Source organism: Psychrobacter sp. CX16, assembly GCF_057396245.1.
In genome coordinates this window covers 1-57,671 of record NZ_JBXYJF010000002.1, presented here as the reverse complement: position 1 = coordinate 57,671, position 57,671 = coordinate 1, and the positions used below count along the sequence as shown (strand labels likewise).

Genomic DNA, 57,671 nt, shown 5'->3' with positions numbered 1-57,671 from the left:
TGATGGCGTAATCGACAAGTTAGATCAGTGTCCAAATACTCCAGCTAACGCTGTTGTAGATGAGAGAGGCTGTCAGAAACAAGTTCTAATCGATGACGAACTGAAAATGGAACTACGTGTGTTCTTCGATAACGACAAATCAGTTATCAAAGATCAGTACAAGCCAGAAATCGCTAAAGTAGCAGAGAAGATGCGCGAGTATCCTAACTCTTCAGCTAGCATCGAAGGTCACGCCTCTAAGACTGGTCCTTCAGCACGTTATAACCAACGTTTATCTGAAGCACGTGCTATCGCTGTTAAGACTGCACTTACTAACGAATTCGGTGTTGCTCCTAACCGTTTAAGCACTATTGGTTACGGTTACGACCGTCCAATCGCACCAAACGATACAGAAGAAGGTCGTGCAATGAACCGTCGTGTATATGCTGTTATCACTGGTAACAAAACCATGACTGTTGACCAAACTAAAGATATGCAAGTACAATAATATCTTAAGTTGTTTTAGTAGTTATTTATAAAAAAAGCTGCCTAATTGGTGGCTTTTTTTATTTTTATCAAAAGTAGCTTTTTCATGTTTTCTTAACGAAGCTGTAAAATGAGTTTATAAACTGTCACATAATAGTGCTATACTGCAGCCCTGAAAATAAGTTACTAATTATTACCCGCAAAAATATTGAGTCTTTAAAATTATGTCTAACGAAATAAAAAACTTACGCAATATCGCTATCATAGCTCACGTTGACCACGGTAAAACGACCCTAGTTGATAAACTATTGCATCAATCAGGTACTTTTGACGAACGTGCTAATATTGCGGAACGCGCAATGGATTCAGGCGCAATTGAGCAAGAACGTGGAATCACGATTCTAGCGAAAAATACTGCTATCAAATGGCAGCATCCTAAAAGAGATATCGAATACCGTATTAATATCGTAGATACCCCAGGTCACGCCGACTTCGGTGGTGAAGTAGAACGCGTTATGTCTATGGTTGACTGCGTACTACTTGTTGTAGATGCTATTGATGGCCCTATGCCACAAACACGCTTTGTAACCCAAAAAGCTTTCGAACAAGGCTTAAAGCCAATTGTTGTTATTAATAAGATTGACCGTCCAGGTTCGCGCCCTGATTGGGTAATGGATCAAATATTTGATCTGTTTGATAACTTAGGCGCAACCGATGAACAGTTAGATTTCCATGTGGTTTATGCCTCAGCACTAAACGGTATCGCTGGCCTTAGCGCTGATGATCTTGCTGATGATATGACCCCCCTGTTTGAAACCATCGTTGATGTTGTAGAGCCACCACAAGTCGATGCGGAAGCACCTTTCCGTATGCAAATTTCGAGCCTTGATTATAATAGCTTCGTTGGTGTTATTGGTATTGGCCGTATTGAACGTGGCCGCGTTAAAACAAACACACCGGTTACAGTTGTCGATAAAGAAGGCAATACTCGTAACGGCCGTATCTTAAAAATCATGGGTTATCATGGTCTAGATCGTGTTGATGTTGATGATGCACAAGCAGGCGATATCGTTTGTATTACTGGTATCGACTCTCTGAATATTTCAGATACCATCTGTGATCCTAACCATGTAGAAGCCTTGCCACCGCTAACTGTAGATGAGCCAACGGTTTCTATGACCTTCCAAGTAAATAACTCACCATTTGCTGGCCGTGAAGGTAAGTTCGTAACGTCACGTAATATTCGTGAGCGTTTAGAGCGTGAATTGATTCATAACGTAGCATTACGTGTTGAAGATACAGAATCAGCTGAGAAGTTCAAAGTATCTGGTCGTGGCGAGCTTCACTTATCAGTACTTATCGAAAACATGCGTCGTGAAGGCTTTGAGCTTGGTGTGTCACGTCCAGAAGTTATTGTTAAAGAAGTAGATGGTAAGCTACAAGAGCCGTATGAAAACGTTATTTTTGATGTAGAAGAACAGCATCAAGGCGCGATTATGGAGCAGGTAGGCCTACGTAAAGGCGAGATGACAGATATGCAATTAGACGGTAAAGGCCGTATGCGTATTGAAGCTGTTATGCCTGCACGTGGTCTTATTGGTTTCCGTTCTGAGTTCCTAACGTTGACTTCAGGTTCAGGTATCCTAACCTCTAGTTTCTCACATTATGGTCCACAGAAAATTGGTGAAGTTGGCGGCCGTACTAACGGTGTTCTAGTATCAATGGCCAACGGTGTTTGCCTAGGTTATGCACTATTTAACCTACAAAAACGCGGTAAACTATTTGCTGAGCCTCAGCTTGAAGTTTACGAAGGTATGATTGTTGGTCTGAACTCACGAAGTGATGACATGGTTGTTAACCCAACAACAGCTAAACAGTTAACCAACGTACGTGCCAGCGGTACTGACGAAGCGTTGACCTTAGTGCCTGCAATTAAGTTCACACTAGAACAAGCGCTTGAGTTTATCGAAGATGATGAATTGGTTGAAGTAACGCCTAAATCTATTCGTCTACGTAAAAAGTACTTAACTGAAAGTGAGCGTAAGCGTCACGGTCGTAGCAAAAAAGACAGCTAATTCGTTTTAAGTTCTCTGGGTTACTTTAAGTAAGGCAGAAAATGACAGGGTTAACATAGTGATACTATGTTAACCTTTTTTTTGTGTTAAATTGCATACCGCATTTATTATTATGTAATGATATGAATAAAATCATGTAGATTGCCTACAATAATAAGTTGTTACGGATTTAAGAAATTGTTAATATCTGTTCCCCAATTATTTAGTAAAGTTAGTGACCTGAATAACGCTACTTACCAAACTGTCGATAGTCAGGTCTATGGAGAAAATGTTCATGAGTATGGTGTCAGAGTTTAAAGAGTTTGCCCTAAAAGGCAATGTAATGGATTTAGCAGTGGGTGTAATCATTGGTGGCGCATTTGCTACGATTACCACATCATTGGTTGAAGATCTTATTATGCCAATCGTCGCCTTTATTTTCGGCGGTGAGATTAACTTTAAGAATATGTTTGTTGTGCTTGGCGATGCCCCTGAAGGTGTTGCTATGACTTATGATGCACTTAAAGAAGCCGGCGTACCTATCCTAGCTTATGGTAGTTTCATTACTGTTCTAATCAACTTCCTAATCCTTGCATTTATTATCTTTATGATGGTAAAAGGTATGAACTCTATGCGCCGCAAAGAAGAAATAGCAGAAGAGGCGGTAGAAGAGCCATCAGAAGAAGTATTATTACTTCGTGAAATTAGCGCGAAATTAAATAAATAAGTATTTTTAGCTAAACTAACCTGTTATTTGTTGCTATATAGCATATAAAAAAGAGACCCAATTGGGTCTCTTTTTTATGTGCGCTACGTTTATATAGCTATACAACTTTAATACTGTAACCGTTTACAGCATCATCAGTTATAAGGGCTGACATTGTGGGCAAAACGTACTGGCACGACCGGTAATGGTCACTTTATCAATAGGTGTATCACAGTGGGGGCAGGGCTGTTTATACTTTCCATAGACATCTAAAGTCTGCTGAAAGTAACCGGTAGTCCCACTGGCAACCGTGAAGTCTTTAAGCGTAGAGCCCCCTTTTTCGATAGAGCTTTTTAGTATCGCGCGTATATGCTCAGATAAGGTCGCGAGCTGCTGCTGGGTTAGAAGATGGGCTGGTGTACTGGGATGAATACCAGATAAAAATAGACTTTCTGTGGCGTAGATATTACCCACACCCACCACAAACACCTGATCCATAATCACTGCTTTAATCGGGCGAGTAATCGGTTTCAATGCTGGTTTGGCAGAGGTTTTACGGTTTGTATTATCTTCAATACGATGGATACGATTATATAAGTAATCACCGGTAAACTCAGCTTCTAGGGGTTCAGCGCCTAGATGGTTAAATAGCTTGTCAGCGTAGTCATCAAACCATAGAATGGCGCCAAAGCGACGAGGATCATGGTAATGCAGCTGAATATACTGATGTTCATCACTGGCATCCAAGGATTGAGCACAAAAATGAATAATCAAGTGATCATGCTTACGCTTAGGCGTCCCTTCAGGGAATTGCTGTAAGCTACCCGACATTCCAAGATGTACGATAAGCGATAAAGTATCTGAAAACGCATTGCTATTAACTGACTCTGGGTCACGTACAAAGTCTAGAATCAAGTATTTAGCACGTCGTTTTACTTGCAACAATGTATGGTCTTTTAGCTTGCCAATATCGTCAGGGATGGGCCAACGCAGCTTTGGTTGAAAGACTTGTACATCGCTGACTGTTTTGTATAGTAAAGGGTCTAAACTGTTTTTGGTGGTTTCGACTTCTGGTAATTCAGGCATGATACCTCTTGTTGTTAAACGGCTCGTCTGGCATGTAGAATACCCGGTTGCTGCTCAAGTTTTGCCAATAATTTAGACAGTTGAGACAGCCCCGTGACTTCGAGCTTAAACTTTAATCGGGCGATATTATCATCGTCACTATTGGTATCGACACCGCGAATATTCACATCTTCTTTGTCAATCACCTGAGTCAAGTCACGCAATAAACCGCGTCTGTCGTAAGCTTCAATGATAATCTCAACCGGCTGATAGCTGGTCTGCTGCGATACCCAAGAGGCCGGAATTTGACGTTCAGGTTCGCGCTCAATCAAGCGTGCATACTCAGCACAGCCGCGATTGTGAATTGAGACGCCACTACTTTGAGTAATGAATCCGGCAATAGGCTCACCATAAATAGGCTGACAGCAGTTGGCAAAGCGCATTTCAATGTTATCTAGACCATCAATGCTGATTTTATAAGCATCTAGCTTGCCGGTGACTTTAGGATGTACGCTCGGCGTGTATTCTTGCTCTTCTTTATCGGTAACAAGATCAAGCTCACGTGAGATATGGCCTGTTAGCTGGTGGATACCAATATCACCAGTGACCAAGCCGACCAAAATATCGTCAGCAGAGTTCACGTTATTAAAGTGCTTAATATAGTCTTTAAGGTTAATACTATTAGGATGTAATGATAGGCGTGTCAGCTCTTTGGCGAGCATTTGCTTACCAATCTCAAGGTTCTTATCTCGGTCTTGCTTATTAAACCATTGACGTAGCTTCGAACGAGCACGGTTGGTATGAATATAACCCAAAGAGGGTACCAACCAATCTCTATTAGGCTCACGAGAAGACTTGGTAATAATCTCTACTTGCTCGCCAGTTTTGAGCTGATAGGTTAGGGGTACATAGCGCTGATTAACGCGAGCTGCCTGCGCTCGGTTACCCACTTGGGTATGTACATAGTAAGCAAAATCAAGAACGGTGGCACCTTTAGGCAGCTCAGTAATATCTCCATCACGGCTGAACACATAAATGTGCTCAAGCTCATTGAAATCGACCAGTTGCTCTTCTTCATCAGGCTCTTGGTCTAAATCATCCTGCAGTCCTGCAAGCTCTAGATTCTTATTATTGGCATCACTACCAGCAAGCAGTAATTGACGTAAGGAGTTTATCTTTTGGCTAAGATAAGCGTCCTGCTTATTCTTACCACCTTCTTTATAATTCACGTGCGCACACATACCAAGCTCTGCTTCAAAGTGCATTTGGTGGGTGCGAATTTGAATCTCTAATGACTTATGTTCGGCAATGACGGCGGTATGTAGCGAGCGATAACCGTTCGACTTTGGATTGGTAATATAGTCGTCGAACTGCTCAGGAATATGGCGCCACATACCATGTACCAAACCTAGGGTATGGTAACACTCAGCCTGTGTATCAACGAGTACCCGCAGCGCTCGTATATCATAAAGCTGACCAAAAGATAAGCCTTTAAGCTTCATTTTACGATAAATGGAATAGATATGTTTGACGCGCCCAGAAACCACACCTTTAATGCCGGCTTCTTTTAAAGCCTCTTCAAGCTGCTTCTGTACACGCTCGATGTATTCTTCGCGCTCGCTGCGCTTCTCAGATAAAAGCTTAGCAATCTCTTTATAGCGATCAGGCGCTAAGTAACGGAAAGCTAAATCTTCAAGCTCCCATTTAATTTGTGCAATACCCAGACGGTGTGCAAGAGGGGCATAGATGGTCATGACCTCACGCGCCACACGTTGCTGGCGCTCGACACTGGCGTAAGACAGCTCACGCATGGCGAAGGTACGCTCGGCAAGCTTAATAAGTACCACACGCACGTCGTTGGTCATAGATATAAGCATGCTGTAGATGTTAGACAATTGCTCACGCTGATTGTTCGCAAAGTGATCTTCTAAGCGCTTGTTGCTCTCAATGGTTTCAGAAAGCTGCCCCATTGCGAGCGCATCTTTAACTAAGGTGGCGACCTCTTTACCAAAGTTCTCCTCAATCTGCTCATTAGAGATAAGTGTGGTACGTGCAGCACGATATAACATGGCAGCAGTCAGCGCATTTTCATCTTGGTATAGATAGGTCAGTATATCGGTCATGCCGATACCTGTCATATAGGCGCTAGAGCGATTGTCCTTATCTTCTGTAAGACTTGACTGAGTGCCAATTAAATTACAGGCCTTTGCTAAATCAGGCAACTCATCGATATTGACACGATTGGCCACCGCTTTTAACCAAGCTGGCAAGTCAATAATAGTATTATCAGCAAGAACAGTGTTTCTCTTAAGCTCATCACTAGGCGCCGCTGAGTCTGAAGACTGCGGGTTGGCTAGATTATTTTCAGAAGGCGTCGGGGTGCTTTTAGAAAAAGTAAGTGTGTCGAGTTCAAGGTTATTTGGATGAATGAGGTCATTCAGCGGTAATAGCTCACTACTGATGGAACGATCCATCGCCGTCATGAGTTTGGAGGTGGTCAGCTGCTTTTTGAGGTCTTCATTCAGCATCTCAAAAGAGGGTCGGGCAGGGTTGTAATACCCATGTTGCTGCTGAGCAATCATTTGGGCAGCAAGGGAGGCGCTGTCTTCTTGTGTTGTCTGACCGTCAATAAGGGGTAACCCTTCACGAACCTTTACCAAATTTTCCTCCCTCAAAATCCGTCTGGCAACCCACAAAGTGTACGTCGCTCTATAACTATTCTATTACTTAATTATTATCTTATTTATAAATAAAAATTCAAGGCGCACTGTGTGAGCAGCTGTAAGGAGATGGTAACAATAAAAACTCCCTAAAGCCGCTCTCTGTCCGATGTTTAAATGTGTTCAGGATAATATAACTGCTTAAGTTGGACCTAAGTTAAAACGGTCTAAGTTAGAACGGTCTAAGCTAATGCCACTTTTTCAAAACGAGCAATCGATTCAACATGACCGGTATGACAGAACATATCCATTACACCAGCATCTGTGAGTCGATAGCCTTGTTCGATAAGTGCTTTGGTATCGCGGGCAAGCGTGGCAGGATTACAAGATACATAGACAATGCGCTGAGCATCAAATCTTGGTAAATACTGCATGACTTCCCAAGCGCCAGAGCGTGGTGGATCAATTAAAATCGCATCAAAACCCTGCTGCGCCCAAGGTTGGTCGCTGAAATCTTGCGTTAAGTCTTGGTTATAAAACTCCGTATTAGTGATGCCATTTCGCTTAGCATTATCAGAGGCACGTGCCGTCATCGCATCTGAGCCTTCGACACCTATCGCCAGACCTTGCGTACCATCTTTACCGCCAACAAGACGAGCAAGAGGTAAACTGAAGTTGCCAAGGCCACTAAATAGATCTAAAACACGCTCTCCTGATTTTAAATCTAGCAAATCACATGCCAACTTAGTCATCTTACGGTTTACCGATAAATTCACTTGGGTAAAGTCAGTAGGAATAAACTCGTAGGTTAAATTAAACTCAGGTAACTTATAATACAAACGACCGAATTTCTCGCTAATATCGTCACCTTCATGTAAAGCAATACGTTTAATACTGTCAGGACCTTTAGATTGCAGGTATAGCTGCCAATGACGTGCTTTAAAAAACTCTTTTAGTTTGTCGATATCAGCATCCGAGAGTGGCTCAAGATGGCGTAATATTAGGGCAACCGGTTGATCGCCATCAGGCAGATCAGGCTGTGACTCACCCATTGCAAGCTCAATCTGGGCGATATGAGCACGGGCCTCTAGCGAGCTGATTAACGCTTTTAGATTCTCAAGCTCAAAGCCAATACGCTCATCGAGAATATGACACTCGTTTAGCTCAGCTAGGAAGTTGCTGTTGCGCTCACGGAAACCTACTAGGGCGGTTTCTTTTTTGGCGACATAACGCACACCCATACGCGCTTTAGTTCGATAACCCAAGCGATCGCCAATCACAGGCGCAAGCCAGTTATCAGGCTGGACACCAGCTTGATGGTCTAATAGTTCAGCCAATACGGTTTGTTTAAATGCAATCTGACCATCTGGTTGCCAATGCTGCAAGCTACAGCCACCGCAAACACCAAAATGAGGGCAGGGCGGTGTTTGGCGTTCTGGATGTGGATTGGCTAATATCTCAATCGCATCGCCTTCTTCAAAGCTTTTGCGGCTATTGGTTAAGCGCACGTTGACTGATTCATTTGGCAGGGCAAAGCTGACAAAAACCTTCTTGCCATGCTTGTCTTCCGTGTGACCGTCGTCCACCCCAAATTCATTGCCATAAACAGCTACGCCGCGGCCGTCATGAGATAAGCCGTCTACTTTAAATGGCAGGGGTGGCGCTTCTTTTAGACGACGACGTACACGTGAGCTTGGTTTCGATAGCTTTTTGCTTGGCGCTGCGGCAAGAGCTGATTTGCCTGTATTCTCCGGCGTGTTCTCTGCTTTGTTTTGTGAGGTGTTCATTGTATCGGTGGGCTGCATAAACCTGCCTATCTATTAAATGTACATGAAAATGGGGTTTGAATTAGGATAGATTTTAGCACAGGGGATTGTTTAATGAGCTATAAATATTAAAAAGGCACCCTATGGATGCCTTTACTCTTATACCTTTTATCTAGGCTTAAATTAAGTACGAGGTTTATATCTACGAATATAAATACTGCGAAAGAACGGTACAAATACCATTAATATTGATAAGGACCATAGTGCTAAAGTGATGGGGCTACTCCATAATATCCCTAATTCACCTTGAGAAATGGATAATGCACGTCTCAAGTTAGATTCCATTAACTCTCCCAGAACATAACCTAAAATTAGAGCAGATAGAGGGAAATTTAACTTTCTTAAAAAATAACCAAAAACACCAAGAGCTACCATAAAAATTAAGTCGAAGGTAGTGCTATGAATTGAATAGACACCCACAAAACTAATGGCTGCGATGGCAGGTAAAAGCATATAACTTGGAATATTTAACAGTTTTGCGAAAAAGCCTACTAAGGGTATGTTTAATACTAATAAGATAATATTGCATATAAATAGAGAGGCAATTAAACCCCATACAATGTCAGGTTGCTCAGCAAACAATTGAGGACCAGGTGTAATATTGTAAAGGGTAAGAGCTCCCATCATTACTGCAGTGGTCCCAGAACCAGGTACGCCCAACGTTAACATTGGAATGAAAGAGCCACATGCAGAAGCATTGTTCGCAGCCTCTGGTGCAGCAACCCCTCTCAAATCGCCCTCTCCAAAAGTACCACTTTTACCCGCTATTTTTCTTTCACTAGCGTAAGTCATAGCACTTGCGATAGTAGCACCAGCCCCCGGTAAGATACCTACGATAAAACCCATTAATCCGCTGCGTAACATCGTTGCAAAGCTAAACATAAACTCTTTAAAGTTTAATAAACTCCGTTTGCCTTGTTCAATAACTTTATGCCCAGTCGTAGTTCTCTCTAATAGTATAAGTATCTCACTAACACTAAAAAAACCAATAACAATGGTGGTGAATTGTATACCATCTGAAAGATGAACTGAATCAAAAGTGAATCGATAGATACCAGTTACTGCATCAACTCCAACTGTTGCTAAGCCTAAACCTATCAAGGCTGAAATAGCAGTTTTAATAGGTTGATCCCCGACAAGCCCGCTTAAACAAGTAATAGCAAATACCATTAGTACAAAATATTCAGCAGGACCAAAAGATACGGCCCATTTTGCTAGTAGTGGTGCAAATAAGACAACGCCTATAGTGGCAATAGTTGCACCTACAAATGAACTAACCGCAGATAAGGATAATGCAATACCTGCTTTACCTTGTCGGGCCATAGGATAGCCATCTAGGGTAGACATAATGGCGCCTGCATCACCAGGAACATTAATTAAGATTGCAGAAATTCGACCACCATACTCACATCCTAAGTAAACAGCTGCTAATAAAATGAGAGCACTTTCTGGGGGTAGACCTAAGGCATAAGCAAATGGCAGCAATATTGCAACACCATTTATAGGACCCAATCCTGGTAACATACCTACGATGGTACCTAAAAATGCGCCTATAAAAGCGATAAGTAGGTTTTTAGGGGTCATTGCAATGGCGAAACCATGCATTAAAAAGTCAAAAGTTTCCATAAATTTAACCCCTTATGCCTGATAAAAACCCGAGTGGTAACTTAACATCTAAAAATATATCGAATAGGATATATAAAAAGACACTAAGAATTGCAGAGAATACAAAGCTTTTAACAGGGTTGCCTCCAAATAGAATACCTACGGCGAAAGACATTAGGGTGGTTGCTATAGGAAATCCAAGGGTCTCGAAAAATAAACCATAAATAATTAAAGCTATTACACATAGAATTAAGTTCCGAATAATAGCTGGATTGAAATTCAGGTCTATTTGTTTGGTAAACCTTGAGGGTCTTAATGCAACAATAAATAAGCCCAATGCAAGAAGCGAGAAGATTAATATTGGATAAGGTCTAGGTCCTATTGGATCGTAAGCAATTGGTGCCGTATAGCCTATTGCTAAATATATTAGCCATAGACTGATAGCTCCTAAAAGACCAGAGAAAAGACGCTCCATTGTCATAATTTCATTCCTAAAGCTTGAAAGTAAGAAAGTTGGAAAAGGTATTTAAACCAACTCTTACCATTCTAGAGATTAATTATTGCTCAATAAGATTGAATTGAGAGGATAATTCTCTAAGCTCTCCAGTACGTTTATATACGTATTGTTCTAATTCTTCACCCGTCATAGAGAAAGGTAATAATTCTCTTTGCTCACGGATTTCAGCAAACTTAGGGTCAGCTAACATTTTATCAAAGCTATTTTTCCACCAATTATAAGCTTCTTCACTTACATCTGGCCCCATATAGAAACCGCGAATAACTGGCCATACTACGTCATAGCCTTGTTCTTTAGCGGTTGGAATATCTGCCATATTACCCTCTAGTCTTTCGTCTGAAAAGACTGCTAAAACACGAAGCTTTCCAGCATTAACTTGAGGCATTACTTCTGCTATACCAGAGCTGACGGCAGTAATATGTCCACCAAGTACAGCAGTTATAGCCTCTCCACCACCTTCCATGGCGACATAGGTCATACTACTAGGATCAACGCCTACTGTTTTAGCGAACATAGCGGTTTGGAGCCAGTCTTGTCCACCAACACTACCACCCGCACCAAAACTCACTGATTTAGGATCGGTGTTTAGCGCTTTGGCTAAGTCTTCGAGGTTTTTAATTGGCGAATCGGCACTTACGGCAACGGCACCATAATCAGTACCAACTGCGGCCAACCATTTGACATCCTGTTCGGTATACTTTCCAAATTTACCTTGCGAAAGGTTTAGTATTGAACCTGTTGAGAAAGCAATAATGGCATCATTGTTTTCACGATCATTGCTGACAATTTTATTATAGGCAACTGCTCCCACGCCACCAGGCATATAAGTAACCCGCATTGGCTTTTCAAGTAGTCCAGTTTCTTTTAAGCCAGACTGAGCAAGTTTACAGGTTAAGTCAAAGCCACCGCCAGGTTTAGCTGGGGCTATACATTCAGGGCGAGAGGGTTCTCCAATAGGATCAGTAGAAGTTGAGGTTGAGGTTGAGGTTGATTCAGAAGGGTTGTTACAAGCAGTTATTGATAGAATTGATAGTCCAATAGCTAAATAAGATAGTTTTTTCACACTAAATTCCTTTTTTGTGTTTTTTATCACTTAATGACTACTAATAAATCGAAGAGTCATCAATAATGTTATAGATTTTAAAACGGGTTGGTTCAACTTGGTAAGTTGATGCTCATAAGATGAAAAATTACTCATGAATAGACTATGAAGCATCCATGCTATAGCTCACAGATAATGCAACAAAAATTAGAAAAACTCAATACTTCTTTATAAATTTTCTAATCTAGTCATATATTATCTATAGGTTAATACTTTAGGTATCCTGCCAACACGCCGAAAACTCTTGATGGCGCACACTGCCATCTTTTTCTAGTTTGGACGTTAAATAACTTCGAGTTTCCGCTTGCCACGCCTCAAAGTCACTAGAGGATAGTTTACCGCTTAGACGTTGCCAACGTAAATAAATCAACCATGTATTGAGTACATCTGATTCACAATAAATAGCCAATTTATGCCACTGTTCTTGCTGCACTAAATCGCCGACCATACTACCATCAATATCGGTTTTACCAGGCAGGCCATATAAGCTTGCAACTACGTGCATGGCTTCTCTGTGGCTTGCGCCGTATTGACTAAAGCGGTCCATCAAATCCAGATGTCTGCTTTGATAGCGATTAACATAGTTATCAAAGCGCATACTATTAATTCGGTTACCCTCTTCAAATAACAATGGCACGCTTAAATCATACTGCATTGCCCGATATATCAGCACTGGAATATCAAAGCCAGAACCATTCCAGCTCACTAGTTGAGGGAGGTTGTTAATATCCTTAAAGGCTCTAAAAAAGGTCTGGATAATCTCTTTTTCACTTTTTGTTTCACCGGTCAATGAAAACAAAGAGAACTGACCGTCTTTAATATATAGCATAGAAATGCAGACGATACGCTGCAATGGCAGACGCATAAAGGTATGACCTGACTCTTGCAGACGTAAGTTGTTTAATGCCGTCAGCGTGTCTTCATCGTTAAGCTTTGCTAGTTGCGAATAGACTTGGCGCGCCCCGTCTAAATCGGCAACGGTCTCGATATCAAAAACCAAAAGCGGCGTATTAGGAAAATCTGTCATCATATCTAAACCATGCTATAGACGATTATCAAGCGAATGAACAGTAGTCATGACTCAGCCATAACCACGACAAAGTTAAACTTTTAAAAAGGTATTACTCAGCAGTAAACAAACCTGTCGATAAGTAGCGATCACCGCGGTCACAAACGATAAAGGCAACGACTGCATCCGGCTGACTGTGTTGGATTTCAGCAGCAACTTGCAGCGCAGCCCAAGTAGCGGCACCAGAGGATACACCGGCCAAAATACCTTCGGTACGGGCCAGTTTACGCATGTATTCCTCTGCTATATGCTGATTGATATCAATAACACGGTCTACCACACTGGCATCAAAAATCTCTGGCTTATACGCTTCAGGCCAGCGGCGAATACCTGCAATAGATGCTTCTTCATCGGGTTGTAGGCCAATTACTTGGATATCTGGGTTTTGTTCTTTCAAATATTTACCAGTGCCTGAAATAGTGCCTGTGGTGCCCATTGAGCTAATGAAATGGGTAATGCGGCCTTGAGTCTGGCGCCATAATTCTGGGCCAGTTGTTTCATAGTGAGCAGCACTATTATCTGGGTTTGAGAACTGATTAAGCACAATGCCTTTGCCTTCTGCCTGCAATTGCAGTGCTTGATCGCGTGCCGCTTCTATACCTTCGTCGACTTCAATTAATGTCGCACCGTAAGCGGCCATCGCATCTTTACGCTCTTGAGTCGAATTAGTTGGCATTAGCAATATCATCTCATAACCACGCATTGCGGCAACCATGGCCAATGCGATACCGGTATTACCGCTGGTGGCCTCAATCAAGGTGTCACCTGGCTTGATATCACCACGTTTTTCGGCCTGCATAATCATATTAAAAGCAGGACGGTCTTTTACCGAACTGGCAGGGTTGTTGCCCTCAAGCTTGGCCAAAACTTGTACCTGACCGCTGATATCTTCAAGCTTTGGCAAACGCTGTAATGCGACTAATGGCGTGTTGCCAACACAATGCGATAAAGTAGTGACTTGTTCGATGAAATTAACCGGAAGTTGAGTTGATTTTGACATAAAAGCTCTCAGTTCAAAAAGGTAAGTGTGGGTTATATAGAATATCAATGTGGAGGATTATAGCATTTTGACACTCAGCAAGTTATCTGCAATAGGTCGAAAAACTGTTACACTTAACAGCTGGTGCTTTAGTCTCTATTGACCGCTGATGACTACGGCTAAACCTGCCCGTTTTCCTTTCTCATTTTACTATTATAAAAGTTTAAACCATGCGAAAAAAAATACTCGATTTTAGTAGTGCCTACGCTCAGCTTATTTTGATGGTGTTTTCACCCATTGTATTACTGGCAGCGGTGGGCGCGTATTTGGTTGAAAAGGAATCGAGTAAAGCCATTGAGTCTGAGCAGCGTACTTTAGCGACGGCGGCTTTGATTCGTTATGAGCCTATGGTAAAACAAATCTTGCCGGTGATTTTGAACAGTCAAGGCATCGGCGATATCCAAAGTAATTGGGAAGTTGACCCAGAGTTATCAGCTTCGGCTCAAAATAGCTTACCCGCTCTATCTCAAAGGTCTAATAACTCTAATACATCAAGCGATATACCACAAAATACGGATGATAATACTGAGCGTACTGACCGCGATGAGTTAGAAGTTGAGGATCAAAGCACACCCAATAATACAGGCGCCAGCTCACTAAACCTGTCTTTAAATAACACGCTTGCTGACAATCAAGTCATTGAGGAGAATTTGCATTCTTTAGACGATGTGCAAAAACGTATTAGCTTTATCTTATCTTCAATGAATAACAATCAACATATTCAGCGCGTGGCCGTGGTGGATGCCAAGGGTAATTTAGTGGCTTCATCAGGTGATCAAAATGCCATGTCGTGGGCGGTTATTATCAATCAAGAAGCGGCAGATGCTTATGGCTTTATTGAGGGCGTGCCGACATCAGCAGGCACCGCCTATGGTCATCTCTTAGGAGAGTATGAGGGCACTAAGTATTGGCTATTTGTCGATATGGACAATGAGCCATTAACCATTGCTCAGCTAAAGGTGTGGCTAGGACTTGGGGTAACCGGTTTATTTACCTTATTGATTTTGTTATTGAGTTTAAATATCTATGCTAAACGCTGGATTGCGCCAATTTATGACTTGCGCCTACATCTGCAGCAAATTACACCAGAGAATATGTATCAGCCGGTCAATACCGATTCGCGCGGTGAGCTAAATCAGTTGCAGCAGGATTTAATGAAAGCATTGCGCCGGCTGTATAGCGATTTTCAAGAATTAAAAGACCACTCTGATCAGACCGAAGATGACTTACGTGATGCGTTCGATGAGATGGAGATGCAAAACATCTTTATTCGTGAAGCACGGGATCAGGCGATATCCAGTAGCCAAGCCAAGTCTGCCTTTTTGGCCAATATCAGTCATGAACTGCGCACCCCGTTAAACAGTATCGACGGCTTTATTAATCTGCTGGCACGTCATGGTGAGCTTACGGCCGAGCAAGACTTATATGTACAAACCATTCGTAAATCATCGGCGCATTTATTGGCGCTGGTCAATGACGTGCTGGACTTCTCGAAAATTGAAGCGGGCAAACTGGTCCTCGATAAGCATGAATTTAGCTTGTATTCGGCCATTTATGATGTGATGGATATGCTATCGCCGCTTGCTGCTGAGAAGGGCTTACGCATGGCGGTGATGTACTATAACGATGTACCAAATACCATTATTGGTGATGCGCTACGCGTTAAGCAGGTGTTGACCAATTTGGTAGGTAATGCCATTAAATTCACAGATGTGGGTGAAGTGGTGGTGCGTGTTGGCATCGATGAAGTAGAGACCCTTGACAATGCCTATATTATCGACAGTGAGTCAGATGCAGATAATGCGCAGCAAGGCAGTAAACGCAGCTCAAACAACAAAGCTAAGTCTGGCGGCATGATTCATATTGCCATTCAAGACACAGGACATGGTATTTCCGAGAAAGCTAAGACTCAGCTGTTTAAAAGCTTTAGCCAAGGCGACCCATCGATTACCCGTCAATATGGTGGTACAGGGCTGGGCTTGGTAATCTCTAAGCAATTGACTCGATTGATGGGCGGTAAAATTGGCTTTTATGACAATGACAGCGAACGAGATAACGAACAGATGTCTTTGTCAGAATCAGGGATTGCCAGTAGCGGTTTAAACAGCAATCCTATGGGCAAAGCTGCGCTGCGTTCTGGGGCAACTTTCTGGTTTAGCATTCCGGCTCATGTCGAGATGGATGTGCCTGACGATATCGAGTTTGGTGCCAGTTTTGATAGCATCGATAACGAAGAAAAGGTGCAATTGCCGGTATTGTGCCCATTTGCTCAAGCGGACGGTAACGGTGATACGCCGTTTGAAATGCTAGTTTGGATTAATCACGCCTCTAGCATGCAGGTATTTATGGCGGCAGTCAGACCACTGAGCATTAATGTGACTATAGCACGCTCACTGGCCGGTGCGCTTGAAAAATTAAAAGAGGGTGGCAACCGTTGGGATTGGGTTATTATTGATGGCGGAAACAGTGAGGCACGTGAGGACAGAGCCGCTTTATTAAAACAAATTCGCCTGCATTATCAAGGTAAATTGGCCATTTTTGGTTATCAGGTTGCACTAGATGCACTGCTATTAGAGCGTTATAAAGCGCTTGGATTGTACCAACCTTTAGACAAGCGACAGCTATATCGTATGCTCGATACGCGTACGGCCAGTATGTCGACCATGGTGGCATCCCCAACGTGGCAAGGAACGACAGTATTAGCCGTTGATGATCACTTGCCGAACTTATTGGTATTAGATGCCCTATTAAGTGAGCTTGGTATTAAGGTGGTGACGGCCAGTAGCGGCTATGATGCGGTGGATATTATTAGCCGGCAGGTCATGTCTGAGACTTATCAATTATCGAATAGGGCTAATCCGAGTAGTATAGACAGTGCCATAGATTTAGATAATAAGGCGCTAGATAAAAAAGGCCGTATTGATCTGGTGTTCATGGATGTGCAAATGCCGCGTATGTCTGGCGATGAAGCGGCCAAAAAGATACGTCAGCTAGAAGAAGAGGCAAAACGCAGTCACAAAGCGTATCAAAAGCATTTGCCGATTATTGCCTTAACCGCACATGGCCTTGCCGATGGTAAAGACACACTTATCTCTGCCGGTATTGATGATTATGTGGGTAAACCGATTAGTCGTCCGCAATTATTGCAAATCCTTCAGCGCTGGCTTGGTAAAGGTGGCGAGGCGCCAACCCGTGCGTCAGCAAATAAGTCGCCGAATATTGCGACAGGATTGACTAAGCCTGAGCCGCAAACTCATTCAGCGAATACGGTTAACAGTGAGGGTAATATAAAGTCTCATGATGAATTACCTGTGGTCGATTGGAAAGATGCCTTGGTGCGTTCTGCAAATAAACCAGATTTGGCCAAGCAGCTACTAGTTATGATGCAAGCGTCTGTGCCAGAAGAGATTCATGCGTTAGAGGCTGCGTGGGAGATGCGAGACCGTGAAGAACTGGCTCAAATATCGCACCGTATTTTGGGTGCCAGTCGCTATTCGGGGGTACCGCAAATCCGTCAAGCCAGCCAAGACTTTGAAGATAAATGTTTACTGAATGTGCAGCATACGATTCCGTCGCAGTTTGAGATGTTAGAGAATTATTATGAGCGTCTAATCAGCAGTCTTAAAACGTTGCAGACGCTAGATTTAGAGCATTACATTGAAGAGCAAATGCAGGCGAATGATGCAAAAACGCTCAGTGAAAATGACATGACATGGAAAATGATTTAGCCCCTTTGATTCAGTCGTTTAATCCCTATTTGTCGATGGCTTAGCGCTAAATTTGTTTAGAAAATACTATTTAAAAAGGTCATATTTAGAAAAACGTTTATTACCCTTATTTTACTTATATAAAGAGGTCAGTTATGTCAGCCATTACTCGTAAAAGCTATCCACTATTAGCGCTTAGTGAACAAGATAATATCTTAACGATTACTCTAAACCGTCCAAACAAAAAGAACGCCATGAGCATTCAGATGATGCGTGAGCTGATTGATGTGGCTGAGCGTCTTAAAAAGGATCGCAGTATTCGTGCGATTATTATTAACGGTGCGGGCGATGCATTTTGTGCAGGGATTGACTTGGGTGATTTAAACAATCCAAAGAATGCATTGATGGGTCTGTATGAATTGGTCAAACCGAAGCAAAGCATTTTTCAGCGCGTTTGCCTCGTATGGCGAGAAGTACCGATGCCGGTTATTATCGCCACGCACGGCTACTGTATTGGTGCCGGCATGCAGCTAGCACTGGGCTGTGATATTCGGATTACCACGGCTGATTGTCAGATGGCAATTATGGAAGCCAAATGGGGCTTAGTGCCTGATATGGGACTGACACAGTCGGCGCTACATGTGGTGCGTGCTGACGTGTTAAAAGAGTTGACCATGACCGCGCGTATGATTGATGGCAAACGAGCGCAAGAGCTCGGTGTCTTTACTCATGTGGATGACGCGCCTTACGAGCGGGCACAAGCCTTGGCGGCCGAAATTGCCACACGCTCGCCAGATGCAGTACTCGCTGGCAAACGTGTCATCAACCGCATGACCAAGCAAAGCCGAGTGGCTCTATACAATGAGAAGGTGTGGCAATTAAAGCTGATGGCAGGGGGCAAAAACCGTAAACTTGCCATCAAAAAAGCTAAAGACAGCAGCGTGGCGTTCTTAAAGCGTCAATTTAAATAGTCGAGTCATATAGCGAGTTAAGTAGACAAGCGCATCCTTAAGTTATCATTAGGTACAGTGTGCGTAATTTTAGTTGAATAGACGGGGTGTAAGGGTAGGTAAGTTGTCATAAATTGGTTATCATGTAATTCTGATTTTGCTTAACCCTTCATCCTTAACAGCGCGTACCGTCCACTTGATATCTTGCACTTGATGTCTTGATGAGGTGTTTTGGTGCAGTACATTATCTTAATCCGCTGTTAACCGAATATCTTAGCCTACATTGGCAGTCTACCCCATTTACTGAACATTGTTTGAATAGCCTAGCTAATAGAATACTATTGGCTATTAAGAGGTCGGCTCCCAGCTCCTCTTAAATGGTCTTAATCTATCCAAATCAACCGCTTATAGCTTGATCGAAAGCCTAGGCAGAGAGAAGAGTAAAGCAAACCAATATTTATTTAATAAGCGTTCATAACGAATAATCATAACTGAATCTATAGAAATAAATAAGCACTCACCCCATTGGGTGAGGATGCTTTTCTTAAATTGTTAGGTGTGCGTATCTTTTATGTCAAATAATTCAACTCATCACAACACTCATTCCAGCGACCAAAAGTTACCGGTCGCTTGGATTATGATGCTTGGACTGATTGTTGCCATCGGTCCTTTATCTATTGATATGTATTTACCGGCGCTGCCGCGTATGGCAGATGACTTCGGTGTCAGTACCGCTCAAATTGCAAACTCTGTACCTGCATATTTTGCTGGTCTGGTATTTGGCCAATTGGTTTATGGGCCACTAAGTGATCGGGTCGGCCGAGTAAAGCCGCTGTATTTTGGGATGACGTTATATGTTATCGCCTCGCTCATTTGTGCCACCACAAACAATGAATATGTACTGTTTGCGGCGCGAACACTACAAGCCTTAGGGGCATGTGTTGGTGCTGTGGTTACCCGTGCGGCGATTCGAGATACATTGCCACCAAAGCAAATGGCAAAAGCGTTTTCGATCATGGTATTGGTCATGGGCTTAGCACCAATTTTGGCACCATCACTGGGTGCAGCCTTTTTGACTTTCTTTAGCTGGCACGCAATTTTTTGGTTCTTAGCCAGTTTTGGCATCCTAAACCTGTTACTAACTAAGTTCTTCTTTAAAGAGACCTTAACCGAAGAGAACCGTAGCCATCGTCCGTTTAATACCATTATTAGTCAATATATCGACTTATTAAAAGATGCCTCATTCGGCTTTCCGGCCATTGGCGGCGGTATGTTGATGGGGTCGATGTTTGTTTATATTAGTGCGGCGCCTGAGCTATTAATGGACGGGTACGGATTAACCGAAAGCCAGTTTAGTTTGATATTCGGTATGAATGCGGCAGGCTTTGTTATCCTCACTCAGGTCAACCAATTCTTGACCAATCGCTTCCGTCTCATCTCGTTATTGCGCTTTGGTGCATTATTACAGGTTACTGCGGCGACAGGTTTGCTAATATTGGGTGTTTTATTTGGTTCAGGAGCATGGCTACCACTGGTATTAACCTGTATCTTCTTTTGTATTGCAGGTCTAGGTTTAACGCAGCCAAACGCCTCAGCCATTGCTTTAGCATTCCAAAAACACCGTGCTGGTATGGCCAGTGCGCTTCAAGGCTCATTAATGTTCTGTGTGGGTATTTTCGGCGGACTTTTACTAAATATGTTCCCAGTAAATCCAGTATTTAAGCTTGGTGCGACCATGTTCTTATTAATGTGTTTGGGCACCTTCTTAATCTTTAAAATCGATGGTAAGTTAAATCTAGACAATGCCGATTAAACGGACTGGATGAATCATTATCCTGATATTTTTATCAATAAAAAGCGCTGCAAATAGGCAGCGCTTTTTTGGTCTAGTAAATTAGGGCGTGTGCAACATTCGCAAATTAGCACTGCTGATAGCTAAAATTGTTTCAGACTAGGCGTAAACCGTCGTTAATGTCTAGACCTTGATTAGGTTTGCAACAACGTCTGGGGCGATTTTAGCATGAGCCTCACTCGAGCACAGCTCTCGCCTTGCGAACGGGCAAAGCAGTGCTTTGCTTAATCCGTTCTCAGGGGCGGGACTCTTTTTTGCCAATATATTGCGAAATTGTCTAACTTAGAATGACTAAGCGTCAAAAATTTCACTGCATATTGACTAAAAAATAGTCGCCGCCAGTGCCATGGTCGAATGTTCCACACGCCCTATAGAAAGCTTACCAAATAGGTCTGAAATAAGGGCCATTCCAATAACGCGGACTGTAATAGCCGTAACGGCCGTAGCCATAACCCCAAGGATAGGGTGCGGCCAAATACTCTAGATCACGTTGGCGGATATAATAGTATCGGCCTTGATTATAAGCATCCTCTAACTTCTCAATACCTTCAAGCGGACAAACAGGTTGCCAGTCAAGGCCTTCACGTCCTAATTTATAGGCGTTCAATTCAGTGCAATAAGACTCTAAGCCTTGCTGACGGCCTTCTTCCCATAAAATGCGATTGGGCTCATTGCCAGAAACGCCGATGCATTCGCTAACGTGCTTGCCAAAATAGGCACCTGAGCGGCCTACAGCGCCATCAGCATAGCCAATCTCTTTCCAGTTGCCGCTCTGACATTGCTGCGCAGAAAGCGTCGGTGTGGTAGCACAGCCGCTAAGGGCCATCATCGCAAGTCCAATAAGACTGCTAGCTAAGGTAATGTGTTTCATGATTATCTGCCCTCGTCGTTTATTAAGCTTCTGTCATAAAGCCAAGCTTTTGAGCGTAAAGTATGGCGCTTAAAATAACGCTTACTCTAAAGTCTAACTCTGAATAGCCTATTTTTCTGTAAGCTTATATTGTATTTATTAGTTGTCATGCCGTCCATTTGCCAAGAGGCTTTGGTATGATAGGGTATCAATTTTACAAAGACAGCAAAGCAGCGGCTTACAGATTGGATAATAAAGCCCTTGTTTCTGGTTGTTTAGAGAAATTAATCAGTTTATTTTAAGCTATATTATTAAATAATATATTGAATTCAGATCCAATTAGACGTATATAAATAGTATAAATCATACATGGTCAGTAGAGTTTTTCAGTATTTCAACGATTATATGGGTAAACAGATATGAAGACCGTACTTGTAGCAAATCAAAAAGGCGGCTGTGGTAAGACCTCAGTCGCCATCACCCTTGCCGCTGCACTTGCTAATCAAGGGCAAACCGTAGCGCTAGCAGATGCAGACCCGCAAAAGTCGAGCTTACGCTGGCTTAAGCTGCGTCCAAGCGACGCCGCTAAGATATATTCAGTAGATTGGCATGATGAAGAGGATATAGGCGACTTACCTAAAAAGGTTGCCAAGAATCTGGGTAAAAAAGACTGGTTGATTATCGATGCACCTGGTTCGGTTAGTGCTGAGCGAGCGCAGTCTTTAATTAGTGAAGCAAAGGCGATTTTGATTCCGGTGCTACCCTCAATCTTTGATGCCGACAGTACCAAGCAGTTTTTGACTTCGATTCAAGATATAAAACGCATTCGTAAAGGTAAAGTTGATATCCATCTACTTGCTAATCGAGTTCGTCCGCAGAGTAGTACCAATCAGTCGCTACAAAGCTTCTTTCAAGAGATAGGACAGCCGCCGTTGGCTTGGCTTAGCGAAAGAACCTTATATCCGCAATTAGCCGAGCAAGGACTGAGTATCTTTGATCATACCCAAAAGCGCTACCGTGATGTGCAAGCCCAGTGGCAGCCGGTGATGGACGCTTTAATGCCCAAAGTTGCTAACAAATATGAGTCGCAATTAGCCGATGCCAATATCCCTGCCACACTAGAGAAATTAGCGACGGCAGATGATAAAAAATCAAAGTCGTCGGAACAAGATGATTCCACTTGGTACGAATAATGGTAAAATCTGAGCCTTTGTTGTAAAGGCTAATGCTTGCCACCTTATTTAAAGTCTGAATTTAGAGAGCCATTAGCCTAGATAATTTTACTGTAAACAATAACGGAAAACATATGGGTACTTGGATTGCAGTTGCCATCGGGCTGTTTGTATTGGGTAGTATGATGGCACTGAAGCCGAATGGGGTTGAGTTGCGGTTGGATAAGCTGCGGATGAGTGCCCGTAGATTAGAGCTTCACCCTAGGCTAATTTCGTGCCCTGAATGGATTCGTGGTCGTAATAATGAGTTTGGAAGCGGCATGATGGGGCAGTATGCGCTGGTCCTAGATGATATGAAGTTCCCAGAGACGCGTTATCAAGTGCTCGATGGACAGCTGCGCCCAGACAGTAGCGTCAAACCAGCCTCTGAGCAATCTCTAACAGAGCCGAGCGGACCTGTGGTTAATTACGATCTTGATGGGGAACCACTGGATTTACCCGATACTATTGCGCCTTTTGTAAAAGCGGTTTATAGCAAAGCCAATAGTCTAGTTGTCTTCTGGGATGACAGTGGTTATGTCAAGCCAAATACCAATCCGCATTATGATGCCAATCAGATAGAGCCCGACTTATTAGCCCTTAAATCAAGAATGCTAGATTGGGCGCAAAAACTCTCTTAATAGTATTGATTTTAAACACGATAAATAGTCATTCAATCATCATAATACGCACCTGCACTTGAAAAACACTGTTGACAGCGCAACTGTTAGCAGTGTAACGTCTATTCAATTTTGACCGTAATGTTGCTGTAAATAAGAGACAGCAATCACGATTACGGCGCACAAAACATAATTTATAAGAAAGATTAATTAGGATTTTAATATCAATGGCAAAAACCACTCGCAAGAAAACAACAGAGGCATCCACCGCTAGTGCCAAAGGCAAGTCACTGGTGATTGTGGAATCCCCTGCCAAAGCCAAGACCATTAATAAGTACCTAGGCGATGACTTTATTGTTCGCTCAAGTATTGGTCATGTACGCGACTTGCCGACCAGCAGTGGTGCAAAGAAAAAAGCCACGGCAGCGGATGAAAAATTAAGCAAAGAAGAAAAAGCGCAACAAGCTTTAGTACGCCGCATGGGTATTGACCCAGAGCACGGCTGGAAAGCGGTGTATGAAGTATTGCCTAACAAAACCAAAGTCATTAAAGAGCTCAAATCTCTGGCTAAAGATGCCGATAAGATTTATCTGGCAACGGATTTGGATAGAGAAGGAGAGGCGATCGCTTGGCACTTACGTGAAGTGATTGGCGGTGATGACAGCAAATATCAGCGTGTGGTCTTTAACGAGATTACCAAGTCTGCGATTCAAAATGCGTTTAAGCAGCCGGGTAAACTCGATATTGACCGTGTTAATGCGCAGCAAGCACGCCGCTTTTTAGACAGAGTAGTGGGCTTTATGGTATCGCCACTACTTTGGCAAAAGATTGCCCGTGGCCTATCTGCTGGCCGAGTACAATCGGTGGCAACACGTTTGGTGGTTGAGCGTGAGCGCGAAATTCGTGCCTTTATTCCAGAAGAGTATTGGCAGATTTATGCCGATACCACGATGAAAGGCAGCGATAATGCCAATGTTGCCGAAGATACGCCGATTCGTCTAGAAGCAGTCAAGCAAGATGGCAAAGTATTAAAGCTTGGTAATAAAGAGCAGACAGACGCGGTATTAGAGATATTAAAACCTGCAAAATATATCGTCAAAGAGCGTGAAGAGAAACCGACTCAGTCGAAGCCAGGTGCACCGTTTATTACCTCTACCCTGCAGCAAGCAGCCAGCACCCGTCTTGGCTTCCCTGTGAAAAAGACTATGATGCTTGCTCAGCGCCTATATGAAGCGGGTCACATCACCTACATGCGTACTGACTCGACTTTCTTGTCAGCGGATGCGCTATCGACCGTACGCGGCTTTATTGAAGACAGCTATGGTAAGAAGTATCTGCCTGAAAAGCCAAACTTCTATGGCAGTAAGCAAAATGCACAAGAGGCTCACGAAGCCATTCGTCCGACCAATGCCAATTTAAAATCCACTCAGCTAAAAGGGGTTGAGCGTGATGCGATTCGTTTGTATGAGTTAATTTGGCGTCAGTTTGTGGCTTGCCAAATGTTACCGGCCAAATACAAGTCAGTGAATTTACTGGTGGAAGCAGGTAATGTTGAGCTCAAAGCGCGTGGTCGTACTATGACTTTTGATGGTTTTACCAAAGTAATGCCGCCAGCAAAAACAGACGACACCTTGTTGCCAGATGTTAAAAAAGGCGATGAGTTAAATCTGATTAAACTTGACCCAAGTCAGCACTTTACTAAGCCGCCGGCACGCTATACCGAAGCAAGCTTGGTAAAAGAGCTTGAGAAAAAAGGCATTGGCCGCCCATCGACTTACGCGTCGATTATCTCGACCATTCAAGACCGCGGTTATGTGAAGCTTGAAAATAAGCGTCTGTATGCCGAAAAAATGGGCGATATCGTTACTGATCGTCTGACCGAAAGCTTCCCTGAGCTGATGGATTACACCTTTACTGCAGGGCTTGAGGACAAGCTTGACAATGTAGCACAAGGCGATCAAGACTGGAAGGCGGTCTTAGATAACTTCTATGGCGACTTTAAGACCAAGCTTGAGCATGCCAAAGATAAAGACGGTATGCGCCCGAACGACCCAACCGATGTGCCTGACGTGCATTGTGATCTGTGTGACAGACCAATGCAGCTGCGTAATGGCTCAACCGGTGTGTTCTTAGGCTGTACGGGTTATAACCTGCCGCCAAAAGAGCGCTGTAAAGGCACCAAAAACCTAATGCCGGTTGAAGCCTTTGCCAATCTTGATGACAGCGAGATTGACGAGAGTGTTGAAGTCAAAGAGTTGATGGAGAAAAAGCGTTGCCCTAAATGTAGTACCGCGATGGATGGTTATATCGTTGATGGCGGCTTGAAGCTGCATATCTGTGGTAATAACCCAGATTGTGATGGATACTTACTAGAAGAAGGTAAGTTTGAAGTACCTGGTTCTGATGCGCCCACCATTGATTGTAATAAGTGTGATGGTCAAATGGAGCTGAAAACGGGTCGCTTTGGTCCATATTTTGCGTGTAATAAGTGTGACAACACCCGTAAAGTGCTAAAAAATGGTGAACCTGCGCCGCCGCGTATGGATCCAATCGATATGCCAGAGCTAAGATCAACCAAGCATGATGACCACTTTATCTTACGTGAAGGGGCGGCAGGTCTGTTCTTAGCGGCATCGAAGTTTCCAAAAGTACGTGAGACGCGTCCGCCTAAGCTTGCAGAGCTGCGTGCCATCAAAGATAAAATGGATGAGAAATTCCAATATCTATTTGATGGCCCAGACGAAGATCCAGACGGTAATCCAACCATTTTGCGTTGGTCACGTAAGCAAAAAGAGCAGTATATCGGCTCGGAGAGCTTAAAGACTGGCAAAGCCACACGTTGGGGTGTCTATTGGCGTAACGGCGATTGGGTAGAGCAGTAAGTTTTTGACCCTCTTTTCTCTGCCGTATTATTGATATAAAAATGCCCACCGTTAAACGGTGGGCATTTTTGCTAAGTGTTCATTATCAACTATTTCAATTTATTAGACTGGTTTCTTATCACCAAATAACAGCTATTGTTCGTTCTTTTGCTCTAACTTGGCTTGCAGCTTTTGTTGTTTACGGGCTTCAATCACTTCATTTACGTCAGCACCGATATGGGCTTCACCACGCTGCTTTGCCAGTTGGATTTGGCGTTGACGTTCACGAAAACGGGCGCGTTGCTCCTCTGTGGCTTTATCGATACAGTGAGGACATGACTCGCCTTTAACATAGGCAGGGTCTTGCTTATCCTCTTCAGTGATTGGCATACGGCAAGCATAGCACTGATCGTATTCACCTTTGTCTAGGCTGTGATTGACGGCCACGCGGTTATCGAATACAAAGCAGTCGCCTTGCCATAGAGACTCTTCGGCAGGCACTTCTTCTAGATATTTTAAGATACCGCCTTCTAAATGATAGACCTCATCAAAGCCTTGCTCACGTAAATAGGCCGTCGACTTTTCACAGCGAATACCACCCGTACAGAACATGGCGACTTTTTTGTGCTTATTTGGATCAAGCTCATTTTTGACGTATTCAGGGAACTCACGGAAAGTCTCTGTTTTTGGATTTACCGCGTTTTTAAAGGTGCCGATTTGCACTTCATAATCGTTGCGCGTATCAATTAGCAGTACCTCGGGATCGCTAATTAAATCATTCCATTCGCTAGGCTTAACGTAGCGGCCGACCGATTGTAGAGGGTCAATACCTTCTACGCCCATAGTGACAATTTCTTTTTTCAGCTTCACTTTGGTACGGAAAAACGGCTGGGTATCGGTAAAAGATTCTTTATATTCAAATGCGCCGATGGCTGGAATGTTTTGGATATATTCAAGCACTGCATCGACACCAGCACGGTCGCCAGAAATAGTACCGTTAATACCTTCAGAGGCTAGAAGCAAAGTGCCTCGTACGCCTTTGTCTAGCATCAGCTGACGTAGCGGTTCACGGTAATCTTCATAGTCATTAAAGCGGGTGAATTTGTACAGTGCGGTGACGACAATGTTGTTGGTGTCAGTTAATGTTGATGATGTGGTCATAATTTTCTCCTGCTGGCTAGGTCGTAAACCTAGTGCGTGATTTGGCTAAATGCTAAGCGTATTTGTCAAAGTGAAGGACTTAAACCCAAGGCTTAAGAGTGAATACAGCCTGAGCCTAAACCAGTAGACACAAGCTGATAGTAAAAAGGTAGTCTATTAGGGATTTATAGCGAACTTCAAGTGAGTTTATTCAGAATCTGAAGTATTCTCGCTGCTACTGCCCGACGCTGCATTGTTACTGCTGCTATTAGAGCTATTGCTGTTCTGGCTATTGGCTTGAGAACGGACAGGCCTTGCTGATTCAGAGCTCACAGTCGGTTTTGGCTCAGGCGGTGGCGGTGGTAACTGACGCTCACTCATGGCAGCTTTTGGCGGCTTTAAGTTAGAGCTTTCAGTGATTTTTCTATTGGTGATTTGACGCGTTTTGTCGTCTTTTGACTCTTCGCTGGTATTATCATCAGATAGGTTAATAACGTCTTGCTTTTGCTTTTCAGATTTAGCGACATTATCAACGCTGACCCATTGATGTGGTCTACCTTTAAGCTGAGCACGCATAAAGTCCATCCAAATAGGCAAGGCCGCTACACCGCCATATTCTCCGCGGCCCAAAGTAGATGGTTGATCAAACCCCACCCAGACGATAGAGACTAGGCTTGGTTGGAAACCTGCAAACCAAGCATCTTTCATATCATTTGTGGTACCAGTTTTACCACCAATATCACTACGGCCTAAGGCCAATGCACGGCGTGCAGTACCACGTTGTACCACATCACGCAGGATACCAGCCATCTCATAAGCGACGATAGGCTTTAAGATACGAGGCGCTTGCTCAGCGGGTGAATATTGAATTGGTTTTGGTTTTAAGCGATCACTGATAGGAGATGCGTTGTAGCGTAGCGCTTCAATAGCGGCTTCACGTACTGCTTCATCATCTTCAGTAGTTGATATATCTTCGTCACTTGCGTTGCCAGCGATTAATACTTTTGCGGTCTTTTGGGCGTCTGCTGTAGAAAGGTTGGTCTCGTTCTTTAGGGTTTCTAATGCCTCATCACGCAGTTTGAGTTGCTCTTCTTGCTTTGCCTCATACTCCTCTTTAAGCTGAGTATTTAGCTTTTTAAGATTGCTATTAAAGCACAGCGCACAAGCACGTTTGGGGTTGGCTAAATATAGCAGATTATTGTCATAGTCATAAATCTGATCAATAAAGTAAGGCTGTACGCGGTGTCCGCCATTGGCAAAGGCGGCATAAGCAGTTGCCATCTGTAGCGGCGTGGCCTGACCGGCACCCAAAGCGAGTGATAGAGTAGTTGGTAGTTTTTCTTTATCGAGACCAAACTGATCTAAAAGTTGACGTGCATCCTCGGTACCGACGGCTTGCAATAGACGGATAGACACGAGGTTACGCGACAAGTATAAACCGCGGCGTAAGGTCATATTGCCATAAAATCGGCCATCTGAGTTTTTGGGTTTCCAGTCACCGATACGTAGCGGTCCATCCGAAATCATGCTGTCTGGACGATAGCCTTTTTCTAATGCGGCGGCGTAGTTTAAAGGTTTAATAGTAGAGCCAGGTTGACGCCAACCTTGAGTGGCACGGTTAAACTTACTATAGCGGTAATCAAAACCACCGACCAATGCAGTAAGTGCACCAGTTTCTGGGTCTAATGCCACCAAGCTGCCTTGAACTTTCGGTACTTGGGTGAGTCGCCAAGAGGTTTGGTCTTCATTGGCAATCAAACGTACGATGTCGTCTTTTGACACAATATCTGCCGCACGGTTCGGATATCTACGAATACGGTTTGCGTCTAAATATTCTTTCGCCCAGCTCATGCCTGACCAAGGAACGGTCACTACTTCGCCATTTTGAAGCTCAGCCTTAAAGCTGCGATAATCTACTTTAGTGACCTTGGCAGGAACCATGTTCGAGTAGGTCGTAAAGTCAGAAAGCGGCTTACCATTGGCTTCAGCACCGCGCCAGCCGTGACGTCTATCATAACCAATCAGGCCTTTTTTGATGGCGGTATCCGCGGTGCTTTGCGCCTCACTGTCTACAGTCAATTTAACACGCCAACCGGCATTAATAACGCCAGTACCATAACGGCTGACCAGTGCGTGACGGGTCATCTCTGCCAAATAAGGCATATTAACATCTAGCTTTTCTTTGTACAGATGCACGCCGATAGGAGCACGCACGGCTTCGTCATGCTGAGCCTGAGTAATATAGCCAAGATCTAACATGCGGCCAACAATCCAGTTACGACGTTCTTTGGCTTCTTCTGGATTAGAGACGGGATTATTTTGAGAGGGTGCTTTAGGCAGACCAGCAAGTGTCGCCATCTCTGCGATGGTCAAACGATCAAGCGATTTACTAAAATATTTCTTAGCAGCGGCTTTAATACCGTAAGCACCTTCACCCATATAAATCTTATTGACATAAAGTGTCAGAATCTCTTCTTTAGTCAGCTCATCTTCCATACGGCGGGCAAGATACAGCTCGGTCAGCTTACGACTAAAGGTACGCTCTGGGCTTAAGAAATAGTTTTTAGCCACCTGCATGGTAATGGTTGACCCACCGGTCTGACCCTCGTCATCAGTAATAATCTCGGTCACTGCACGGCCAAGACCTTTGATACTAATACCACTGTGCTCATAAAAAGAGGAATCCTCTGCAGCCAAGAACGCATTAATTAGGTCCTCTGGTACCTCTTCATAGGTCACCGGCAATGACATGCGATTGCCATACTGCCCAATGAGTTTGTCATCTTTACTATATATCTGTAGCGGCATCTCAAGATTGGCCGTCTTAATTTCAGAGACGCTTGGCAGATTGGGCGAGATGTACATCGCCATCCCATAAAATCCGATAGGAAAGGCCAATACCAAGATAATGACGAACGCTATAATCGCCAGTAGGAGATATACAAGGAAATGGATAAGACGAGAAGAAGCAGGCTTTTGAGGCATAGTGACTCTATTAATTAGAAACTGAAGTATTAGACACAGTGGTCCTCACAATTTGTGACGGGTTGACCATGTTTATATAGATGCAATTATAAAGCAAATTATAAAGTAAACGAGCGTTATCTTATAGGCTTTACTGTAAAACAGTCGCTGTAATTGACTTAATGATATAAGAAACAAAACCACTATTTAATAAATAAAGTCGATTTAATGAGTTTTTTGGATGCTTTATGGCTACGCTTAATAGTATCTGATAGCCAATTACTACCATAAATATTAGTCTTATCAATAAAGGTTAAAATATTAAATAAGTTGACAATAACACTTTATTTAAATATTGTTGTAAATAAGCAACTAAAACTAACTAAATATTAATTAATGTAATTTTAATTACATTGAGATTTTACTTGCCCCTAAAAGGATTTTGTATTGTGAGGTTGTTTCCCTCAAAGCGGCAGCGGCTAATAGGGATAGATATTAGTACCACCGCCTTAAAAATAGTGGAAGTGGTCAGACAGCATGACACCTACCACCTTAAAAGCTACGCTATCCAAAGTCTAGCTCAAGGTACGGTTGTCGACGATATCTTAGTTGATAGTGACGCCATTGGTAAGGCCGCAGCGGCTTTAGCACAGCGCTTAACCGGCAGTTCGAGAAATGCAGCCATTGCCATGCCGGCTGCGACGACAACCACTAAGCTGATGGACATGCCTGCGCACTTTACTGAACTACAAAGAGAGGCGCATATCTATGTCAATGCTGAACAATATATTCCTTATCCATTAGCAGAAGCCTATTTGGATTTCGAGGTGGTGGGTACGTCAACAGCGAACCCCACCGATATTCAAGTGCTACTGGTTGCATCAAAAGCAGAACCCATAGATCACCGTGTTGAGGCGTTAAAGCTAGGCGGCTTACGTGCTGTAGTCGTTGAAACCGTGCCTTATGCTATCGAGCGCGCCTTCCGACTTATTGATAATGCCTTGCCTAATGCCCCAAGTTTAATAGTTTTAGTCGATATTGGTGATGAGCAAACCGAATTTTATATTGCTCGAAATGGCACGTTTGTGCACAGTCGTGAGCAGCGCTTTGGTGGTGGGCAGTTAACCGAAGCCATTGAACATAAATATGGGCTGAGTCTTACTGAGGCCATAGAAGCGAAATTTGATCCATCTGCCCTGTCAGATTATGAAGCGCAGGTACTAATTCCTTTTATTGACAATCTAAATCAGCAATTAAGCCGATTTATTCAGCTGTATCTATCCTCCAACCCATCATCACAAGTTGACCACATTGTATTATGTGGTGGTACGGCCTGTTTATCAGACCTGCCTTCTATTCTGCAAAACCGTTTGAATATACCGACCACAGTCGCCAACCCTTTTCAGAATATGAGTATTGATTGCAGCATTGACTTAGCTCAGCTAGCAGTAGATGCGCCGCGCTTAATGACGGCTTGTGGTCTGGCATTAAGGGTGGAGCACTAATTTATGGCTACTATTAATCTACTACCTTGGCGGGATGCTCAGCGCAAACGCCGCAACCGCAACTTTTTAATTGTACTTTCTGTCAGTTTGATTTTGGGAATAGTCGCTACTTTTCTTGCATGGTGTTATGTTGATCAGACTTTAGAGAGTCAATATGCGGCTAATGACCGTATTTCGGCAAAAAACAACGCATTAAGTGCAGAGCTGATTTTAATTAAAAATCTGATGCGGCGCCGTGATGATATTATGGCGCAGACGGAGGCTATTCATACCTTGCAAACTCAGAGCTCGATGCCGGTGCGTGTTTGGGATGATGTGGCCAAAGCAATCCCAGATACGCTGTATTTGAGCGGGATGGCAGGAGAACAGGCGCTGCTGACTTTAATCGGTAGAGCAGATAATCCAGATCGGGTAGCGAGATTGATCGAAGGCTTGGATGCCAGTGATTGGCTCAATGAGGCAACGGTTAAATTTGTTAAGCAAAATACGGCTAACATCGCTTCTATAAGCTCACAAGAGTCATTTAATTCCTTAAATAATGGGCAATACCCAGAAGACGGTTATATTGACTTTGTGGTGACTACCCAAATGCAGCAAGTCAGTCTATCTAATCCAAAGCAGCCGAACACACCACTTAATAGTGATGGAGTAGAGCCATAATGGGAGACGTTACAAAGCGTCCCAATCTTAATCACAATGCTAACCTTACCTCAAAAAAGCGTTTTGATTTACGCAATTTCTGGCAAGAGTTACAGCAACTTGATCGACAAAACTATGGCAGTTGGCCTTTGGTCATCAAAGTCTTGCTTATCTTAGTCTTGTTATTGGTCATAACAATAGTGGGTTATGCTGTGCCTATTCGCCATAAGTTAGCCGATATTCAAGCAGCGGAAGCACAGCAAGAAGTGCTGCTACAAACGTACCAGAGCCAGAAAGCTCAGTCAGGACAATTGCAATCCTATAAGGCGCAGGTAATACAGTTAGAGTCCCAGTTTGCAAAGTTGCTTGGACAAATGCCAGCGACTGCCTCTGCCTCTGATTTGGTTGACAGTATTAATAGCATAGGGGTAGATAGCGGTATTCGGTTTCAAGACATTGCTATTGATGCAGCGATTGAGCAGCCTCTATTTATTGAGCAGCCCATTCGCATTATTGCAGTGGGCCAGTATCATCAGTTTGGTCTGTTTATGAGTCGTTTGGGTGAGTTGCCGCATTTAATCACGTTGCATGATTTCGAAGTCACTAATCTAATGCCAAGTTTGCAGAAAGCACCGGAGCTGACCTTAACGTTGCAAGCCAAAGCGTATCGAGTGAAACCTATTGCTTCAGAGATTGCTGTCGCTAACTCTGAGCCAAATTATCCCGACGCGACTTTGGTGAATGACTAGATGAGAACTGTGATAAATATTCAGGGTGCTCAGGTTGTAGCAGCAAGTCTTCTATTAATCGGGTTGGTAACTATTTTATTGCTATCAGGGTGTTCAGACCGTGGTGCGATTGCCGATGCTGCCATAGCAAACATAGATACCATGTCAGCCACTCATCTTGAACCAATCGCTGCTCTGGACACCTCTGATACGATAACAGAACCCGATGCCTATATTTATTCTTCACAAAGTTTACGCAGCCCATTTATGCCGCTTAGTGTGTTAAACAAACGGCCGGCTGCTCCTGCTACTGGGGTTATCGAAACTCAGCCGGTAGAGGTAACACCGACACTACCGGTTCAAAAAACCATTCAAATTAAACATGGACTTGAGCGGTATAAGCTACAACAGCTGCATTATAGAGGGAGCATGACCTCAAAAACCAATGTGCTATATGGCTTGGTTGAGCGTCCTGATGGACTTATTGCCCGTGTGCAAGTGGATGATAAATTAGGTCCTTATAACGGCCGAATTGTTGCCATTACTGCCAACCATATTGAAATTGTTGAGCAGTTTCTAGATCCGCAAGGCGGTCAGCTTGAGCAGCCTGCCTTTCTTAGATCTTTCCAATAATACCTTTAAGACTCACACGCTTTATATTACTTAGGTCTGCATGTATTTGGATATCAGATACGAGCGTTATCACTATTAGAAATACCATTTGGATAATCAGCACCATTTTTAGGGAAGAGTATGCTCAGTAGAGATAAGACAGGCGGCGCAGTAACTGTGGCCGTTAAGATTAGCGTGCGTTTTATTGTTTTTATTATGGCAGCGATTGCCTTGTCTCTAAGCATCCTTCAGGTTTGTCTAAGTAAAACCCTAACAGGATTAATGGTTGATAAGTCGTCTGATAATTCGACACAGCTGCGACTTGGTTTTGATGGGACAGCTGTCATGCCAAAAGCGTATCAATTAGACAATCCGTCGCGTTTGGTATTGGATTTTAATGATGTGGCAAATGGATTGTCGTTACAGCAGTATGATATTCAGCAAGGCACTATATCGACAATTGAGAGTTTAAGTAGTGAGGCGCATACTCGATTGATTGTTCATCTAAGCCCTAGCGCACAAAGCCCGACCTTTATGAGTATGGCTCAGAATGATAGTTTGCTGGTTAATATTAACCAGCAGCAAAAAGTCGCCAATACCTATCGTTACGGCAATAGCTTGGTAGATAGCTCACAGCCGAGTGTCATTAATTATGGTAGTGAGCAGCTTAAATCCCTACCGAGTCCCACTCGAAAGGGTAAAGAGCAAAGCAGTCAGCTTTACGGTTTAGACAATCTGGCCTATAGCCGCCCAACAAAAGGGGTGGGCACGCTAAGTATTGAGCTGATTGATGAGACAGCTCTAGATATACAGCGCCGAGGCAATAAGGTCATGATACGCCTGCTAGGTGCGACTATTCCGCAACAGTTACTGGGACAGCATCATGTTAATGATGGTCTGGTCGATAAAATGACTGTGATGAATAAAAGCACTTCTAAGGGTGAGGAGGGGCTTATTACGCTTTCGATGCCTAAAGATTTTGAATACCAAGCGTATCAAGCTGGTAAGCAGTTCACTTTAACGATAAAGCCGGCACAGCTGTTACACACACCGGTTGTGACCAAAAAGAAATACAGCGGCCAACCGATGTCGATGGATTTTCAGAATGTAGAGGTGCGCAGTGCGCTACATTTACTGTCTGAATTTACCGAGATGAATATTGTCGTCAGTGATGCAGTCGCAGGAAAAATAACCTTAAACCTGATTAACGTGCCGTGGGACCAAACCTTAGATCTAATTTTGCAAAGCAAACAATTAGCGATGCAGAAGCAAGGTAATGTGATTTTGGTCGCGCCCATTGCAGAAATTGCTGAGCGTAATCTTAATGCGCTTAAAGCACAGCAGCAGTTAGCAAATAGGCTGCCGCTACGTACAGAATATGTACGCTTAAATTATGCGAAAGCCGGTAACGTGGTTAACCTTATATCTCAAGCCCGAAGCTCATCTGCTCCATTAACCGCCAAAGCGCTAACATCTAAAGGGCTGACTCTGGTCAGTCAAGCAGGCGCTTTATTATCGGGTAGAGGCAGTATTACGGTTGATACGCGCACCAATACGCTGATAGTCAGAGATACTGCGGTAAGCCTAGAGAACATACATGAGCTGATTGCCAAAATAGATATTCCAGTGCGTCAGGTCATGATTGAGGTTCGTATTGTCAGCGCCACCGATAGCTTTAGTAAGGAGATGGGGGTTAAATGGGGCGTCTTGTCCAAAGGCATTGCCAATAATGATACTTTATTGGTCGGTGGTAGCACCCAGACGTTGGCTGATTTAAAACAGTTTACGATAGAGAATACGACAATAAATAGTAAGTCGGTGTCTTCCCCTAAATATGCTATCCATCGCCCCGATAATTTAAATGTGGATTTGGGTGTGTCTAATGCGGCAGGGCGTATTGCGTTTGGCCTACTCAGTATGTCCGATTTAATGATAGATTTAGAGTTATCGGCGATGCAGGCAGATGGACGTGGCGAGGTGATTTCGACCCCGAAGATTTTGACCATGGATAAGCAAACTGCCAAAGTATCTTCTGGTACCAAAATACCGTATCAGAGCGAATCAGAAGGCGGCGGCACCACCACTCAATTTGAGGAAGCGGTGCTTAGCTTAGAGGTCACGCCTAATATCACGCCCGAGGGTAAAATTGCCTTACAATTAAATATTGAAAATGGTCGCCCCAATCCAGTCGGGCAGGGTATTATTCTGATAGATACCGATACGTTAAGTACCAATGTGACCATTGATGATGGGCAAACCATTGTTTTGGGCGGCATTTACCGCAATCAAATCTTTAAAAATGTCGAAAAAGTGCCTTTCTTTGGTGATATTCCTTATATGGGTCATTTGTTTAAGAAGGATTTGCGTAGAAATGATAAGCAAGAGTTGCTTATTTTTGTGACACCCAAACTTATCGATGAGCAGGTCGAGAGTTTTTATTAGTTTTTATATTTGTCATCTTTTAGTGCCGCTTAACCCCATTTGCAAATAATAAAGGGCTATATTTGATAAATAATAAGCTATTTAGTTTAATGGGGTTGTGTACCAAAATAGCATTAAGCACAAAAATGTCTGTATAATCTGTGAATTTATGTGAGAGATAATAATGCAATCATCTTTGCCATCATTATTTATTGTAGGCCCTATGGGAGCGGGGAAGACCACAGTTGGTAAGCTGTTGGCAAAACACTTCGGCCGACAATTTTTAGATAGTGATCACTACATCGAGGCGCAGACAGGCGCAGACATTCCTTGGATTTTTGAAAAAGAAGGGGAAGCAGGTTTCCGTGAGCGTGAAGCAAAAGCCATTGCTGAGCTGACAGATTTGCCGAATATCGTTTTAGCAACTGGTGGCGGCGTGGTGGTGCAAGAAGCAAACCGTGAGTGCTTAAAAAAACAAGGCATTACTATCTATTTGCAAGCCAACGTTGATGTTCAGTTAAAAAGAACCTCCAAAGATAAATCGCGCCCTTTATTACAAACGCCGAACCCACGTGCGGTTTTAGAATCTTTGTTTGAGGTGCGTGACCCCTTATACCGAGAAGTGGCGGACATTATTGTTGAGACCGGTGAGGGTTATCCAAGATATATGCTGCGCAAAGTGGTGGAAGCGTTAAAAGAGAAATATCCTGAGTTTGCAGAGGCCGATTAATACGATAGCAAGCAGCTATCTATATTAATTTTTGCAAATAGTATAAGATTCTAGCTAGCGGCAAATAACAAAGTTAACAGTGAAAGCTGACACAGAGAGTATTATGAAAGCCAATTTAACCGTTCATACCCAAAGCCACGATTATCCGATTGTCATTACCAGTCAGTGTGATATGGCGGCTGAGATTGCCCCTTATATTAAAGGCCAGCAGGTGATGATTGTTTCTAATGAGACGGTTGCGCCGTTATATTTGCAAGCGCTAGTTGATGGGCTTGAGGCTGATTATAAAGTGATGAGCGTTATCTTGCCCGATGGCGAGCAGTATAAAAATCAGCAGCACATAAATATGATTTATGATGCGTTGATGGACAATCACTGTAGCCGTGATGTGACCTTAGTGGCGTTAGGTGGCGGCGTCATTGGGGATATGACCGGCTTTGCTGCGGCGTCCTTTATGCGAGGGGTGAATTTTATTCAAATCCCGACTACTTTGCTGTCGCAAGTGGATTCTAGTGTTGGCGGTAAAACCGGTATCAATCATCCCAAAGGCAAGAACATGATAGGCGCATTTTGGCAGCCACAAATGGTGCTCGCTGATATGCATACGCTGACTACTTTGCCAAGACGCGAGCTGTCAGCGGGTATGGCTGAGGTGATTAAGTATGCCCTGATTATGGATGCCAAGTTTTTGGATTGGCTTGAGCAAAATATGAGTGCCTTAATGGCGTTAGATAAGATAGTACTGGCCGAAGCAGTGGCCAGATGTTGTCAGTATAAAGCGGATATTGTTAAGCAAGATGAGCGAGAAGCTGGCAAGCGTGCATTGCTTAATTTTGGTCATACCTTTGGCCATGTGATTGAAACGCATGAAGGCTACGGCGAATGGCTACACGGTGAGGCAGTTGCTGCGGGCATGGTACAGGCAGCTAAGTTATCGCAGCAAATGGGCTGGATTAGTGAGGCCGACCTGCAGCGTATTTGTAACGTATTGATATCGGCAGAGTTGCCTATCGCACCGCCGCCAATTGATACCCAAACGGCACTGGGCTTAATGCAGCATGATAAGAAAGTTAAATCAGGACAAGTACGCTTGATTTTGTTAAAATCACTCGGTGATGCCGTTGTGACTGCTGACTTTGATCCGGCGCTACTTGACGCCGTATTAAGTGAGACCACTTAAGCAACTTTTGGTTTCATAAGCCTCACTCTCATAAGAGTCACTCTTTAGGCTCAACTTGGTTAATAAGCGTTATATCAATTGTTATAATGGCTTATTGGCAATTCACAAAGAGACATGGGTTAAGGATCTATTTCACCGTTAACGATGCTCTTTATTATTAAATATTCTACTATACTATCTATTGACTGGATTTGCTCTATGGCAATCACACAAAGCCCCACGCCTAAAAAGACGCCTAATAATAAATTACAGAAGAACAAAAAGCGCGTTGTTGCCAGTGTCTGGTTGATTATGGCGTTGCTATCCGGAGCAGCGGCGCTGGCCTTATGGATGTTTAGTTCTGCCCCTGGGTTTGATGAAAAGACAGAAGAGACAGGACAGAAAACAGAAGAGACAGTGGCTAATACCTTAGGTCAAGTAACCAAAATTGAGCAGTTAAATGAGCTAGATAATGAAGTTCAGCCTATCTCTTTTGATGCTTTAGTACGTGATTTGCGTGATTATCCGCCTGAGTTTAAAGATGCTAGGTATCTGAAGAAAAACAAGGGCAAATGGACCGTTCAAGTGATGGATGTATCTGAGCATGATATTATCACTGATTATTTAAACTCGCGCGATGACCGTGAGAAGTTTGCTTATTTCCGTTATCGTGATGACAGCGATCAGCCGCGTTATATCTTGACCTATGACGTTGTGGGTAGCAAAAAGCTCGCTGAAGGTACTGCTGATGCAGTAGATTTTGATTTACCATCAAATGTGCGTTTAATACCAGAGCAGCTCAGTACCTATATCGATGTGATTGAAAACTATGAGTTATCTGCGCCGATTAAGGACTTATCATCGAATCGTACGCGTCAAGTAAGATTGCAGCCGACTAAGCGTGAATTAGCGGTACGTCGCCGCAATGAAGCTGCTTCGCAGTCGTCACAATCAAGCAGTAGCAGTGAGGTTAACGATAATAGTAGTAATAATAGCCAACGCTCAAACAGCCCAGCAGCCAGTTCATCACCAATTAGAAACTCTAATGACACCAATGATACCTTGTCAGTGCAAGAAGAGCGTAAAGTGATTGTGGATGGGGAGGAAGCACCATCAAGTAATACGGGTGTTGCCAATCAGTCTAATGCTCAAGGTAGCGCGCCTCAAACGCCATCGCGGCCCAAGTCTGATAGCAGCCCGAAACCTCAGAGCGCACCAGCAACGCCAGTGCCACCAACCAAGCCGGCACCAAGCAATAACCGTCCTGCCAATAATTCAAACAGTGGCGGTAATGCAAGTACCGATAGTATTGGTCAGCTTATTGAAGAGAAAACCCAATAGCTTATTAAGTATCCTTTTACATACTGCTGTTATATAAAAGCGTTATCCTTAAAAGATAGCGCTTTTTTTAGCCAAATGATAAGACAAATCAAGCGGTCTTATAACCGGAAGTCATAAAAAGCAATCAGTAAAGAATGATTTACATTAAAAAAGTTATGACTAAAAGTTCAAGCTGGTCATTAAATTTCACTGGATTTTATACCCATGTTTCTCTAATATGGTTTATATTGACGTTTAGGAATGTTATCGCAGGTATTTATTATCTTGATAGTGAATATCACTATTGACTCACATCTTCCTAATATAGTGTCATTGTCAGTCATTATTTAAGACGCTTTTTGAGATGGCTGATACAGATTAAGAAGTAGTGACTAAGTAGGCTTGATAAAGCACGACGATTATCCTAGCTTTATTTTGCTTGCTTAAGATCGGTATTGCTGTTTATACGATATTATTTTTAAACAGTCTGCCCATTAAAGCGTTATAGTCATTTGATTTAGTTCGCTATGATAATATGATAAATAGTCATAACCCGATTTCTCTCTGAGCGTTTATCGACTCATTGAGGTTGGTTTACCGACTCCCTATAGCGACTATAAAGAAAGCATTCGGAATTCGATCTTTCTTTTTTGGCTCACTCCATACCGCAGTTGTCATATGAATGTTGCAACTGCGCTTATTTAGAACATTCATTTAGTAGTGGCTTTTTTATACCGCTATATAAATAAAGGACACGCCATGACCCAGAATTTTACAGCCAATCCTACCGCCGCAAACTATCAATATAGCCAGCCTCCTCATCCTATTGACGACACTCAATCCTACCTTGCTTCACCAGACGATTTTAAAGACAACTGTGGTTTTGGCCTCATTGCTCACATTGAGGGCAAACCAAGCCATCATCTTGTTAAAACAGCCATTCACAGCTTAAGCTGCATGACTCACCGTGGAGGTGTGGCGGCTGATGGTAAAACAGGAGACGGCTGTGGTCTATTATTGGCCAAGCCAGTTGATTTCTTTAATACCGTTGCTAGTGAATTAAACATTGAGCTGAGTGAAAACTTCGCAGTGGGCATGGTGTTTTTAAACCTAGATGAGACGCTTGCCAAGCAGAGCCAAGACGTATTGAATAAAGAAGTAGAAGCTCAAGGCCTCAGTGTTGCCGGATGGCGTGATGTGCCGGTAGATTTATCAATTGTTGGTGAAATCGGCCGTGAGACATTGCCACAATTCAAACAAATCTTTGTGAACGCAGAAGATGATTTGTCGGTTGAAGACTTCAACCGTAAGTTATATGTTGCTCGCAAAAAAGCAGAGCTTGCACTAACTGACGATGAGCTATTTTATGTGACCTCACTGAATTGCCAAACCGTCATTTATAAAGGTCTGGTGATGCCATCAGATTTGCCAGCCTTCTATAGCGATTTGCAAGACAGCCGTCTACATTCTCATATCGTGGTATTCCACCAACGCTTCTCCACCAATACCTTGCCGCGTTGGCCATTGGCTCAGCCGTTCCGCTATCTTGCACACAACGGTGAGTTAAATACCATTACTGCTAACCGTAACTGGTCTGTGGCACGTACACCTAAGCTTGAAACAGAGAAGCTTCCAGAGATTACACAGCTGCATCCGCTGGTTAACCGTACCGGTTCTGACTCATCAAGCCTTGATAACATGCTTGAAGTGTTAATCTCAGGTGGTATGAGTCTGTTTCATGCGATGTCGATTTTAGTACCGCCTGCATGGCAGAATGTTGATAGCATGGATATGGATTTACGTGCGTTTTATGAGTTTTACTCACAGCATATGGAGCCATGGGACGGTCCTGCCGGTCTCGTTATTCAAGACGGCCGCTATGCGGTCTGTATGCTTGACCGTAATGGTCTGCGTCCCTCACGCTGGGTCACTACCAAAAATGGATATATCACCGTTGCCTCAGAGATTGGCGTTTGGGATTATGAGCCAGATGATGTAATTTCTAAAGGCCGCGTCGGACCAGGTCAAATGTTGGTTATCGATACCTTAAATGGCGAAGTCCTTGATGACCAGGTTATTAGTAACCGTCTGAAAAAGGCGCATCCATATCGCAAATGGTTACGCGAAGAAGCAACGCGTATTCGTGATGTTGAACAAGCTGAAGAGAAGTTGTTAGAAAAAGGCGTGCGCGGTGAGCCGCTTAAAGCCTTACAAAAAATGTTTAACATTACCAATGAAGAGCGTACCGAAATTATTCGCCCGAATGCCGAAAATGGTCAAGAGCCTGTCGGTTCTATGGGTGATGATACGCCAGTCGCTGTGTTGTCTAAGCAAGTGCGTAACGTGGCAGACTTTTTCCGTCAGCAGTTCGCTCAGGTGACTAACCCACCAATCGATCCCTTACGTGAATCGATTGTGATGTCATTGCAAACTTGTTTGGGTGCTGAGACCAACATCTTTAACCCAACGCCGCGTGATGCGCACCGTATTATCCTATCGTCGCCTGTATTGTCACCAAGCAAAATGCAGCAGATTGAAGCGCTGGATGACCCTGCTTTTATAAGTCAGCGTATTGATATCAACTATGACCAATCACTGACACTAGATATCGCAATCAAACAGATTTGCGAGCAAGTTGAAAACGCTGTTAAAGATGGTAATACGATTATCATCCTGTCAGATAAAGCGATTGAGAAAGGTAAAGTACCTGCTAATGCGATTATGGTAACTGGTGCTGTGCATCATTACTTGATTGAAAAAGGTCTGCGTACCGATGCCAACTTAATTATTGAAACTGGTGTGGCGCGTGACTCGCATCAAGTAGCGGTCTTAATCGGCTTTGGTGCAACCTGTGTATATCCATACCTTGCGTATGATGTGATTTCTGATTTAGTCGCCTCTGGCGAGCTATTAGGCGACCCATTACAAGCGCGTGCGAACTTCCGTAAAGGCTTGGATAAAGGCCTATTAAAAATTCTATCAAAAATGGGTATCTCAACGATTGTGTCTTACCGGGGCGCTCAGTTATTTGAAGCTGTGGGCCTATCTGAGGAAATCGTTGAGCTGTGCTTTAAAGGCGTTCAAAGCCGTATTAAAGGCGCAACCTTTGCTGATTTAGCACATGACCAAGCGATACTTGCAAAAAATGCATTCAGCCGCCGTACGCCTTTAGATCAAGGTGGTATGCTGAAGTTCGTATTCAACAAAGAATACCATGCGTTTAATCCAGACGTGATTAACACACTGCATAAAGCAGTGCGTACTGGTGATTACGAAAATTATCGTGAATATGCCAACTTGGTTAATACACGTCCTGTAGCCACTTTACGTGACTTGCTACAGTTAAAATCAGAAAATGGTATTGATATTGATGAGGTTGAAGATATCGAGAGCATCCTGCCACGCTTTGATTCAGCCGGTATGTCACTTGGCGCATTGTCGCCAGAAGCGCACGAAGCCATTGCTATGGCGATGAACACCATTGGTGGTCGTTCAAACTCTGGTGAGGGCGGTGAAGACCCAACCCGTTACGGCACGATACGTAACTCAAAAATCAAACAGGTGGCCTCAGGTCGCTTTGGTGTAACGCCTGCTTATCTGCGTTCGGCACAAGTGATGCAGATTAAAGTTGCTCAGGGTGCAAAACCAGGCGAGGGTGGTCAGCTACCAGGTGGTAAAGTAAACTCATTAATTGCACGTCTGCGTTATTCAGTACCTGGTGTGACGCTGATCTCTCCACCACCCCATCACGATATTTATTCAATTGAAGATTTGGCACAGCTGATTTTTGATTTAAAACAAGTCAACCCAGATGCGCTGGTATCGGTTAAATTGGTATCACGTCCAGGCGTGGGCACCATTGCGACCGGTGTTGCTAAAGCTTATGCTGATTTAATTACTATTTCAGGCTATGACGGCGGTACAGCAGCCTCACCATTATCATCCATTCACCATGCCGGCTCGCCTTGGGAGCTTGGTCTAGCCGAAGCGCATCAATCGCTACGTGTGAATGGCCTGCGTGATAAAGTACGTATGCAAACTGACGGCGGTCTAAAAACCGGTCTTGATGTGGTGAAAGCCGCTATCTTAGGCGCTGAAAGCTTTGGTTTTGGTACCACGCCAATGATTGCAGTGGGCTGTAAATATCTACGCATTTGCCACTTAAACAACTGTCCAACCGGTGTGGCAACTCAACAAGCGCGTTTACGTGACGAGCATTTCATCGGTGAAGCAGAAATGCTGATTAACTTCTTCAAATTTATTGCGACAGAAACCCGTGAATGGTTGGCCTTCTTAGGTGTACGCAGTATGGAAGAGCTGGTTGGTCGTACAGATTTACTAGAGCTGTTAGAAGGTACGACAGATAAGCAGCGTAATTTAGACTTATCGCCACTATTACGTAGCCATCCAGCTGCACAAGGCAAACCGCAGACTTGCCAAGTTGAACGAAACGAGCCATTTGATAAAGGTCTACTGGCTGAGAAAATAGTAGAAGATACTATTGTTGCAATTCGCCAAGGTAAAGGCGGCAGCTTTAGCTATCAAGTCGGTAACTGTGACCGCTCAATTGGTGGCAGATTATCTGGTGAGATTGCTCAAGTTTGGGGTAACCTTGGTATGTCTGATAAGCCAATTACTCTACATCTTACAGGTACTGCCGGTCAGAGTTTGGGTGTTTGGAACGCGGGCGGCTTAAATATTGAGCTTGAAGGCGATGCTAATGACTATGTGGGTAAAGGCATGGCCGGTGGTGAAATCGTTATCTATCCACCCAAAGGCTCAACCTTTGCTTCACAAGAGACAGCGATTATCGGTAACACCTGTTTGTACGGTGCCACTGGCGGTAAGTTATATGCTGCGGGTACGGCAGGTGAGCGTTTTGCGGTACGTAACTCAGGCGCGCATGTGGTTGTTGAAGGCGTGGGCGATCACTGCTGCGAATATATGACAGGCGGTGTGGTCACTGTACTGGGTAAAACTGGTCTGAACTTCGGTGCCGGTATGACAGGCGGCTTTGCGTTTGTGCTTGATTTAGATAATACCTTCTTTGATCGCTGTAACCATGAGTTAATCGATTTACATCGTATCTCAAGTGAACAAACAGAAGAGCACCGTATCTACTTGAAGCAAATTATCGAGACGCATATTGAAAAAACAGGCAGCGCTTGGGCACGTCAAATCCTAGCGGACTTTGAGCATTATGTGCGTAAAGTGTTCCTAGTGAAGCCAAAAGCGGCCAATATTGCGTCGCTACTGAATAGTACAACGGCTGACCCACAGTAAGCAGCTGTTTTAACTTGGCATAAGTGGCATACCAACTGATTATATGAGTCATGAGGTGTGCCGTTAGTCAAAATAAGTTTGGCTTGAACACGAAGTAGTAAAGACGTACCGATACGTGAACCCGATAGCGACCGGATAGATGTAAAGTGAATGCAAACGCTAGATTGGTTAGCAAGTAAATAATGAACTGTGTCATCACTTTATAACTATCCCCCATATATTTTGTCCAAGTAAGGAAGCAATCCCTCTTGTGGCAGGTTTTACAGGCAGCAAACAGTTATCTTTTGCCACACTGACGCCACCTGTAATACCAACTTAAGGAGACAAAACCCTAATGAAGCGTATTAATAACAACTTTCAATTTCTAGATGTGCCGCGTAGTGAGCCTGAGAAAAAAGACATCGTCACGCGCTCTACCGAGTTTGTAGAAATCTATACGCCATTTGAATCGCAAGATGCTGCACAACAAGCACATCGCTGCTTAGAATGTGGTAACCCGTACTGTGAATGGAAATGCCCAGTACATAACTACATTCCAAACTGGTTGAAATTGGCTACCGAAGGTCAAATCTTCCAAGCGGCCGAATTGTGTCATCGTACCAACACTTTACCTGAAGTTTGTGGGCGCGTTTGTCCACAAGACAGATTGTGTGAAGGCGCGTGTACTCTAAATGATGGCTTTGGTGCCGTGACTATTGGTAATGTTGAAAAATACATCAATGACACTGCGTTTGCCTTAGGCTGGCGTCCGGATATGAGTGACGTGCAGTGGACCGATAAAAAAGTCGCTATTATTGGCGCTGGCCCTGCTGGCCTTGGCTGTGCGGATATCTTAATCCGTGCTGGCGTGAAGCCGGTAGTGTTTGATAAGCGTCCTGAGATTGGCGGTCTATTAACCTTTGGTATTCCAGAGTTTAAGATGGAAAAACAAGTGATGCGCAATCGCCGCACCATCTTCGAGGGCATGGGTATTGAGTTCCGTTTAAACACGGAAGTGGGCACAGATGTGACCATTGATGAACTTATGGAGGAGTACGATGCCATCTTTATGGGCATGGGTACTTACACCTATATGCGCGGCGGTTACCCTGGAGAAGAGCTAGAAGGTGTCTATGATGCATTAGACTATCTGATTGCTAACGTTAATCGCTGCAACGATTGGGAAGTAAACCCAGAAGAATATATTGACCTGAAAGACAAGCGTGTGGTGGTATTAGGCGGCGGTGATACCGCGATGGACTGTAACCGTACAGCGATTCGTCAAGGTGCTGAGCGTGTGGTTTGTGCTTATCGCCGTGACGAAGCCAACATGCCTGGCTCGTTACGTGAAGTAAAAAATGCCAAAGAAGAAGGCGTTGAGTTCCTATTTAACCGTCAGCCGACACAAATCGTTGGTCTAAATGGTAAAGTAACTGGCGTAAAAGTAGTGACCACACAATTAGGTAAACCAGACAACCGTGGTCGTCAGCGTCCAGAGCCGATTCCAAATTCAGAAGAGATTATCGAATGTGATGCGGTGATTATGGCCTTTGGTTTCCGTCCAAGCCCTTCTGAATGGTTCGACAGCAATGAGATTGCGACCGATGATTCAGGCCGAGTAGTTGCCCCAGAAGAGCAAACCTTTAAATTCCAGACCAAGAATCCAAAAGTATTTGCAGGCGGTGATATGGTACGTGGCTCTGACCTAGTGGTAACTGCCATCTGGGAAGGTCGTGAAGCGGCAAAAGGTATTTTAGATTACTTAGAAGTGTAGTATTAAGGGAGTCGAGCAGAGATATTAATTATCCCACTTGCTTTTATGTTTTGTGAATTTTTGCTACTAAACCCTCCATTGTGAGGGTTTTTTATTGCGTCAATTTTATTGGTAACTCAATAATGCTATAGTCAGGTCAAGCTAAAATTATTGCATGTTTTAATCCATATATTTAAGGTAAAAATGACTCAAATACAGAACCGTTCAAATGACGAAAAGCAGCTACCAAGGTGGGCAAAATCTCTACATAATTTGGCCAACCTGTTTAAGGTAGATGATAGATTATATCGCAGTGAGCAGTTAGAGGCGGATGAAGCAGTGCTACTTACCAAGCACAAAATTGATGCGGTGATTAATCTGCGATTCTTTGATCGTAATGATAATGAGCAGCGCTTTTCTGATTTACCTGAGCTCAAGCAGGTCGACTTTTATAATTGTCCGCTGATGACTTGGTATGTGACGCCAGAGCGTATCGCCAATATCCTATGGCAGATTAGGAGTCTGCAAAGCCAAGGTAAGTCAGTGCTGGTACATTGCTATCATGGTGCTGATAGAACCGGTATTATTATCGCCATGTACCGTGTTGTGATACAGGGCTGGTCGATAGCTTATGCCAAAGAAGAGATGACGCAGGGTAATTTTGGTTATCACGCAATTTGGCGCAATCTTGAGAATATGCTTAATGCAGAAGAGGTTGAAGAAGTTCGAGCGGCGTATCTTGAGCTGAGTCAAGAGCAGTCATATTAGTTTATCAACTCGGTGATAGATGATTTATTAACAGGTTTTTAGTAGTAGATTTTCAGGTTACTGTATTGCACTGCGGAGAATCTAAAACCCTGTGATAAAATGAACACCTTATTTTTATACACGCTAGACTTATCCAAAATCATACTGACTCAAGAGATCTTATTTATGACATCAAACTCTGCATCAAGTCGCCCGAAAAACGCTGAAGAGGCACTGCAATGGCTAAAAAAAGGCAATCACCGTTATGTTGAGAGCCTGACAGATATCGAACAAAAAATGCAAAAACGCCCAGAGTTGGTTTCAGAGCAGGATCCGTTTGCGATTATTCTAGGGTGTTCTGATGCTCGTGTACCGGTAGAAATCGTATTTGACCAAGGTTTAGGTGACTTATTTGTTATTCGAGTTGCCGGCAATGTAGTCGCGCCCTCACAGATTGGCTCTGTCGAATTTGCGGTAGAAAAGTTCGGCACACGTCTGGTAGTGGTATTGGGACATTCTCATTGCGGTGCAGTAACGGCCTGTGTAGAGGCGTTAATTAACCCAGATCAGAATTACACACCAAACCTGCAATCTATTGTTGATCGTATTCGCCCAAGTGTCTATAACTTGCACGAGCTTGCCACAGCAACAGGCACAGATATTGATGCACAAGAACTAATTGACCGTTCAATTAGTGCAAACGTGCGCATGTCGGTTAGCCAGTTAAAGCACGGTTCGCGTTTGTTAGAGGATATGCACCGTAGCGGTGAGCTACTTATCGTGGGTGCCGAGTACGATTTGACCACAGGTAAAGTTGAATTCTTGGCAGATTAAGTGCCCTCTATCAGTCGATAATCAATAGTTAAATGAAGTCTGTATTTATAACTTACTAAATAAAGGAGCAACCATGTCTGTTAATCATGTTGACCAACCAAAATCATCTACCATCGTAGACGGTGTGCAGCCTATCCCTTTAGCAACGACTGGCTATACGTTTAACCATACCATGCTGCGCGTTAAAGACCCAAAAGCCTCATTAGAATTTTATACCGGTGTATTGGGTATGACGCTATTGACCATTAAGAAGTTTCCAGAAATGGAGTTTGATTTGTACTTCTTAGCCAAATTAACTGAGGAGGAGCGTGCGAACCTTCCTGAAAATGAAGATTTAGCCATTTACACCTTCCGTCAGCGCGGTATTTTGGAGCTGACGCACAACTATGGTACTGAAACACAGGAAGGCACTATCTATCATGATGGTAATAGCGAGCCACAAGGCTTTGGTCATATTTGCTTTAGCGTGCCGAATTTAAAAGAAGCCGTCGCTTGGTTTGATCAAAATAACGTTGAGTTCAAAAAGCGTCCTGAAGATGGTAAGATGAAAAATATCGCCTTCATTAAAGATGTAGATGGCTATTGGATTGAGATTGTACAAGCGGACTTAATGGGTTAATTCTACGTCGATAATAATGGAAATAAACTAAGGGTGAGTGGATGCCAGATATAAAGGTAACGGATAAAGTAAGCGATAAGATAGACGAGTATCAAACCATTGCATCAGCAGCCAATGGCATGTTTGATGATTTTATGGCTCGGGTGCCTTATTTTATTGTGGCCATCATTGTTCTGTTGTTGTTCTGGCTATTATCCAGTATCTTCAAAAGTTTAGTCACTAAGCTGTTAAGTAAAAGTCATACCCACCGTAATTTGGTGCGCGTGTTTCAGCGTATTGGCGGTGCCTTGATTCTGTTTGTTGGCTTTATGATTGCCATGGTCATTGCCATTCCTGGTTTCACTCCGGCTAAGCTGGTCGGTGCGCTAGGTATTGGGTCAGTGGCCATTGGTTTTGCATTCAAAGATATTTTCCAAAACCTATTATCCGGTATTCTACTGCTGTTATCTGAACCCTTCAAAATTGGCGATCAGATTATCTCAGGTGACTATGAGGGCACGGTAGAGGACATCAAGGTTCGCGCCACTACGATTCGTACCTATGATGGACGTCAGGTGGTTATTCCAAATTCGCAGCTATATACTGGCGCACTAACAGTCAATACGGCTTATAAACGTCGTCGCCTAGAGATGACCGTCGGTATTGGCTATAATGATGATATCCGCGGTGCAAAAAAAGCGATATTAGCAGCGTTAGAGAATGCTAAAACGGTTTCTAAATTAGCAGAGCCGTCAGTGATTGCTACTGAGTTTGGTGATTCAAGTATCAACTTAAAAGTCAGATGGTATATTGATGACGGCACGCAGGCGAACAAAGTGGCCTCTATTCATGAAGTCATTGTCGAAGTCAAAGATTACTTAGATGAAGCAGATGTGAATATTCCGTTTCCTATTCGCACCTTGGATTTCAGTGATGGTTCAGCCAAAGCTTTGGCAGAACAGGTGGTTGATATCCAAGCAAAAGGTACTGGGAAGAGTAAGACGTAAGCGACTATTCAAAACTAGGTTTAATGCCTATATAAAAAAGCGCCCTGATAGTTTATCAGGGCGCTTTTTTATGTCTTACAATAATTAGCTGTAATAGCTGTTTAGATTAATCCTTAGGTGCTTTAAATGTCTCGTGGCATGACTTACAGCTTTGGCCAACCTCAGTGAAGGCAGCTTGCAACTCATCAACTGAAGCGTTGTTTTGCGCTAAGCTATTTAATTCAGCAGTCGCTTCTTCAAAGTGGGTGGCTGCTGCTTGAAATCCTTCTGTATCAGACCAGACCGCAGGGGTAGCGCCGCCAACCTCATTTTCATCAGCGAAATACTGCCAAGGCTTACTGGCATCATCTGCCAAAAACTGCGCTTCTGATTTAAACTTTTCAGCATCAAAAGCGTCTGGCGTTTCTAATAGACTCTCCATAGAGTCTTTGGCGTCTTTCCAATTTTTCATAGTATCTTCGCGCGCTTCAATCGCATCGCTAGAAGCGGTATTGCTGCTATTACAGGCAGCAAGAGTTAAGCTTAACGGAAGTAGGGTGGCTAGCAATAATGACTTTATTTGCATGGCTAAATCCTTTTTAGGTGTTATTCAAATACGATAGACAAGAGGGTACAAACCAATATTAGCATTTAGCATAACTTCTTGAAAAGCTCATTCTGGTCAAAAGAGTTGAGGCGTTTTTGCAAATACTACACCCCTTATCATGAGTGATAGCTATAGTCATAGTCATATAAATGAGGTACGGTGTTAACCTCGCTAAGCCTACATTTGTAGTACTTGCGCTCGGTTGCCTTGTATCTCAAATATCTGACTACGACTATATAAAATAAATACTTAGACAAAAAAATAGACAGATGCGATGACGTCTGTCTATTTTTGATATAGAAACGGCTAGTGACTATTAATAACTAATAATAACAACTAATTAAGTCTAATCTACTTTGCAGTTGACTCTAAATTCAACCAGTCTTGAGGTTTAAGATAGAAGTCAGTTAGCTTATATTCTGGTGTACCCGGCTCTGGTTCATAACGATATTGCCAACCGGTTAATGGCGGTAAGCTGACTAAGATAGACTCAATACGCCCGTTACTTTGTAAGCCAAATAAGGTACCACGGTCATAGACGAGGTTGTATTCAACATAACGGCCACGGCGATAAAGCTGAAAATTACGCTGCTCTTCAGTGACCAGTAGCTGCTTACGCTTCTCAAAAATAGGCAGAATACCGTCTAGATAGCCTTGACCAACTGCCTGCATAAATTTAAAGCAAGTCTCGAAATCCCAGCCATGACTTTCGGTATTGACATCATCATAGAATAGACCGCCAACTCCGCGCTGCTCATCACGGTGACGTAGATAGAAGTAGTCGTCACACCATTCCTTGAAGTCAGGGTAGACACTATCACCAAAAGGCGCGCATAAATCATGACACACTTGATGCCAATGCACGCAGTCTTCTAATACTGGATAAAATGGCGTCAAATCAAAACCGCCGCCAAACCACCAAATCGGCGCTTCGCCTTCTTTTTCTGCCACAAACAGACGCACGTTAGCATGGCTTGTGGGTACGTGTGGATTGCGCGGATGCACAACCAATGACACACCCATAGCTTGAGCGGTACGGCCTGCAATATCAGGATGGCGAGCAGTAGCAGATGCTGGCAGGTTATTAATCTGGATATGACTGAACATCACGCCTGCTTTTTCAATGACTTTACCGTCGGCCATAACGCAAGAACGGCCACCACCGCCTTCAGGACGCTTCCAATCATCAGCGATAAAGGTTGCCGTACCGCCGCCATCTACTTCTTGTTGTTCTAGCGCCTTGCAAATGTCGGCTTGTAGCGTCACTAAAAACTGACGAACCCTTTCGATATCTTGTGCCGTTGGGTTATTCCCATCGCTCGCATTCGGGTTAGCAATATTTGGATTCTGATTACCGTTTTGTGAGGTCATACTAGGCTCCGTTTACGTGTTTTGCGACGTTTGATGTATCTGGTCTAAGAACCTGTATTCACAAGCTATAATTGGCTCTTTTTGCCTAAAACAAGCCACTACTTTGTTAAAATTCGGCTCGAATAGAATGACTATTCAACCCAATTTTGCCTCGTATTGTCTCATTTTATTCTAAAAATACCATAACTGTAGCTTATGAATACAGGTTCTAATAAGAAGTGATGGCTCAGCGCGACCTCTGATTGTTAATCAGAGGTCGGCTTAAACACCAATGATGATATGTCATTAGCAAGATAATGGCCCATACGCTCACGTTTTGTGGCCAAATAATCCACATTAAACGGGTTTAGCCCCACTACTAGAGGAATACGCTCGACTACTTCAAAGCCCAAATCTTCTAGATAGCTTAATTTTTCAGGATTATTGGTCATTAGGCGCAGCTTGCTTACACCCACATGGTCAAGCATCGGTTTACACATCTCATAAGTACGCGCATCAGCCGGTAGCCCTAACATTAAGTTCGCATCTAAAGTGTCGTGACCTTGGTCTTGTAAAGCATAAGCACGTATTTTATTGGTCAGACCAATGCCGCGGCCTTCTTGACGCAGATACAAAATAGCGCCGCAACCTTCGGCTTGAATTGCTTTCATAGTCGCATTTAGCTGTGGGCCACAGTCACATTTTAAAGAAGAAAACGCATCGCCGGTTAAGCATTCAGAGTGAATACGCACCAATGGCGCTTTTGGGTCGGCAGAGTCTGTTTCTTTGTCATCAGGCAAGGGTAGACCGCAGGTTAGCAGTACGTGCTCTTGGCCGTCATCATTTTCAAAGACATGAATATCAAATTCGCCATGCGCTGTAGGCAACTTGGCCTTGCTGACAAAGTGGTAGGGTGAAGGGATCGTATTTTTCAAGGATTTTTGAGACATTACAGACCTAAATAGTCATATTCGTGAATAAGAGTGAGCGTTAGGTTGATAATTTTAAAAAGCGTGACGCTGTCTTATCTAAGGTTCTTTTAGATATATATAGGGGCACTGCTGCGAGAATTAAATTAAAAACATAGAAAATTCACATATGAAACAGGATGACTAAAGCGTTAAATGAAAAAAAATGCTATTATGCCATACTCTTAATTCTGATACAGTGTTTGCTTAAGTCAGGCTCAGTAATATTACTAGGGTTTGTTCTTATGTGCTTACTATATATTTATTATTTTGGTAAAGGCTGTATATCGTACCCTGTTGTTATCACTGGTTGCTAAGACTCATCACACCTGTAATGAGGGTTGGATACGCTTTTAGCTTATCTAGGGTAGATGATTGAGGCGATAGTAAGCTTGTATGCTGGTGCAGAAGATGCACAGCTCTGATATCTTATAAGGGTGCCTTAGCGATATCAGGCAGATTATTTCTACACATATTCATTCACGCTGATGCTACCAAACAGTCAAGCAGAGGTTTTCTATCTCGACTGTCGGCCGCCCTGATATGACACTGTAATATCAACTGCCGAAGTAGTGTCGCTACAATAAGATTAGTAGGTTTTGTAAGGTCTATGCAGCAATCATCTAACCCCACTACGCCCGTGTCTGCGCCTTCGCAAAAAGTTAATTCATCGCCAAAAGGTGATACAGATAAAGGCTTAAGTGATGCTGCGAAAAAGGTGTCCGCAGGGATGCGCTTATTTAGCGACATTCCTACTGTGCGTCCAATCACACCTATATTAGATAGCATAGACTCGCCTGCTGATTTAAAGCCATTAAACCAAGAGCAACTATTAACCCTTGCCAACGAGCTGCGTGAATACTTATTGTATTCAGCCGGTCAAAGCGGTGGACATTTTGGTGCAAATTTGGGCGTGGTTGAATTGACCATTGCTCTGCATTATGTATTAAATGCACCTAATGACAAGCTGGTCTGGGACGTGGGACATCAAGCCTACGCACATAAGGTGCTAACCGGTCGCCGTGATCGTATATCGACCATTCGCTCGAAAGATGGATTAACTGCTTTTCCAGAACTTCAAGAGTCAGAATACGACACCTTTGGTGTTGGACATTCTTCTACTTCTATTTCAGCCGGCTTGGGCATGAGTCTTGCCCTGCGTCATTTAGGCAAGCAAGCAAAAGTCGCCTGTGTGATCGGCGATGGTGCGATGACCGGCGGGATGGCCTTTGAAGCCATGAATGATGCGGTGCAACAAGATGCCGATATCATGGTCGTATTGAACGACAATGATATGTCAATCTCTCAAGCCACGGGTGGGTTCTCGAAGCATCTAGCTGTCTTGTGGCAGCGCGGTCTGGCAATTGATATCGATAAGTCAGGTAATCCTGTTTTAACTAAGCGTACCATTGACAGTGCAGACAAGCGTTTCCGTCATTATGTGCATATGGCAAATGGTGCTATTAACGATTGGTCAGCGCGCATTCCTAACAAAATCATTACGAAAATTGCCAAGCAGTTTGCTGAGGGCACCATACCACGCCCAAGCGATCTTGAAGGGCTGCCTGATAAAATTGCCAATAAAATCGTAGATGACTTATTTGCAGACAACTTATTCAAAGCAATTGGCTTCAAATATTTTGGCCCTTTTGATGGGCATGATGTGGTTAAGCTCACACAAGTATTGGAGCGCGCTAAAAACTTGAAAGGCGCGGTACTGGTACATGTGCATACCGTTAAAGGTAAAGGCTTTGTACCTGCAGAAGCTGACCCTGTTGGCTACCATGCTATTAGTAAAGCCCCCAAACAGTCAGAAGCAACTGTAGAATATGACAAAGCCGATAAGGCATCTGCTGAGCCCATTCACAAAAAGAAATATTCCCAAGTATTTGGTGAGTTTATTTGTGATAAAGCGGCTACCGACGCTAACTTAATGGCAATCACGCCTGCAATGGAATCAGGCTCTGGTATGACGGAATTTGCTCAAAAATTCCCGAAACGTTTTTTTGATGTGGCGATTGCAGAGCAGCATGCAGTGACTGTGGCAGGCGGTATGGCAACCCAAGGGGTTAAGCCGATTGTCGCTATCTATTCAACCTTCTTGCAGCGCGGTTATGATCAGCTTATTCATGATGTAGCACTACAAAATCTTGATGTGATGTTTGCAATCGACCGTGCCGGATTGGTCGGTGAAGATGGCGCAACCCATGCTGGCGTATTTGACCTAGCCTATATGCGCTGCGTGCCAAACCTAGTGATTGCTACGCCCAAAGATGAAAACGAATGTTATCAATTATTAAATACTTGTTATGAATATAAAGGCGTAACCGCAGTCCGCTACCCAAGGGGCACAGGTCCTGGAGTTGCTATAGATAAGCCTGCGCAACAATTTACGGTGGGTAAAGCTGTGATAGATGCAGTTTATCATTCTAATAACACAGCTGATCAATCAAATGTAGATGAAGTAACCAAAGTTGCTTTATTAGGCTTCGGCTCTATGGTCGCCACAGCGCATCAAGCCGCTCAGAATCTTGTCTCAGCAGATAATAACGATAGCAACCTTGAGATTAGCGTGGTCAATATGCGCTGGGTCAAGCCGCTCGATAGCGAGTTGTTAGATCAGTTGATTGATCAAGGTTATACTTATATTGTGACCTTAGAAGAACATGTGGTTATGGGCGGTGCTGGCAGCGCAGTCAATGAATATTTGCTGAATCAAGCATCAAATGTTGCTGCTAATTTACGTATCAAAAATATCGGTATTGCCGATGAATTTATTGCTCATGGCAGTCATGATGAACAATTAGCAGACTGTGGTTTGGATGTCGCTGGCGTGACAAATAAGCTACAACAGATGCTACATCTTAAGTAGAATAGATTAACCGCTGCTCTTTTATCACCTTATGTCCTCTCTATTTTAGAATGGATATTAGCTAAATAAACGAGCAGCACTCATCAGTTATCTATGATGAGCATTCTACTACATATACCCATCAGGCAAGGTGGCTGACTTTTATTATCAACTACCCTTAGCCGTAAATTTAATCAAACCTCCAACTGACACTTCAATACATCTCGTAAAGTAAATAGGAAAATTATGGAACCAATGGTCGTCATTGCAGCCCGTGCTGCTGAAAAAGTAGGTGCTGAACTTCTTAAAGCGCATCAAAATCGTCATAAAATTGAATTTGATACTGAGTCTAAAGGTCTTGAGGGTTTAGTGACTAAGATTGATCGATTCAGTGAAGAGCTGACGATTGAAACCTTAAAGTATAACTACCCTAATCATTCATTCTTGGGTGAAGAGTTTGGTTTGCAAGAAGGTCAAGGTAGCGACGCTGAGTGGTGCTGGGTTATTGATCCACTTGATGGTACGCATAACTTTGTACACGGCGTTCCTCACTTCTGTATCTCTATCGCTGTACAGCACAATGGCGTTACTGAGCATGGTGTCGTTTATGATCCTATCCGTGATGAGATGTTTTCAGCCAGCCGTGGTAAAGGCGCACGGTTAAATCAGCGCCGTTTACAAGTTAGCCAACGCAAAACTATCGAGGGCGGCTTATTTACTACCGGTCATCCACTTGAGCGTCAAGAAGGCGATAAAGTGGTGTCTTATGCCAAAGAGCATTTTGCGACCTTGCAAAAAATCGCTGAAGAAGGCGGTCAAGTACGTCGTTTAGGCTCTGCTGCATTAGATTTATCTTATGTTGCGGCCGGTCGTTTTGACGGTTACTTCGAGATGAAGTTAAAGCCTTGGGATATCGCAGCAGGCGAGCTTTTAGTAAATGAGGCACGCGGTGTGGTGGTTGACCACAACGGCGCACACAATGCGATGGAAACAGGCTCTATCTTTGCTTGTAACGTGAAGCTATTAAAACCATTGATGAAAATGGTTGTACCAACGTGGGGTAATGCCGTTCGCGGTTAAGACCACTGCGTTACTAATGCCCATCTGGGTCATTAGTAACGGTATATAAATGTTAAGAAACCCCGCGAATTCTATTTGAATCTGTGGGGTTTTTTATAGATATTATTGGTAATGCGCTATCGTTGACAGCAGCAGTTATTAGTAGTCATCTTTAAAATGATAAACTCATTGATAGAATAAATTATACGGGTGGATTGTCATCTGATACCGAGGATACTCTTATGAAAAATAGCGCATTAACCGCCTTAATATCTACGACTTTATTACTAACAGGGTGTGGTTTAGGACCTGAAACAGAGTCTAAAGAAACAGGGTCGGCAAATACCGAAGAAGTCGCGCCACCCGGACATCAAAAAATGACCCGAACCTCGTCAGGCTCTCATACCGAACTTACCAAGAAGCCAAACTTTGATATCAGTGTGCAGACTTATGGTGAGACGCTTAACAAGCTACTGCAAGAGACAGAGTTTGCAGACAAAACTATCACAGATTTGTCAGAAGGTGATAGCGACAAGGTATTTATTACCGACTATACCCATCAGATCAGCGTTGTCGGTGAGGTAAGTGAAGACGACAAATTAGAAGATTTAACCTATACCATGCCGGTAAATGACAGCATCAAGACCGAAGCAAACTCATTAATTGAACTCACTGCGGCTTCTATGCAGGTATTGAATACTAACGTCGATGCCAATCAGGCGAAAGAGTCAGTTTCAAAGCTTATTAATCAAGTAATCGCTAATTTTGAAGAGACCAGTGAGCAGCAACAAGCGGTGAGCGTAGTGGAGGACAAGGTATATGTCGCGCAGATATCAGACAGAGGATTAAGGTTTTTGATTGAGCCTGCTGAAGATAGCCGATTTGCTCAATAATTTTATGTCTGTCTCGTCCTAAAATAGGTTGATGATTTAAAACAAGCCAGATACCCCGTGTATCTGGTTTTTTCTATGCAGAACACCCATAACTTTGATGAAACTCGAAAGGCGTTCTCATATTCAAACTTAAATGCGGTCTCATATGATTATAAATATAAACCGACTCATCAACGAGCACTCTTAGCTCATCTAACGTATTACACTGATGAATTAAAAACTCATCCTTTAAAATGCCATTAACGCGTTCAGCTAAAGCATTTTGATAACAGTCATAGCCATCTGTCATAGACGGTCTAATGTTGTTCTTCTCAAGCACGTCTTGATACTCTTTAGCACAATACTGTAAACCTCTATCAGAATGATGAATGGCATCATGCTGATAG

General features: G+C 43.4%; 40 protein-coding genes and 1 pseudogene (1 of these 41 running past the window's edge). 26 read left to right on the top strand and 15 right to left on the bottom strand.

Going from position 1 to position 57,671, the window contains the following annotated elements:
- From AC2SLM_RS01030 to mscL, 3 genes are all read left to right on the top strand, one after another.
- Positions 1-487, top strand: the 3' portion of a protein-coding gene (locus AC2SLM_RS01030; protein ID WP_486551447.1) for an OmpA family protein. 680 nt of this gene lie to the left of the window's left edge; 487 of the gene's 1,167 nt are visible here — the last part of the coding sequence; the start codon falls outside the window, past its left edge; the stop codon is at positions 485-487.
- A 202-nt stretch (positions 488-689) separates the two neighbouring features.
- The gene (typA, locus tag AC2SLM_RS01025; protein WP_486551446.1) at positions 690-2,540 is read left to right on the top strand and encodes a translational GTPase TypA; all 1,851 of its coding nucleotides are present in this window, start codon (positions 690-692) and stop codon (positions 2,538-2,540) included.
- A gap of 274 nt (positions 2,541-2,814) precedes the next feature.
- Positions 2,815-3,246, top strand: coding sequence for a large conductance mechanosensitive channel protein MscL (mscL, locus tag AC2SLM_RS01020; RefSeq protein WP_486551444.1), 432 nt, complete (start codon positions 2,815-2,817; stop codon positions 3,244-3,246).
- Positions 3,247-3,384: 138 nt separating this feature from the next.
- On the opposite strand, the gene mutM is transcribed toward mscL, so the two are convergent.
- From mutM to cysM, 8 genes are all read right to left on the bottom strand, one after another.
- Positions 3,385-4,311 (bottom strand): bifunctional DNA-formamidopyrimidine glycosylase/DNA-(apurinic or apyrimidinic site) lyase, encoded by a 927-nt coding sequence (mutM, locus tag AC2SLM_RS01015; protein ID WP_486551442.1) that lies wholly within the window; start codon positions 4,309-4,311, stop codon positions 3,385-3,387.
- 14 nt (positions 4,312-4,325) lie between these two features.
- Positions 4,326-6,950 (bottom strand): RelA/SpoT family protein, encoded by a 2,625-nt coding sequence (locus AC2SLM_RS01010; RefSeq protein WP_486551440.1) that lies wholly within the window; start codon positions 6,948-6,950, stop codon positions 4,326-4,328.
- Positions 6,951-7,192: 242 nt separating this feature from the next.
- A complete protein-coding gene (rlmD, locus tag AC2SLM_RS01005) occupies positions 7,193-8,755 on the bottom strand; it encodes a 23S rRNA (uracil(1939)-C(5))-methyltransferase RlmD (protein ID WP_486551438.1) in 1,563 nt (520 codons plus the stop codon).
- A gap of 144 nt (positions 8,756-8,899) precedes the next feature.
- Positions 8,900-10,402 carry a tripartite tricarboxylate transporter permease gene (locus AC2SLM_RS01000; RefSeq protein ID WP_486541703.1) on the bottom strand — a complete coding sequence of 501 codons (1,503 nt, stop codon included), beginning with the start codon at positions 10,400-10,402 and terminating at the stop codon, positions 8,900-8,902.
- A 4-nt stretch (positions 10,403-10,406) separates the two neighbouring features.
- Positions 10,407-10,862, bottom strand: a complete 456-nt coding sequence (locus AC2SLM_RS00995) for a tripartite tricarboxylate transporter TctB family protein (RefSeq protein ID WP_486541705.1) — start codon at positions 10,860-10,862, stop codon at positions 10,407-10,409.
- A gap of 76 nt (positions 10,863-10,938) precedes the next feature.
- Entirely contained in the window at positions 10,939-11,961 is a 1,023-nt protein-coding gene (locus tag AC2SLM_RS00990; RefSeq protein ID WP_486551436.1) for a Bug family tripartite tricarboxylate transporter substrate binding protein, read from the bottom strand.
- Positions 11,962-12,214: 253 nt separating this feature from the next.
- The gene (locus AC2SLM_RS00985; RefSeq protein ID WP_486551435.1) at positions 12,215-13,030 is read right to left on the bottom strand and encodes a 3'-5' exonuclease; all 816 of its coding nucleotides are present in this window, start codon (positions 13,028-13,030) and stop codon (positions 12,215-12,217) included.
- Between the two features lie 91 nt (positions 13,031-13,121).
- The gene (gene cysM / locus AC2SLM_RS00980) at positions 13,122-14,069 is read right to left on the bottom strand and encodes a cysteine synthase CysM (RefSeq protein ID WP_486551433.1); all 948 of its coding nucleotides are present in this window, start codon (positions 14,067-14,069) and stop codon (positions 13,122-13,124) included.
- 209 nt (positions 14,070-14,278) lie between these two features.
- Between cysM and AC2SLM_RS00975 the strand changes: the two genes are divergently transcribed.
- The 3 genes from AC2SLM_RS00975 to AC2SLM_RS00965 all read left to right on the top strand — a co-directional run bounded on the left by AC2SLM_RS00975 (position 14,279) and on the right by AC2SLM_RS00965 (position 20,578).
- Positions 14,279-17,836 (top strand): histidine kinase dimerization/phospho-acceptor domain-containing protein, encoded by a 3,558-nt coding sequence (locus AC2SLM_RS00975; RefSeq protein WP_486551431.1) that lies wholly within the window; start codon positions 14,279-14,281, stop codon positions 17,834-17,836.
- Positions 17,837-17,970: 134 nt separating this feature from the next.
- Positions 17,971-18,786: a crotonase/enoyl-CoA hydratase family protein gene (locus AC2SLM_RS00970; protein WP_486541715.1), complete on the top strand. Its 816-nt coding sequence runs from the start codon at positions 17,971-17,973 to the stop codon at positions 18,784-18,786.
- 550 nt (positions 18,787-19,336) lie between these two features.
- Positions 19,337-20,578: a multidrug effflux MFS transporter gene (locus tag AC2SLM_RS00965; protein WP_486551429.1), complete on the top strand. Its 1,242-nt coding sequence runs from the start codon at positions 19,337-19,339 to the stop codon at positions 20,576-20,578.
- Between the two features lie 418 nt (positions 20,579-20,996).
- Here AC2SLM_RS00965 and AC2SLM_RS00960 read toward each other — a convergent pair whose 3' ends face one another.
- Positions 20,997-21,488, bottom strand: a complete 492-nt coding sequence (locus tag AC2SLM_RS00960; RefSeq protein WP_486551428.1) for a DUF2799 domain-containing protein — start codon at positions 21,486-21,488, stop codon at positions 20,997-20,999.
- A 398-nt stretch (positions 21,489-21,886) separates the two neighbouring features.
- Between AC2SLM_RS00960 and AC2SLM_RS00955 the strand changes: the two are divergent.
- The 3 genes and pseudogenes from AC2SLM_RS00955 to topA all read left to right on the top strand — a co-directional run.
- Positions 21,887-22,528 (top strand): annotated as a pseudogene (locus tag AC2SLM_RS00955) (ParA family protein); the annotation flags it as partial.
- A 245-nt stretch (positions 22,529-22,773) separates the two neighbouring features.
- On the top strand, positions 22,774-23,319 hold the full coding sequence (locus AC2SLM_RS00950; protein WP_486541721.1) for a hypothetical protein: 546 nt from the start codon (positions 22,774-22,776) through the stop codon (positions 23,317-23,319).
- A 206-nt stretch (positions 23,320-23,525) separates the two neighbouring features.
- Positions 23,526-26,180, top strand: a complete 2,655-nt coding sequence (gene topA, locus AC2SLM_RS00945; RefSeq protein ID WP_486551427.1) for a type I DNA topoisomerase — start codon at positions 23,526-23,528, stop codon at positions 26,178-26,180.
- A 132-nt stretch (positions 26,181-26,312) separates the two neighbouring features.
- Here topA and trhO read toward each other — a convergent pair whose 3' ends face one another.
- The gene (gene trhO / locus AC2SLM_RS00940; RefSeq protein WP_486541725.1) at positions 26,313-27,320 is read right to left on the bottom strand and encodes an oxygen-dependent tRNA uridine(34) hydroxylase TrhO; all 1,008 of its coding nucleotides are present in this window, start codon (positions 27,318-27,320) and stop codon (positions 26,313-26,315) included.
- A gap of 186 nt (positions 27,321-27,506) precedes the next feature.
- On the bottom strand, positions 27,507-30,284 hold the full coding sequence (locus AC2SLM_RS00935) for a penicillin-binding protein 1A (protein WP_486551425.1): 2,778 nt from the start codon (positions 30,282-30,284) through the stop codon (positions 27,507-27,509).
- Positions 30,285-30,712: 428 nt separating this feature from the next.
- On the opposite strand from AC2SLM_RS00935, the gene pilM reads away from it, so the two are divergent.
- The 14 genes from pilM (at position 30,713) to AC2SLM_RS00865 (ending at position 49,578) form a co-directional block, all read left to right on the top strand.
- Entirely contained in the window at positions 30,713-31,768 is a 1,056-nt protein-coding gene (gene pilM / locus AC2SLM_RS00930; RefSeq protein WP_486551424.1) for a type IV pilus assembly protein PilM, read from the top strand.
- A gap of 3 nt (positions 31,769-31,771) precedes the next feature.
- Positions 31,772-32,428 (top strand): PilN domain-containing protein, encoded by a 657-nt coding sequence (locus AC2SLM_RS00925; protein ID WP_486551422.1) that lies wholly within the window; start codon positions 31,772-31,774, stop codon positions 32,426-32,428.
- Positions 32,428-33,156, top strand: a complete 729-nt coding sequence (locus AC2SLM_RS00920; protein ID WP_486541733.1) for a type IV pilus inner membrane component PilO — start codon at positions 32,428-32,430, stop codon at positions 33,154-33,156. Before AC2SLM_RS00925 ends, AC2SLM_RS00920 begins: the two co-directional genes overlap by 1 nt.
- Entirely contained in the window at positions 33,157-33,768 is a 612-nt protein-coding gene (locus AC2SLM_RS00915) for a pilus assembly protein PilP (RefSeq protein ID WP_486551420.1), read from the top strand.
- A 120-nt stretch (positions 33,769-33,888) separates the two neighbouring features.
- Positions 33,889-36,189 carry a type IV pilus secretin PilQ gene (locus tag AC2SLM_RS00910; protein ID WP_486551419.1) on the top strand — a complete coding sequence of 767 codons (2,301 nt, stop codon included), beginning with the start codon at positions 33,889-33,891 and terminating at the stop codon, positions 36,187-36,189.
- A 163-nt stretch (positions 36,190-36,352) separates the two neighbouring features.
- A complete protein-coding gene (gene aroK, locus AC2SLM_RS00905; RefSeq protein WP_486541739.1) occupies positions 36,353-36,898 on the top strand; it encodes a shikimate kinase AroK in 546 nt (181 codons plus the stop codon).
- 103 nt (positions 36,899-37,001) lie between these two features.
- Positions 37,002-38,078 (top strand): 3-dehydroquinate synthase, encoded by a 1,077-nt coding sequence (gene aroB / locus AC2SLM_RS00900; RefSeq protein ID WP_486551417.1) that lies wholly within the window; start codon positions 37,002-37,004, stop codon positions 38,076-38,078.
- Positions 38,079-38,276: 198 nt separating this feature from the next.
- Positions 38,277-39,398 carry a hypothetical protein gene (locus tag AC2SLM_RS00895; protein ID WP_486541743.1) on the top strand — a complete coding sequence of 374 codons (1,122 nt, stop codon included), beginning with the start codon at positions 38,277-38,279 and terminating at the stop codon, positions 39,396-39,398.
- A 738-nt stretch (positions 39,399-40,136) separates the two neighbouring features.
- The gene (gene gltB, locus AC2SLM_RS00890; protein ID WP_486551415.1) at positions 40,137-44,660 is read left to right on the top strand and encodes a glutamate synthase large subunit; all 4,524 of its coding nucleotides are present in this window, start codon (positions 40,137-40,139) and stop codon (positions 44,658-44,660) included.
- Between the two features lie 334 nt (positions 44,661-44,994).
- Positions 44,995-46,413 carry a glutamate synthase subunit beta gene (locus AC2SLM_RS00885; RefSeq protein WP_486551414.1) on the top strand — a complete coding sequence of 473 codons (1,419 nt, stop codon included), beginning with the start codon at positions 44,995-44,997 and terminating at the stop codon, positions 46,411-46,413.
- A gap of 183 nt (positions 46,414-46,596) precedes the next feature.
- Positions 46,597-47,160, top strand: coding sequence for a dual specificity protein phosphatase family protein (locus AC2SLM_RS00880; protein WP_486551413.1), 564 nt, complete (start codon positions 46,597-46,599; stop codon positions 47,158-47,160).
- 165 nt (positions 47,161-47,325) lie between these two features.
- Complete coding sequence (locus AC2SLM_RS00875; RefSeq protein WP_486551411.1) at positions 47,326-47,973, top strand: carbonic anhydrase; 648 nt, start codon at positions 47,326-47,328, stop codon at positions 47,971-47,973.
- A 73-nt stretch (positions 47,974-48,046) separates the two neighbouring features.
- A complete protein-coding gene (gene gloA / locus AC2SLM_RS00870; RefSeq protein ID WP_486551410.1) occupies positions 48,047-48,592 on the top strand; it encodes a lactoylglutathione lyase in 546 nt (181 codons plus the stop codon).
- A 41-nt stretch (positions 48,593-48,633) separates the two neighbouring features.
- Positions 48,634-49,578, top strand: coding sequence for a mechanosensitive ion channel family protein (locus AC2SLM_RS00865; RefSeq protein ID WP_486541755.1), 945 nt, complete (start codon positions 48,634-48,636; stop codon positions 49,576-49,578).
- Between the two features lie 106 nt (positions 49,579-49,684).
- Here AC2SLM_RS00865 and AC2SLM_RS00860 read toward each other — a convergent pair whose 3' ends face one another.
- The 3 genes from AC2SLM_RS00860 to ribA all read right to left on the bottom strand — a co-directional run bounded on the left by AC2SLM_RS00860 (position 49,685) and on the right by ribA (position 52,464).
- Positions 49,685-50,143 carry a c-type cytochrome gene (locus AC2SLM_RS00860; RefSeq protein ID WP_486551408.1) on the bottom strand — a complete coding sequence of 153 codons (459 nt, stop codon included), beginning with the start codon at positions 50,141-50,143 and terminating at the stop codon, positions 49,685-49,687.
- A gap of 372 nt (positions 50,144-50,515) precedes the next feature.
- Complete coding sequence (gene hemF, locus AC2SLM_RS00855) at positions 50,516-51,535, bottom strand: oxygen-dependent coproporphyrinogen oxidase (protein WP_486551407.1); 1,020 nt, start codon at positions 51,533-51,535, stop codon at positions 50,516-50,518.
- A 245-nt stretch (positions 51,536-51,780) separates the two neighbouring features.
- Positions 51,781-52,464 carry a GTP cyclohydrolase II gene (gene ribA / locus AC2SLM_RS00850; protein ID WP_486541761.1) on the bottom strand — a complete coding sequence of 228 codons (684 nt, stop codon included), beginning with the start codon at positions 52,462-52,464 and terminating at the stop codon, positions 51,781-51,783.
- Between the two features lie 628 nt (positions 52,465-53,092).
- Here ribA and AC2SLM_RS00845 point away from each other — a divergent pair.
- From AC2SLM_RS00845 to AC2SLM_RS00835, 3 genes are all read left to right on the top strand, one after another.
- Positions 53,093-55,354 carry a 1-deoxy-D-xylulose-5-phosphate synthase gene (locus AC2SLM_RS00845; protein ID WP_486551406.1) on the top strand — a complete coding sequence of 754 codons (2,262 nt, stop codon included), beginning with the start codon at positions 53,093-53,095 and terminating at the stop codon, positions 55,352-55,354.
- A gap of 225 nt (positions 55,355-55,579) precedes the next feature.
- A complete protein-coding gene (locus AC2SLM_RS00840) occupies positions 55,580-56,413 on the top strand; it encodes an inositol monophosphatase family protein (protein WP_486541765.1) in 834 nt (277 codons plus the stop codon).
- Between the two features lie 221 nt (positions 56,414-56,634).
- On the top strand, positions 56,635-57,285 hold the full coding sequence (locus AC2SLM_RS00835) for a hypothetical protein (protein ID WP_486541767.1): 651 nt from the start codon (positions 56,635-56,637) through the stop codon (positions 57,283-57,285).
- Positions 57,286-57,358: 73 nt separating this feature from the next.
- Here AC2SLM_RS00835 and AC2SLM_RS00830 read toward each other — a convergent pair.
- Positions 57,359-57,671 (bottom strand): integrase core domain-containing protein (locus tag AC2SLM_RS00830; RefSeq protein ID WP_486551405.1); only part of this gene is annotated, 313 nt, incomplete at its 5' end.

Excerpts from the sequence above, each read along its gene's own strand:
- typA (WP_486551446.1), top strand. The coding sequence starts at position 690 with ATGTCTAACGAAATAAAAAACTTACGCAATATCGCTATCATAGCTCAC.
- mscL (WP_486551444.1), top strand. The coding sequence starts at position 2,815 with ATGAGTATGGTGTCAGAGTTTAAAGAGTTTGCCCTAAAAGGCAATGTA.
- mutM (WP_486551442.1), bottom strand. The coding sequence starts at position 4,311 with ATGCCTGAATTACCAGAAGTCGAAACCACCAAAAACAGTTTAGACCCT.
- rlmD (WP_486551438.1), bottom strand. The coding sequence starts at position 8,755 with ATGCAGCCCACCGATACAATGAACACCTCACAAAACAAAGCAGAGAAC.
- AC2SLM_RS01000 (WP_486541703.1), bottom strand. The coding sequence starts at position 10,402 with ATGGAAACTTTTGACTTTTTAATGCATGGTTTCGCCATTGCAATGACC.
- AC2SLM_RS00995 (WP_486541705.1), bottom strand. The coding sequence starts at position 10,862 with ATGACAATGGAGCGTCTTTTCTCTGGTCTTTTAGGAGCTATCAGTCTA.
- AC2SLM_RS00985 (WP_486551435.1), bottom strand. The coding sequence starts at position 13,030 with ATGATGACAGATTTTCCTAATACGCCGCTTTTGGTTTTTGATATCGAG.
- cysM (WP_486551433.1), bottom strand. The coding sequence starts at position 14,069 with ATGTCAAAATCAACTCAACTTCCGGTTAATTTCATCGAACAAGTCACT.
- AC2SLM_RS00975 (WP_486551431.1), top strand. The coding sequence starts at position 14,279 with ATGCGAAAAAAAATACTCGATTTTAGTAGTGCCTACGCTCAGCTTATT.
- AC2SLM_RS00970 (WP_486541715.1), top strand. The coding sequence starts at position 17,971 with ATGTCAGCCATTACTCGTAAAAGCTATCCACTATTAGCGCTTAGTGAA.
- AC2SLM_RS00965 (WP_486551429.1), top strand. The coding sequence starts at position 19,337 with ATGTCAAATAATTCAACTCATCACAACACTCATTCCAGCGACCAAAAG.
- AC2SLM_RS00960 (WP_486551428.1), bottom strand. The coding sequence starts at position 21,488 with ATGAAACACATTACCTTAGCTAGCAGTCTTATTGGACTTGCGATGATG.
- AC2SLM_RS00950 (WP_486541721.1), top strand. The coding sequence starts at position 22,774 with ATGGGTACTTGGATTGCAGTTGCCATCGGGCTGTTTGTATTGGGTAGT.
- topA (WP_486551427.1), top strand. The coding sequence starts at position 23,526 with ATGGCAAAAACCACTCGCAAGAAAACAACAGAGGCATCCACCGCTAGT.
- trhO (WP_486541725.1), bottom strand. The coding sequence starts at position 27,320 with ATGACCACATCATCAACATTAACTGACACCAACAACATTGTCGTCACC.
- AC2SLM_RS00935 (WP_486551425.1), bottom strand. The coding sequence starts at position 30,284 with ATGCCTCAAAAGCCTGCTTCTTCTCGTCTTATCCATTTCCTTGTATAT.
- AC2SLM_RS00925 (WP_486551422.1), top strand. The coding sequence starts at position 31,772 with ATGGCTACTATTAATCTACTACCTTGGCGGGATGCTCAGCGCAAACGC.
- AC2SLM_RS00920 (WP_486541733.1), top strand. The coding sequence starts at position 32,428 with ATGGGAGACGTTACAAAGCGTCCCAATCTTAATCACAATGCTAACCTT.
- AC2SLM_RS00915 (WP_486551420.1), top strand. The coding sequence starts at position 33,157 with ATGAGAACTGTGATAAATATTCAGGGTGCTCAGGTTGTAGCAGCAAGT.
- AC2SLM_RS00910 (WP_486551419.1), top strand. The coding sequence starts at position 33,889 with ATGCTCAGTAGAGATAAGACAGGCGGCGCAGTAACTGTGGCCGTTAAG.
- aroK (WP_486541739.1), top strand. The coding sequence starts at position 36,353 with ATGCAATCATCTTTGCCATCATTATTTATTGTAGGCCCTATGGGAGCG.
- aroB (WP_486551417.1), top strand. The coding sequence starts at position 37,002 with ATGAAAGCCAATTTAACCGTTCATACCCAAAGCCACGATTATCCGATT.
- AC2SLM_RS00895 (WP_486541743.1), top strand. The coding sequence starts at position 38,277 with ATGGCAATCACACAAAGCCCCACGCCTAAAAAGACGCCTAATAATAAA.
- gltB (WP_486551415.1), top strand. The coding sequence starts at position 40,137 with ATGACCCAGAATTTTACAGCCAATCCTACCGCCGCAAACTATCAATAT.
- AC2SLM_RS00885 (WP_486551414.1), top strand. The coding sequence starts at position 44,995 with ATGAAGCGTATTAATAACAACTTTCAATTTCTAGATGTGCCGCGTAGT.
- AC2SLM_RS00880 (WP_486551413.1), top strand. The coding sequence starts at position 46,597 with ATGACTCAAATACAGAACCGTTCAAATGACGAAAAGCAGCTACCAAGG.
- AC2SLM_RS00875 (WP_486551411.1), top strand. The coding sequence starts at position 47,326 with ATGACATCAAACTCTGCATCAAGTCGCCCGAAAAACGCTGAAGAGGCA.
- gloA (WP_486551410.1), top strand. The coding sequence starts at position 48,047 with ATGTCTGTTAATCATGTTGACCAACCAAAATCATCTACCATCGTAGAC.
- AC2SLM_RS00865 (WP_486541755.1), top strand. The coding sequence starts at position 48,634 with ATGCCAGATATAAAGGTAACGGATAAAGTAAGCGATAAGATAGACGAG.
- AC2SLM_RS00860 (WP_486551408.1), bottom strand. The coding sequence starts at position 50,143 with ATGCAAATAAAGTCATTATTGCTAGCCACCCTACTTCCGTTAAGCTTA.
- hemF (WP_486551407.1), bottom strand. The coding sequence starts at position 51,535 with ATGACCTCACAAAACGGTAATCAGAATCCAAATATTGCTAACCCGAAT.
- ribA (WP_486541761.1), bottom strand. The coding sequence starts at position 52,464 with ATGTCTCAAAAATCCTTGAAAAATACGATCCCTTCACCCTACCACTTT.
- AC2SLM_RS00845 (WP_486551406.1), top strand. The coding sequence starts at position 53,093 with ATGCAGCAATCATCTAACCCCACTACGCCCGTGTCTGCGCCTTCGCAA.
- AC2SLM_RS00840 (WP_486541765.1), top strand. The coding sequence starts at position 55,580 with ATGGAACCAATGGTCGTCATTGCAGCCCGTGCTGCTGAAAAAGTAGGT.
- AC2SLM_RS00835 (WP_486541767.1), top strand. The coding sequence starts at position 56,635 with ATGAAAAATAGCGCATTAACCGCCTTAATATCTACGACTTTATTACTA.